The sequence below is a fragment of the Mesorhizobium sp. M1078 genome (assembly GCF_040318615.1).
In the GTDB taxonomy this organism is placed as follows: domain Bacteria; phylum Pseudomonadota; class Alphaproteobacteria; order Rhizobiales; family Rhizobiaceae; genus Mesorhizobium.
The window spans coordinates 112,585-169,105 of sequence record NZ_JAMYMP010000004.1; the positions used below are offsets into that span (position 1 = coordinate 112,585).

At 62.9% G+C, this 56,521-nt stretch carries 51 protein-coding genes and 2 pseudogenes (2 of these 53 running past the window's edge); 29 read left to right on the top strand and 24 right to left on the bottom strand.

Features of this window, described 5'->3' with window-relative positions; all coding sequences use genetic code 11:
* The 10 genes and pseudogenes from NKH38_RS08280 to NKH38_RS08325 all read left to right on the top strand — a co-directional run.
* On the top strand, positions 1–563 hold the 3' portion of the coding sequence (locus NKH38_RS08280) for an NAD-dependent epimerase/dehydratase family protein (protein WP_023681794.1). 445 nt of this gene lie to the left of the window's left edge; 563 of the gene's 1,008 nt are visible here — the last part of the coding sequence; the start codon falls outside the window, past its left edge; its stop codon occupies positions 561–563.
* A 67-nt stretch (positions 564–630) separates the two neighbouring features.
* Positions 631–2,061 (top strand): aspartate aminotransferase family protein, encoded by a 1,431-nt coding sequence (locus NKH38_RS08285; protein WP_352762478.1) that lies wholly within the window; start codon positions 631–633, stop codon positions 2,059–2,061.
* Positions 2,062–2,094: 33 nt separating this feature from the next.
* Positions 2,095–3,321 carry a hypothetical protein gene (locus NKH38_RS08290; RefSeq protein WP_352762337.1) on the top strand — a complete coding sequence of 409 codons (1,227 nt, stop codon included), beginning with the start codon at positions 2,095–2,097 and terminating at the stop codon, positions 3,319–3,321.
* On the top strand, positions 3,318–4,073 hold the full coding sequence (locus tag NKH38_RS08295) for an FkbM family methyltransferase (protein ID WP_023750171.1): 756 nt from the start codon (positions 3,318–3,320) through the stop codon (positions 4,071–4,073). Before NKH38_RS08290 ends, NKH38_RS08295 begins: the two co-directional genes overlap by 4 nt.
* Before the next feature lie 154 nt (positions 4,074–4,227).
* Positions 4,228–6,789 (top strand): GcvT family protein, encoded by a 2,562-nt coding sequence (locus NKH38_RS08300; protein WP_352762335.1) that lies wholly within the window; start codon positions 4,228–4,230, stop codon positions 6,787–6,789.
* A 138-nt stretch (positions 6,790–6,927) separates the two neighbouring features.
* A complete protein-coding gene (locus tag NKH38_RS08305) occupies positions 6,928–7,752 on the top strand; it encodes a site-2 protease family protein (protein ID WP_352668857.1) in 825 nt (274 codons plus the stop codon).
* Positions 7,753–7,846: 94 nt separating this feature from the next.
* Entirely contained in the window at positions 7,847–8,692 is an 846-nt protein-coding gene (locus tag NKH38_RS08310) for a DUF1194 domain-containing protein (RefSeq protein ID WP_023691008.1), read from the top strand.
* Positions 8,693–8,791: 99 nt separating this feature from the next.
* Positions 8,792–9,742: pseudogene (locus tag NKH38_RS08315) on the top strand (ABC transporter substrate-binding protein).
* A gap of 90 nt (positions 9,743–9,832) precedes the next feature.
* Entirely contained in the window at positions 9,833–10,606 is a 774-nt protein-coding gene (locus NKH38_RS08320) for an ABC transporter permease (RefSeq protein WP_023670383.1), read from the top strand.
* Positions 10,603–11,400, top strand: a complete 798-nt coding sequence (locus NKH38_RS08325; RefSeq protein ID WP_023691010.1) for an ABC transporter ATP-binding protein — start codon at positions 10,603–10,605, stop codon at positions 11,398–11,400. Before NKH38_RS08320 ends, NKH38_RS08325 begins: the two co-directional genes overlap by 4 nt.
* Before the next feature lie 13 nt (positions 11,401–11,413).
* Here the strand turns inward: NKH38_RS08325 and NKH38_RS08330 are convergent, their stop codons facing one another.
* The 3 genes from NKH38_RS08330 to NKH38_RS08340 form a co-directional block, all read right to left on the bottom strand.
* Positions 11,414–12,352, bottom strand: coding sequence for a GlxA family transcriptional regulator (locus tag NKH38_RS08330; RefSeq protein ID WP_348524244.1), 939 nt, complete (start codon positions 12,350–12,352; stop codon positions 11,414–11,416).
* 349 nt (positions 12,353–12,701) lie between these two features.
* A complete protein-coding gene (locus NKH38_RS08335; RefSeq protein ID WP_023691011.1) occupies positions 12,702–12,836 on the bottom strand; it encodes a hypothetical protein in 135 nt (44 codons plus the stop codon).
* 365 nt (positions 12,837–13,201) lie between these two features.
* A complete protein-coding gene (locus NKH38_RS08340) occupies positions 13,202–13,387 on the bottom strand; it encodes a hypothetical protein (protein WP_023691012.1) in 186 nt (61 codons plus the stop codon).
* Between the two features lie 202 nt (positions 13,388–13,589).
* Between NKH38_RS08340 and NKH38_RS08345 the strand changes: the two genes are divergently transcribed.
* A complete protein-coding gene (locus NKH38_RS08345) occupies positions 13,590–14,489 on the top strand; it encodes a LysR substrate-binding domain-containing protein (protein WP_023670389.1) in 900 nt (299 codons plus the stop codon).
* Between the two features lies 1 nt (position 14,490).
* Here the strand turns inward: NKH38_RS08345 and NKH38_RS08350 are convergent, their stop codons facing one another.
* The 9 genes from NKH38_RS08350 to NKH38_RS08390 all read right to left on the bottom strand — a co-directional run bounded on the left by NKH38_RS08350 (position 14,491) and on the right by NKH38_RS08390 (position 22,858).
* Positions 14,491–15,456 (bottom strand): alpha/beta hydrolase, encoded by a 966-nt coding sequence (locus tag NKH38_RS08350; RefSeq protein ID WP_352762330.1) that lies wholly within the window; start codon positions 15,454–15,456, stop codon positions 14,491–14,493.
* Positions 15,457–15,706: 250 nt separating this feature from the next.
* Entirely contained in the window at positions 15,707–15,874 is a 168-nt protein-coding gene (locus NKH38_RS08355) for a hypothetical protein (RefSeq protein WP_196813564.1), read from the bottom strand.
* A 185-nt stretch (positions 15,875–16,059) separates the two neighbouring features.
* Positions 16,060–18,189: an ASKHA domain-containing protein gene (locus NKH38_RS08360; RefSeq protein WP_352762328.1), complete on the bottom strand. Its 2,130-nt coding sequence runs from the start codon at positions 18,187–18,189 to the stop codon at positions 16,060–16,062.
* Positions 18,140–19,114: a methyltetrahydrofolate cobalamin methyltransferase gene (locus NKH38_RS08365; RefSeq protein WP_023670394.1), complete on the bottom strand. Its 975-nt coding sequence runs from the start codon at positions 19,112–19,114 to the stop codon at positions 18,140–18,142. Before NKH38_RS08365 ends, NKH38_RS08360 begins: the two co-directional genes overlap by 50 nt.
* A gap of 80 nt (positions 19,115–19,194) precedes the next feature.
* On the bottom strand, positions 19,195–20,286 hold the full coding sequence (locus NKH38_RS08370) for a methylenetetrahydrofolate reductase (protein WP_352762325.1): 1,092 nt from the start codon (positions 20,284–20,286) through the stop codon (positions 19,195–19,197).
* On the bottom strand, positions 20,283–20,906 hold the full coding sequence (locus tag NKH38_RS08375; protein WP_352762324.1) for a methylenetetrahydrofolate reductase C-terminal domain-containing protein: 624 nt from the start codon (positions 20,904–20,906) through the stop codon (positions 20,283–20,285). Before NKH38_RS08375 ends, NKH38_RS08370 begins: the two co-directional genes overlap by 4 nt.
* Positions 20,899–21,201 (bottom strand): virulence factor, encoded by a 303-nt coding sequence (locus NKH38_RS08380; protein ID WP_023670397.1) that lies wholly within the window; start codon positions 21,199–21,201, stop codon positions 20,899–20,901. Before NKH38_RS08380 ends, NKH38_RS08375 begins: the two co-directional genes overlap by 8 nt.
* Before the next feature lie 188 nt (positions 21,202–21,389).
* Positions 21,390–22,172 carry a formyl transferase gene (locus tag NKH38_RS08385; RefSeq protein WP_352904338.1) on the bottom strand — a complete coding sequence of 261 codons (783 nt, stop codon included), beginning with the start codon at positions 22,170–22,172 and terminating at the stop codon, positions 21,390–21,392.
* A 110-nt stretch (positions 22,173–22,282) separates the two neighbouring features.
* Positions 22,283–22,858 carry a DUF4893 domain-containing protein gene (locus NKH38_RS08390; protein WP_023670399.1) on the bottom strand — a complete coding sequence of 192 codons (576 nt, stop codon included), beginning with the start codon at positions 22,856–22,858 and terminating at the stop codon, positions 22,283–22,285.
* A gap of 11 nt (positions 22,859–22,869) precedes the next feature.
* Between NKH38_RS08390 and NKH38_RS08395 the strand changes: the two genes are divergently transcribed.
* Entirely contained in the window at positions 22,870–23,508 is a 639-nt protein-coding gene (locus NKH38_RS08395; protein WP_023739090.1) for a hypothetical protein, read from the top strand.
* Between the two features lie 15 nt (positions 23,509–23,523).
* On the opposite strand, the gene NKH38_RS08400 is transcribed toward NKH38_RS08395, so the two are convergent.
* Entirely contained in the window at positions 23,524–24,165 is a 642-nt protein-coding gene (locus tag NKH38_RS08400) for a DUF1638 domain-containing protein (protein WP_352762319.1), read from the bottom strand.
* 65 nt (positions 24,166–24,230) lie between these two features.
* On the opposite strand from NKH38_RS08400, the gene NKH38_RS08405 reads away from it, so the two are divergent.
* The gene (locus NKH38_RS08405) at positions 24,231–24,371 is read left to right on the top strand and encodes an entericidin A/B family lipoprotein (RefSeq protein WP_023688117.1); all 141 of its coding nucleotides are present in this window, start codon (positions 24,231–24,233) and stop codon (positions 24,369–24,371) included.
* An 88-nt stretch (positions 24,372–24,459) separates the two neighbouring features.
* Here the strand turns inward: NKH38_RS08405 and NKH38_RS08410 are convergent, their stop codons facing one another.
* Complete coding sequence (locus NKH38_RS08410) at positions 24,460–25,158, bottom strand: cobalamin B12-binding domain-containing protein (RefSeq protein WP_352762315.1); 699 nt, start codon at positions 25,156–25,158, stop codon at positions 24,460–24,462.
* Between the two features lie 260 nt (positions 25,159–25,418).
* Here NKH38_RS08410 and NKH38_RS08415 point away from each other — a divergent pair, with 260 nt between their 5' ends.
* The 7 genes from NKH38_RS08415 to NKH38_RS08445 all read left to right on the top strand — a co-directional run bounded on the left by NKH38_RS08415 (position 25,419) and on the right by NKH38_RS08445 (position 33,282).
* Complete coding sequence (locus NKH38_RS08415) at positions 25,419–26,993, top strand: trimethylamine methyltransferase family protein (protein WP_023670403.1); 1,575 nt, start codon at positions 25,419–25,421, stop codon at positions 26,991–26,993.
* A gap of 89 nt (positions 26,994–27,082) precedes the next feature.
* On the top strand, positions 27,083–27,769 hold the full coding sequence (locus tag NKH38_RS08420) for a hypothetical protein (RefSeq protein WP_023691016.1): 687 nt from the start codon (positions 27,083–27,085) through the stop codon (positions 27,767–27,769).
* A 104-nt stretch (positions 27,770–27,873) separates the two neighbouring features.
* Positions 27,874–28,611 carry a dienelactone hydrolase family protein gene (locus tag NKH38_RS08425; RefSeq protein ID WP_352762313.1) on the top strand — a complete coding sequence of 246 codons (738 nt, stop codon included), beginning with the start codon at positions 27,874–27,876 and terminating at the stop codon, positions 28,609–28,611.
* Positions 28,612–28,706: 95 nt separating this feature from the next.
* A complete protein-coding gene (locus NKH38_RS08430) occupies positions 28,707–29,885 on the top strand; it encodes a BaiN/RdsA family NAD(P)/FAD-dependent oxidoreductase (protein ID WP_023700323.1) in 1,179 nt (392 codons plus the stop codon).
* Between the two features lie 215 nt (positions 29,886–30,100).
* Positions 30,101–30,661, top strand: coding sequence for an RNA polymerase sigma factor (locus tag NKH38_RS08435; RefSeq protein WP_023696454.1), 561 nt, complete (start codon positions 30,101–30,103; stop codon positions 30,659–30,661).
* 2 nt (positions 30,662–30,663) lie between these two features.
* The gene (locus tag NKH38_RS08440) at positions 30,664–32,775 is read left to right on the top strand and encodes a vWA domain-containing protein (protein ID WP_352762311.1); all 2,112 of its coding nucleotides are present in this window, start codon (positions 30,664–30,666) and stop codon (positions 32,773–32,775) included.
* 240 nt (positions 32,776–33,015) lie between these two features.
* Positions 33,016–33,282: a hypothetical protein gene (locus NKH38_RS08445; RefSeq protein ID WP_023753429.1), complete on the top strand. Its 267-nt coding sequence runs from the start codon at positions 33,016–33,018 to the stop codon at positions 33,280–33,282.
* Positions 33,283–33,290: 8 nt separating this feature from the next.
* Here NKH38_RS08445 and bmt read toward each other — a convergent pair whose 3' ends face one another.
* Entirely contained in the window at positions 33,291–34,313 is a 1,023-nt protein-coding gene (bmt, locus tag NKH38_RS08450) for a betaine--homocysteine S-methyltransferase (protein WP_352762309.1), read from the bottom strand.
* Positions 34,314–34,428: 115 nt separating this feature from the next.
* The gene (locus NKH38_RS08455) at positions 34,429–35,286 is read right to left on the bottom strand and encodes a helix-turn-helix domain-containing protein (protein WP_023681768.1); all 858 of its coding nucleotides are present in this window, start codon (positions 35,284–35,286) and stop codon (positions 34,429–34,431) included.
* A 223-nt stretch (positions 35,287–35,509) separates the two neighbouring features.
* Between NKH38_RS08455 and NKH38_RS08460 the strand changes: the two genes are divergently transcribed.
* Both NKH38_RS08460 and NKH38_RS08465 read left to right on the top strand, forming a co-directional pair.
* Positions 35,510–36,520 (top strand): fatty acid desaturase, encoded by a 1,011-nt coding sequence (locus NKH38_RS08460; RefSeq protein WP_031197693.1) that lies wholly within the window; start codon positions 35,510–35,512, stop codon positions 36,518–36,520.
* A 91-nt stretch (positions 36,521–36,611) separates the two neighbouring features.
* A complete protein-coding gene (locus NKH38_RS08465) occupies positions 36,612–37,439 on the top strand; it encodes a phosphate/phosphite/phosphonate ABC transporter substrate-binding protein (protein WP_023730696.1) in 828 nt (275 codons plus the stop codon).
* Here the strand turns inward: NKH38_RS08465 and NKH38_RS08470 are convergent.
* The 4 genes from NKH38_RS08470 to NKH38_RS08485 form a co-directional block, all read right to left on the bottom strand.
* A complete protein-coding gene (locus tag NKH38_RS08470; RefSeq protein WP_352639188.1) occupies positions 37,404–38,711 on the bottom strand; it encodes a M24 family metallopeptidase in 1,308 nt (435 codons plus the stop codon). The genes NKH38_RS08465 and NKH38_RS08470 overlap by 36 nt on opposite strands.
* A gap of 55 nt (positions 38,712–38,766) precedes the next feature.
* A complete protein-coding gene (locus NKH38_RS08475) occupies positions 38,767–40,296 on the bottom strand; it encodes an ArnT family glycosyltransferase (RefSeq protein WP_023822199.1) in 1,530 nt (509 codons plus the stop codon).
* A gap of 84 nt (positions 40,297–40,380) precedes the next feature.
* A complete protein-coding gene (locus NKH38_RS08480; RefSeq protein WP_352762307.1) occupies positions 40,381–42,951 on the bottom strand; it encodes a GcvT family protein in 2,571 nt (856 codons plus the stop codon).
* A gap of 73 nt (positions 42,952–43,024) precedes the next feature.
* Positions 43,025–44,602 (bottom strand): trimethylamine methyltransferase family protein, encoded by a 1,578-nt coding sequence (locus NKH38_RS08485; protein WP_023753424.1) that lies wholly within the window; start codon positions 44,600–44,602, stop codon positions 43,025–43,027.
* A gap of 273 nt (positions 44,603–44,875) precedes the next feature.
* Here NKH38_RS08485 and NKH38_RS08490 point away from each other — a divergent pair.
* The 5 genes and pseudogenes from NKH38_RS08490 (at position 44,876) to NKH38_RS08510 (ending at position 51,093) form a co-directional block, all read left to right on the top strand.
* Positions 44,876–46,052: pseudogene (locus NKH38_RS08490) on the top strand (MFS transporter).
* 124 nt (positions 46,053–46,176) lie between these two features.
* Positions 46,177–47,337: an MFS transporter gene (locus NKH38_RS08495; RefSeq protein WP_502896616.1), complete on the top strand. Its 1,161-nt coding sequence runs from the start codon at positions 46,177–46,179 to the stop codon at positions 47,335–47,337.
* 99 nt (positions 47,338–47,436) lie between these two features.
* Positions 47,437–49,506, top strand: a complete 2,070-nt coding sequence (locus NKH38_RS08500; RefSeq protein WP_352762305.1) for a prolyl oligopeptidase family serine peptidase — start codon at positions 47,437–47,439, stop codon at positions 49,504–49,506.
* A 32-nt stretch (positions 49,507–49,538) separates the two neighbouring features.
* On the top strand, positions 49,539–49,661 hold the full coding sequence (locus tag NKH38_RS08505) for a hypothetical protein (protein WP_023670422.1): 123 nt from the start codon (positions 49,539–49,541) through the stop codon (positions 49,659–49,661).
* A 52-nt stretch (positions 49,662–49,713) separates the two neighbouring features.
* Positions 49,714–51,093: an aspartate aminotransferase family protein gene (locus NKH38_RS08510; protein ID WP_352762303.1), complete on the top strand. Its 1,380-nt coding sequence runs from the start codon at positions 49,714–49,716 to the stop codon at positions 51,091–51,093.
* 426 nt (positions 51,094–51,519) lie between these two features.
* On the opposite strand, the gene mmsB is transcribed toward NKH38_RS08510, so the two are convergent.
* From mmsB to NKH38_RS08525, 3 genes are all read right to left on the bottom strand, one after another.
* Positions 51,520–52,404, bottom strand: coding sequence for a 3-hydroxyisobutyrate dehydrogenase (gene mmsB / locus NKH38_RS08515; RefSeq protein WP_023725615.1), 885 nt, complete (start codon positions 52,402–52,404; stop codon positions 51,520–51,522).
* A 91-nt stretch (positions 52,405–52,495) separates the two neighbouring features.
* Positions 52,496–52,864: a four helix bundle protein gene (locus NKH38_RS08520; protein ID WP_352765630.1), complete on the bottom strand. Its 369-nt coding sequence runs from the start codon at positions 52,862–52,864 to the stop codon at positions 52,496–52,498.
* A 49-nt stretch (positions 52,865–52,913) separates the two neighbouring features.
* Complete coding sequence (locus NKH38_RS08525; protein WP_352765631.1) at positions 52,914–54,083, bottom strand: isobutyryl-CoA dehydrogenase; 1,170 nt, start codon at positions 54,081–54,083, stop codon at positions 52,914–52,916.
* A gap of 149 nt (positions 54,084–54,232) precedes the next feature.
* Between NKH38_RS08525 and NKH38_RS08530 the strand changes: the two genes are divergently transcribed.
* Both NKH38_RS08530 and NKH38_RS08535 read left to right on the top strand, forming a co-directional pair.
* Complete coding sequence (locus NKH38_RS08530; RefSeq protein ID WP_352765633.1) at positions 54,233–54,841, top strand: dimethylsulfonioproprionate lyase family protein; 609 nt, start codon at positions 54,233–54,235, stop codon at positions 54,839–54,841.
* A gap of 2 nt (positions 54,842–54,843) precedes the next feature.
* Positions 54,844–56,319: a cobyric acid synthase gene (locus NKH38_RS08535; RefSeq protein ID WP_352765634.1), complete on the top strand. Its 1,476-nt coding sequence runs from the start codon at positions 54,844–54,846 to the stop codon at positions 56,317–56,319.
* Here the strand turns inward: NKH38_RS08535 and NKH38_RS08540 are convergent.
* Positions 56,308–56,521, bottom strand: partial view of a hypothetical protein gene (locus NKH38_RS08540; protein ID WP_023691033.1) — the 3' portion only. 53 nt of this gene lie beyond the right edge of the window; 214 of the gene's 267 nt are visible here — the last part of the coding sequence; its start codon lies beyond the right edge, outside the window; its stop codon occupies positions 56,308–56,310. The two genes, NKH38_RS08535 and NKH38_RS08540, sit on opposite strands and share 12 nt — an antisense overlap.

Below are 56,521 nucleotides of genomic sequence, written 5' to 3' on the forward strand. Positions count from 1 at the left end.
AGCTCGCCGCTCAATGGCGCAAGCGCGGCATGTCGATCTCGCTTTTTCGCCCGCGTCTGATCATCGGTCCCGGCCGGCTCGGGATCCTGGAAAAGCTGTTCAAACTGATCGACTGGAATTTTCCTGTGCCGATGATCGGCTCGGGCAAGAACCCCTATCAGTTCATCTCGGTGTTCGATTGCGCGGAAGCTGCCCGCGCGGCCTGGAAGGCAGGCGTGCCCAACCAGGCCTATAATCTGGGCTCCCTCAATCCGCCGCCGGTGAAGAAATTGCTGGGCGACCTGATCAAGCATGCCGGCTCGAAATCGCTGCTGATCCCGACGCCGGGCTGGGCGGTCAAGCGCACTCTCGACCTGCTCGATCTCATGAACATGCCGATCATGGATCCCGAACAATATCTGATCGCCGATGAGGAGTGCGTGCTCGACGTATCCAAGGCCGAGCGCCAGCTCGGCTGGGTGCCGCAATATCGCGACGAGGACATGCTGATCGCCGCCTACAGCGAATACCGCGCCAAGAAAGACGGGCTTGCCGTCACCGCCAATCATGTCCCCGCCGAATAAGTGGGACGACCAGGAGAACTCCGAAATGACCGTCATGGCCAAGCCTGAGCAGACGAACGCGCGCACCATGGTCGGCGCGCCGGCGTTGTCGCCTACCGCCATCGCCAAGCCCGACCTGATCAGCGTCGAGCAGGCGAAGGCGATGGATGTCGCGCGCATGACCGACCTGTTCAAGGCGCATCTCAATCCGGGCCAGCTGCATTTCATGAAGCTGCTCGGCTTCCACAAGATCAAGATCGAGCGTGCCGAAGGCATGTTCTACATCGACCAGAACGGCCGCAAGATTCTCGACTTCTTCGGCGGCTTCGGTTCGCTGGCCTTCGGCCACAACCATCCGCGCATCCTGGAGGCCCGGCGCAAATTCCAGGAGGAGAAGCGCCAGGAAATCGCCATCGCCTTCATGTCGCAATATGCATCGGCCCTTGCGCACAACATCGCCAAATGCTCGCCCGGCGATCTCGACATGGTGTTTCTGGGCTCGTCGGGTTCGGAAGCGATGGAAGCGGCGGTGAAGCTCGCCGAGCGCGCCGCCGGGCCGAAGAGGCCAAAAATCGTCTATGCCGAGAATTCCTTCCACGGCAAGACCAAGGGCGTGCTCGGCATTACCGATGGCCAGCTCTACCGCGCGGACTTCAAGATGGCTGAGAACACCGTTCGCATTCCGTTCGCCGATATCGAAGCGGTCGAGCGGCTGTTCCGCTCCGACCCGGAGGTCGGCGTCATAGTGCTTGAGACAATCCAGGGCGGCGGCGGCATCATCCAGGCGCCGGCCAAATACTGGCAGAAATTGCGCGTGCTCTGCGACCAGTATGGCGTGCTGTGGGTGGCGGACGAAGTGCAGTGCGGCTATGGCCGTTCGGGACGCTTCTATGCCTTCGAGCATTATGGCGTCGTGCCCGATGTGGCGGCGCTGGCGAAATCGCTCGGCGCCGGCAAGGCGGCGGTCGGCGCGATGATCGCCCGGCGCGAGGTCTATATGAAGGCCTATGGCACGCCGAAGACGGCGATGATCCATGCCATGGCCACCTTTGGCGGCATGGGCGAGGCCTGCGTCACCGCGATCGAGGGCATCAACGTGCTCTATGATGAGGGGCTGATCGACAACGCCGCCACTACCGGCGACTATCTGCTGCAGCGCCTGCAGGCGCTGAAGGAGAAGTACCCGAAGATCATCAAGGATGTGCGCGGCAAAGGCTTTATGGTCGGGCTCGAGTTCCACGACTTCTCGCAGACCTTGCCGATGGTGCTGCGTCCGATCGTCAGCGTCCTCGACGACAAGCTGAAGGGCTCGCTGTCGGGCTTCGTCGGCGCGCTGTTGCTGCGCGACTATGACGTGCTCGTCGCCTTCACCGAATACAACCGCAACGTCATCCGTCTCGAGCCGCCGCTGATCTGCCAGCGCGAGCATGTCGACCATTTCGTCGATGCCTTCGATAGCCTGCTGTCGCGCGGCATCGTGGGGATCGTGAAGGATTTCGTCAAAAGCCAGGTCCGTTAAAGAAGTCCGTTGAGCGAAGTCCCGAGTCCGACAATGCTGAGCAAGTCTCCCGCCCCGCAAAACACACTCGACCGGCTGACCGCGGCCGCTCTGGCGTGGGGCGAGGGGACTTATGCGCGATGGGCCGCGCCAATCGGCGCGATCGCGTTTTCGCTCTATATCCTGCTGACGGCGTTTACCGCCTGGACGATGCCCGATGCCAATTGGGACATGCTGCCTTATCTCGCAATCGCCGAGGAGGGCGCTTACCCAGATGCCCAGGCGCTGCATGACTATGCCTACAGGACGGTCCAGGCCGGCGTTTCGGCCGCCGACTACAAGGCGCTGACAGACGATGGCGGCGGCTTCCGCAGCCATATGGCGCAAAATGCCGCCGACTTTCACTCGCTGCTTGGCATGTACCGGATCAAGTTTCTCTATGCCGAGATGCTGTCGACGATGAGTTCGGTGATGTCGCCGGTCGAGGCGATGCGGGTGCTGCAGGTGGTCTCGGTGCTGCTGTTCGGGATGATCACGCTGCTGTGGCTGCGAACCGAAGGCGCGCTTGCGCTGGCGCCTGTGGTCGGCGCGGTGCTGATCATGGCCGATTTCGGCGATGCCGCACGCGCCTCGACTCCGGATCTGATGTGCTCGGCCCTGTTCCTCGGCGGGCTGTTTGCCTATGTGCGCGGCCGCGAGGCAGCGACCGCTGTCCTGCTTTTCCTGGCCTTCATGGCGCGGCCGGACAACATCGTGTTCCTGGCCATCTTCGCCGTGCTGCTGCTGGTCTTCCGGCAGCGGGCGTGGGGCGCGCTGGCCGGCTTTGCCGCGTCCTTCGTCGCCTATTTCGCGATTTCGCACTGGGCCCAGCATCCCGGCTGGTGGCCGCATCTGTGGTTCTCCAGCATCGAGCAGCACTACAATATGGATGGCTTCGAGCCGCCGTTCTCGGTTGGCGCCTATCTCAAGGCGTTTGCCGCATCCTTCATTCGCGCTATCAGCATCAACAGCTGGGTCGGGGTCTCGGTTCTGGCGCTGGCCGCGTGGTTTGCGCTCGGCCGCGCCGGCTTCCGGCTCGATCGCCGCGCCGGCATCCTGCTTGCAGCACTGGTGCTCGGCGTGCTGGCGAAATTCACCGTCTTTCCGATCCACGACACCCGCATCTACTTCCCGAACCTTCTGCCGCCCTACCTTTTGCTTGTCGGCCCGATCATGGCGCTGTGGGCGTCGGCAAGCCTGAATGGAAGGCGGCCCATCGCCATACCTGGAGGTAAGCCATGAGTTCCATTTCCGGGCTGGCGCGCATCGCCCTTTCGCTCGGCCTGCCCGCCGGCCTGCTCGATCGCGGGCCGGCGTTGCGTGGCACGAAATTCCTGGCCAAGGCGGCGCTGAAGGCGCGGTTTGGCGGTGGGCAAGCCTTCCAGATGGTCAATGTCGGCGCTTGCGACGGCGCGCTGTTCGACGACGTCACGCCGTGGCTGCACCGCATTCCGCGGGCGCGGGCCGTGCTGGTCGAGCCGATCCCGTACAATCAGAAGCGGTTGCGCGCCAACTATCCCGACACGGAACGCTTCGTCATCGAACCGGTCGCGGTGACGAAGACCAAGGGCACGATCACCGTCCACACTTTCGATGCCGCGGCACTCGAGGCCGGCACGCTGCCGATCGAGTTCATCGGCTGCTCGTCGGTCACCGACACCAATCTGATGTCGGGCAAGAATGCCTGGGGCGAGGACGACGCCAATTTCAACAAGTTCGCGCCGCACGTGAGGGATATCGAGGTGACGTCGGAAACGCTGCAGACGCTGCTCGACCGCAACGGCATCACGCATATCGACGCCTTCCTGGTCGATTGCGAGGGCGCCGACTGGATCGTCTTCGAACAGCTCGACCTCAAGCGCTACCGCCCCGGCATGATCAAGGTCGAGGTCGGCGCGCTGCCGGCGGCTGAAATCGGCGAGGTCGTGGTCAAGCTCAAGACATCAGGCTATCAGGTCGGCTTCCAGGCCGAGGACATCTGGGCCTTCGCCTGAGATAGATCGCCACTGGCGGCACGCCGGCGCGCCGGGTCGCGTCGCATCCGCGACGTGTCGCAAACAGGCGGTAGCTCCATCCACGTCCTCTGCATATTGTGCGCCATTCGAACGGGCGCGGACACGCCCGCTTTATCCCCTTGGAGTCGCGGCAATGGCAGAGTTTCCGAAACAGGCGAAGGTCGTCATCGTCGGCCTGGGTGGCATTGTCGGCGCGTCGATCGCCCATCATCTGATCGAACGCGGCTGGACCGACATTGTCGGCATCGACAAATCGGGCATCCCGACCGACATCGGCTCGACGGCGCATGCCTCGGACTTCTGCTACACCACCAGCCACGACTTCTTGTCCTGCTGGACGACGCTCTACTCGATCGATTTCTACGAAAAGATGGGCCATTATGCCCGCATCGGCGGCCTCGAAGTGGCGCGCGTCGGCGACCACAGCCGCATGGACGAGATCAAGCGCAAGATCGCCTCGGCCAAATCCTTCGGCACCCGCGCCCGGCTGATCGAACCGGCCGAGATCAAGGAAAAATTCCCGCTGATCGAAGAGTCCATGGTGCAGGGCGGCCTGTGGGATCCGGACGCCGGCCTGGTCATCCCGCGCTCGCAGACCGTCGCCGGCAAGCTGGTCGACCAGGCGGAAGCTACGGGGAAACTCAAATCCTTCGCCAACACGCCCGCCAAATCTCTCATCGTCGAGGAAGGCCGCATCAAGGGCGTCGTCACCGACCGCGGCACGATCATGGCCGATTATGTCATCGTCTGCGCCGGCATCTGGGGCCGGCTGATCGCCGAGATGGTCGGCGAGGACCTGCCGGTCATGCCGATCGACCATCCGCTGACCTTCTTCGGGCCTTACAATCAATTCGCCGGCACCGGCAAGGAGATCGGCTGGCCGCTGCTGCGCGACCAAGGCAATTCGGCCTATATGCGCGACACCGGCGATCCCAAGACCGCTGAAGGCGGCCAGATCGAATGGGGTTACTACGAAGAGACCAATCCGCGTCTTTGCCATCCGCGCGATTTGCTGGAAAAGGATCAGGCGCGGCTGTCGCCGTCGCAGCGCGATCTCGACATGGAGCAGATCCTGGCGCCGCTGGAGCGCGCCATGGAACTGACGCCGATCCTGGGCGAACTCGGCTACAACGACAGCCATTCCTTCAACGGCCTGTTGCAGGTGACCGCCGATGGCGGCCCGTCCATGGGCGAGAGCCAGAAGGTGAGGGGCCTCTGGTACGCCGTCGCCATCTGGGTCAAGGACGGCCCCGGCATGGGCAAGCTGATCGCCGACTGGATGACGGACGGCCGCACGGAAATCGACCATCACGCCATCGACTATGCGCGCTTCTATCCGCACCAGACGAAAGAGCAGTTCATCTGGGATCGCTGCACCGAGACGGCGATGAAGGTCTACAATCCGGCGGTGCATCCGCGCGAGCCGTTCTCCAAAGGCCGCAACATCCGCCGCTCGCCGTTCTGGGAGCGCGAGAAGGAGCTTGGCGGCTACTTCATGGAGCTGGGCGGCTGGGAGCGCGCGCATGGCTATGCCGCCAACGAGCATCTCCTGGAGAAGTATGGCAACCGGGTTCCCATACGTGAGAACGAGTGGGACAACCGACATTTCTGGCGGGTGTCCAATGCCGAGCACCTGGCGATGAGCGAGGATTGCGGCATCGTCAACCTCTCGCATTTCTCGATGTACGACATCGAAGGGCCGGACCATGTCGCGCTGCTGGAGTGGCTGTGCGCGGCCAAGATTGGTGGCGACAACAACATCGGCAAGGGTATCTACACCCACTTCCTCGACGAGGAAGGCATGGTGCGCGCCGACTTCACCGTCATCCGCATGGCCGACCGCTGCCGGCTGATCGACGGCGCCGACGCCGGTCCGCGCGACTTCCGCTACATGCAGCGCACCGCGCAGGACAAAGGCTTTGACGTCACCATCACCGACGTGACGGAAAAATATGTCACCATCGGCATCTGGGGACCGAACGCCCGCACATCACTGCAGAAAGTGGTCGAAAATCCGGATGGTCTCTCGCTCGAGAACTTCCCGTTCGCGGCGATCAAGCCGGTCAGGATCGGCGGCAAGGACGTCACCGCCTTCCGCATCTCTTATGTCGGAGAGCAGGGCTGGGAACTGCACATGCGCTACGAGGACGGCCTGGCCGTTTGGGACGCGCTGCGCTCGACCGGGGTCATGCCGTTCGGCGTCGAGACCTATGCCAACACCCGGCGCATGGAAAAGAGCCTGCGCCTGCAGAACGCCGACCTGTTGACCGAGTACAATCTGCTCGAGGCCGACCTTGCCCGACCGAAGGTCAAGGAGAACGATTTCTGCGGCAAGGCAAAACATGTCGAATACCGCGCCCGCGAACACCAGCCGGCGATCCTGTGCACGCTGGTGATGACGGAAAACGTCGATTCGAAGGGTGTTGCCCGCTATCCCGTCGGCACCATGCCGGTGATGGATCCGACGACCGGCGAGACGCTGGTCGACGAACTCGGCCGCCGCTCCTTCACGACATCGATGGCCTATGGCCCGACCATCGGCAAGAACATCGGCCTCGCCTATCTGCCCTGGGCGCATGCCCAGGAAGGCCGCAAGTTCGCCATCGAATATTTCGGCGAGACCTATCCAGTCGAAGTGGCTGCCGTCGGCTACAAGCCGCTCTACGATCCGGAGAATTTGAAGCCGAGGAGTTGAGCGTCGTCAATTTCTCGGCAGCACCGCTCATCTTGGTGTGACGCAGAACGAACAGATGAAAGCCCGGCTCCTTGCCGGGCTTTTCTCTTTTTAAGCTGGCAATTCTCGCCTACCGTCGCTTCGGGCGGAGTGAAGCACTTGCGGCGATTTGGCTGGGACAGGAAGAACGATGCGCTGGTGTTCAGCGTGAATGGGAACATCCCCGTTCTCGTCAGCTGGACCTTTGCCATCCCGGTTGTCCTGCCCTTTCTGCACGAGTGGTCGACGCGTCCCAAAATCGCGCTGATCCACACATCGATCTTTGCCGCACTGTTTTTCGTATCGGTGATCCTGCACGAACTGGCGCACACATGGGTTGCCCACCGGCAAGGGATCGGCACCAACAGGATTGAGCTGTATCTGTTTGGCGGGGTTGCCTACTTCAAGCGCGGCGCCACGTCGTCCTATGGTTGGGCGTGGATTGCGTTTGCCGGACCCCTGACCAACATCCTGTTGGCGGCGTTTTTCGCTGCTTCCTATTATCTGATCGCCAAACCTTTGGCGCCTGTCGAATCGGACAGCTTGTTCAGTGCGCCGCCTCCAATGCCGATGACTTATCTTGCGTGGACGCTATGGATCGGCGCCATGTTGAATGGGGTACTCGCCGTCCTCAACATTCTACCGGCATACCCTCTGGATGGTGGGGTGATCGCGCGGCATCTGCTTGCGCGGCGCTTCGGCGAGGGGCGGGCGGCGCGTATCGTCGGGTTCTGCGGTGTCGTGCTGTCGGTATTGCGTTTCGCCGTGATCCTGCCCGCCGCGATAGCAGGCATCCTGTTGTGGCTGCCGCCATCATTCAAGCCGAACTGGAGGGCGCTTCGTGGCACCGGCAGAAAGAAGTCCCGTCCAAACCCGGAAGCGGCGAAGGCCGGAGCCGACGACGTGGAATGGCGCGGCAAAGGTGGGCGACCCATCAACAAATGAGGCCGAACCGCGCCGCCGTTTCGGGGTTAGATGTAGAAGCCCTCAGTCCCGGCTTTTTGCTTTGTCAGCAGCCGGTTTTCGCTTACCTTCGGGTATGTCTGCTTTTTCTTGCGCACGACATTTCCTTTCAGGCAGCGCCGCGCTGGCGCTGGGGCTCTGGCTGGTGCCGCCGGTTCAAGCCGCCGAGCCGGTCGACGTCGAACTGGTGCTGGCCGTCGACGTGTCGCTGTCGATGTCGCCGGGCGAACTTGAAATCCAGCGTCACGGCTATGCTGCTGCGCTGACGCACGACAATGTTCTGCAGGCCATCGCCGATGGCGCCTACGGCAAGGTCGCCGTCACCTATGTCGAATGGGCGGGAGCGACCACGCAGCAGGTCGTCGTGCCGTGGACGGTGATCGCCAGCCGGGCCGATGCCGAGCGGGTGGCCGCGCAGCTTTCCGCCCATCCGCCGGCCAGCGCCCGGCGCACCTCGATTTCCGGCGCGCTGGAATTCGGCAGCGATCTCTTCGCCGAAAGCGGTTTTCAGGGGACAAAGCGCGTCATCGATATTTCCGGCGACGGGCCCAACAACCAGGGCGCGCCCGTCGACATCACCCGCGACGCGGTGGTCAAGCAAGGCATCATCATCAACGGCCTGCCGCTGATGACGCGCGGCGGGTTCGGCGGCGCCTATGACGTCAACAATCTCGACCGCTACTACAGCGACTGCGTCATCGGCGGTCCCGGATCCTTCATGATCCCGGTCAATGACTGGACGCAGTTTCCCGAAGCCATCCGCCGCAAGCTGGTGCTGGAGCTGGCCGGCGCCGCTTCGCCGCAACGGGCGCGCGAGGAGGCCGGGCATCCGCCGGTGGTGCTGGCGCAGGACCGGCCGACCGACTGCCAGGTCGGCGAAAAGATGTGGCGCGACCGCAGCTGGATGTTCGATGCGCGTTAGCGTTCGCATCATCACGCTGCCGTGAAGGGCCGGTTTCATTGACAAGCCCATGGGCGTCTGTGACACAATTCGGCATCCGAAAAAACAAGGGGAACCGACATGAACAAGACCATCGTCGCTGCCGCGGCATTGGCGCTTGCGGCTGCAATATCCGTGCCGGCCGAGGCTGCCACATCGGTCACCATCGGCATCAGCGGATGGACCGGCTTTGCGCCGCTGACGCTCGCCAAGCAGGCCGGCATCTTCGAGAAGCATGGCCTCGACGTGACCCTGAAGAAGGTGCCGCAGGCCAGCCGGCCGCTCGCCATCGCCAGCGGCGATCTGCAATGCGCCGCCACCACGGTCGAGACCTGGCTGGTGTGGAACGCCAGCGGCGTCACCACCAAGCAGATCTTCTAGCTCGACAAATCCTATGGCGCCGACGGCATTGTCGTGCGCAACGACATCAAGACCGTCGCCGACCTCAAGGGCAAGAATGTCGCGTCCTCGGCGCCGGGCACGTCGCCCTATTTCATGCTGGCCTGGGTGCTGAACAAGAACGGCCTGTCGACCAAGGATGTGACCGTCGTCAACCTGGAACCGGATGCGGCGGCGCAAGCCTTCCTCGCCGGCCAGAACGATGCGGCGGTCACCTATGAGCCGTTCATCTCGGCGGTGCGCGACAAGTCCGATCAGGGCCACATATTGGCGACCACGCTCGACTACCCGATGGTGCTCGACACGGTCGGCTGCACGCCTGAATTCCTCACCGCCAATCCCGACGCCGCCAAGGCGCTGGCCGACAGCTATTTCGAAGCGCTCGAGCTGATCAAGAGCGATCCGCAGAGATCCTACGAGATCATGGGCGCCGACGTGAAGCAGTCTGCGAAAGAATTCGAGGATTCGGCGAAATATCTGAAATGGGCCGACAAGGCGGAGAACAAGCAGTTCTTCACCAAGGAATTCCAGGACTTTTCCAAGACCGCCGGCGAGCTTCTGCTGCAGATGGGGTTGATCAAGGAAGCGCCAGATGTTGCCACGCTGGCCGACACCAGCGCGGTGGCGAACTGACAGGCCTCGCCTTTGACCATTGTGCGGCGGCGCCTAGGCCGTCGCTCTCTCCTGGACAAGTGATGATTTGACGATGCGGACGATCTGAAGATGCGCCCCTTGCATCCGGTGTCGCCGGGCATTCGAACCGTGCTTGGCATTTCCTTCTTCGTGCTGTTCGTCGCCTTCTGGGCGTGGATCACGCTTGGCGGCCACGTCAACCGCATCTTCCTCGCCGACCCGCTGTCAATGCTGCGGGATGGTTGGCGGCTGCTGGTCGAGGACCGCTTCTGGCTCGACATATTGATCACCATCTGGCGGGTCTTCGGCGGGTTCCTGCTGGCGTCGATCGTCGCCGTGCCGATCGGCATCGCCATGGGCGCCTGGAAACCAATAGAGGCGTTTCTGGAGCCGTTCGTCTCCTTCGCCCGCTACCTCCCGGCTTCGGCCTTCATTCCGCTGCTCATCCTGTGGGCCGGCATTGGCGAGCTGGAAAAGCTGCTGGTCATCTTCGTCGGCTCGGTGTTCCAGATCATCCTGATCGTCGCGGTCAAGGTGGGCTCGACGCGGCGCGATCTGGTCGAGGCGGCCTATACGCTGGGCTCGACCAACAACGGTATCGTCAAACGGGTCATCATGCCGGCCAATGCGCCCGAGATTGCCGAAACGCTGCGGCTGGTGCTCGGCTGGGCCTGGACCTATGTCATCGTCGCCGAGCTGATCGGTTCGTCCTCAGGCATCGGCTACATGATCATCAACAGCCAGTCGCGGCTGGCGACAGGGCAGATCATCTTCGGCATCATCGTCATCGGGCTGATCGGACTGTTGTCCGACTTCGCCTTCAAGGCGTTCAATCGCTGGCTCTTCCCCTGGAGCTTGGCATGAGCAAGTTGCTTATCGAAGGCGTCTCGCGAACCTTCGCCGGCGTGCGCGGCGGGCAGCCGGTCAAGGCGCTGATGCCGGTCGACCTTGCGGTCGCGGCCAACGACTTCATCACCATTCTGGGGCCGTCCGGCTGCGGGAAGTCGACGCTGCTCAGGATCGTTGCCGGACTGGAAGCGCCGAGCGAAGGCCGTGTGCTGCTTGACGGCAACGCGGTGACGCAGCCGGGACCGGATCGCGGCATGGTGTTCCAGTCCTACACGCTGTTTCCGTGGCTGACGGTGGCGCAGAATATCGCCTTCGGCCTGCGCGAACGCAGCATGGCCGAAAAGGAGCGAGACGGGATCGTCGCTTCCTATGTCGACCTCGTCGGGCTCAAGGGCTTCGAGAACCATTGGCCAAAGCAGCTGTCCGGCGGCATGCAGCAGCGCACGGCGATCGCCCGGGCGCTGGCCAACGACCCCGAAATCCTGTTGCTGGACGAGCCGTTCGGTGCGCTCGACAACCAGACGCGCGGACTGATGCAGGAACTGCTGCTCGGCATCTGGGAGCGGCGCAAGAAGACAGTGCTGTTCGTCACCCACGACATCGAGGAGGCGATCTTCATGGCTTCGCGGGTAATCGTGATGAGCGCGCGGCCAGGCCGCATCAAGTCGGATGTCGCCATCGACCTGCCCCATCCACGCCACTACACGCTGAAGACCAGCCCGGAATTCTCGGCGCTCAAGGCGCAGCTGACCGAGGATATCCGCGTCGAGGCGATGCGGACGGCGCAGGCGCAGCCCGCCGAAGCCTGAGTGCGTTTTCGGATCAGGCCGCCAGCAGCTGCTTGCGGTCGACGCGCTCCTGCTGCGGCGAGCGGGCGTAGAGTTCGCGGTAGCATTTGGAGAAATGCGAGGCCGAGACGAAGCCGCAGGCGACCGCTACCTCGACCACCGGCATCGACGACTGAATCAGCAGGTGCCGGGCGCGGTCGAGGCGGATTTCCAAGTAGTAGCGGGCAGGGGATCTGCCCATCTCGGTGCGGAACAGGCGCTCGATCTGGCGGCGCGACAGGTCGACATGGTCGGCGATCTCGATCAGCGACAGCGGTTCGGAGAGATTGCCTTCCATCAGTTCGATGATGGTCAGCACCTTGGAATTCTGGACGCCCAGGCGCGCGCGCAGCGGCAGGCGCTGGCGGTCGGTCGGGCTGCGCACGCGGTCGGTCAACACCTGCTCGCAGACGCGGTTGACCAGATTGTCGTCGAAATCGTCGCCGATCAGCTTCAGCATCATGTCGAGGGCGGCGGTGCCGCCGGCGCAGGTGTAGATGTTCTGGTCGATCTCGAAGAGGTCGGCAAAGACATTGGCCTTCGGAAAAGCCTCGGAAAAGCCCGGCAGGTTTTCCCAATGGATGGCGCAGCGCTTGTTGGAGAGCAGGCCCGCGGCGGCAAGGATATGCGCGCCGGTGCACAGGCCACCGACGGCGACGCCTCTGTTATATTCCTCGCGCAGCCAGGCGAAGGCAGACCTGTTCTGGTAGCGCTCGACATTCATGCCGCTGCAGACGATGGCCATGTTCGGCCGATCCGGTCCGGCCATCTTCTTGCGCTCTTCCTCGAGCGAGGTGTTGACGGCGCATTCGACGCCGTTGGAGGCGCGCACCGGCTTGCCGTCGATGCTGGCCAAGCGCCAGCGATAGGCCTCATAGCCAAGCATGCGGTTGGCCGAGCGCAGCGGGTCGAGCGCCGTCGCAAAGGCGATCATGGTGAAGTCCGGGACAAGGAAGAATACAAACGATCGCTTGATCGGATGCTTTACGGCGTTCAAGGGAACCTCACGCAGCCATGGCGCGAACAGGATGTCGCGAACAGCACAGCGACATCAGGAAAAACCATTCCTGTCAATTGGCTAGGGGGCTAAGCGGAAACTATATTTGCGACATGGGTCGCAAATGAGCAATCGTCCGGGATGACAGGCACGGGCTGCCGACGGATTGGGCATGGTTGCGGCGGCATAGGTGCCAAAAACGAGAAACGCCGCTTCGGTCAAGCCGAAGCGGCGCTGTTATCGACTATCGGCAGCGGCAGGGAAGCGCTGAGCGCTAGCCGTTATCTCAGGCAACGAAACCGAGTCGCACCGCATTCATGGCGCCGGTCTGGCCGGGCATGGTGTTGGCAAGGCGCTGGCGCTCGAGAGCGGTCGTCAAGTTGATTTCGCGGCGGGCAAAGAGGCGGGCAAAAAGCTTCATCATCATCTCCTATCGGTTGCTCAGACGGGTCGCCTTCGCTTGATGGAGTGGGGCAGCTCGTTTGCTGGCGTCGATATAGGCCTGCGTGAGCAGAAACTAAATCGCAAATGCGAAGCGCTTGAATGGAAATGCGACATCGTTTGCGACATTATTGGGCATGGTGCCCAAAATTTACGATTACTTACAGCGTGTTACCGGCGACATTGAGGCGCCATGCAAGTGACGCATATACGCCATGCAGCGGCGACATGGCTCTGAAAATCATTTGAATGCAAATAAGTTGGAGAAAAGCCTGCGGGGCAAAATAGAGAAGGCCTGCCGGGCTGGTCTGCGCGGCAGGCCTTCAGCGCATGGTACACAATGGTTTACTTTGCTCCAGCCCAGGATCCGACGCCGCGGCGTGCACCGGTCTTGGTGTCGGCAGCTTCAGGCCAGCCGATATCCTTCTGCAGTTCGATCGGCAGCGAGCGGATCGCACGTTCGGTCTGGAAGCGGGCGCGGGCCGCGCTGAACTCGGTCGCAAGCCGACCGATGGATGACAGGATAGACATTTCATTCTCCTTTGGTTGTGGCACGTCCCGCATGAACGCGTTCCGTCGCCTGGATATTCCGCATCGAGTGCAATTCCGTGTCAGGAGCGTTGGAGCCATGGCACGTCCTGCCTTCGATGGAGTTGACTATCCTCCCAATCTGATGTTCAATCAAACGAAATGGAATGATGCTTCACATCAGAAAAATTGAAGGTCGATCCCGATGAACGCCCCACTCAATCATCCGCTGCCGCTGCTCGATCTCGACGTTTTGCGCACCTTCGTGGCCATTGCCGAGACCGGCAGTTTCACCACGGCGGCCAATGCGGTGTTCCGCACGCCGTCGGCGGTCTCCATGCAGATCAAGAAGCTCGAGGACATTCTCGGGCGCTCTGTTTTCGCGCGGGATGCGCGCTCGGTGACGCTGACCACGGATGGCGAGATGCTGCTCGGTTATGCCCGCCGGCTGTTGTCGATCAACCGCGAGGTGGTGTCGAAGTTCATCATCCCCGAGATCGTCGGCGTGGTGCGGCTCGGCTCGCCGGACGACTATGGCGAGCGCGTGTTGCCGCATGTGCTGAAGCGTTTCGCGCAGTCGCATCCGTCGATTGCCGTCGACGTCACCATCGACCAGAGCAGCAATCTGCGCCGCCGCATGGACGACCGGGCGCTCGACATCACGCTGCTGACCAATTCCTACAAGACCAGCGCACTCGGCGCCGAGGTGCTGCTCACCGAGCCGATCGTCTGGGCCGGCGCCAAGGGCGGCAGCGCGCATCTGCGCGAGCCTTTGCCGGTGTCGCTGTGGGAAGAGGGCTGCGCCTGGCGGGCCGGCGCGCTCGATGCGCTGAGCCGTGAGGGTCGCAACTATCGCATCGCCTATATGAGCGCCCACACCGCCGGCCAGCGCGCCGCCATCATGTCCGATCTCGCCGTGGCGCCACTGCCGAAGTCATTCCTCGGCAACGACATGGTCGAGCTCTGCCCGAAGGACGGCATGCCCGATATCGGCACCTATAATCTGGCGATGGTGGTGTCGCCGGACGCCAGCGCCCCGGTCAAGGCGGTCGCCGACCACATCCGCGCGACCTTCGAACTGTTCCGCGAAACCGGGAAGTTCTGATTTATTCCGCTGCTTCGGCAGGGCGCGCCGCGAGAGCGGGTCGCGCCGTGCGCCGCGCGGTTGCGCGCCGCTTGGTGGGCTCACCTTCAAGGAAGGCGACGATGCTGTCCCTGGCGCGACGCGCCTCCGGCATCTCGATCAGCGGCCAGACGTGGAACATGCCTTCCTCATAGACGACGTCGATATCGACGCCGGCAGCGCGTGCCTTTTTGGCGAAGATCAGATTGTCGGGGCTGAGCAGGTCGTGCGAGCCGGTCAGAAGCAGGGTCTTCGGCAGCACCGAGAGATCGCCATAGAGCGGGCTGATGTGCCAGTCGCTGCGATCAATGCCGGCACTGTACATGCGGATCGCTTCCAGCCCGCCGGAAATGCCGAGCCACGGATCGTTGCGTTCCGCCTCGAACACTTCGGGGTTGGACAGCGACATGTCGAGGCCGGGTGAAATCAGCACGTGGCGCGACGGCAAGGGCAGGCCTTCCTCAGCCGCCATCATGGTCAGCACGACGGCCATGTTGCCGCCCGCGGAATCGCCCATGAAGACGATGTCTTCGGCGTCCGTCTCATCCAGCATCTGCCGGTAGACGTCGCCGACCATGCCGAACATGGCGTGGAAATCATGCTCCGGCGCAATGGGATAGATCGGCACGGTGATACCGAAACCCAAGCGCTCGGCCATCTCGGCGATCAACCCCCAATGATAGGATGTGATCTGGAAGACATAGGCGCCGCCATGCATGTAGAGGATGCGCCTGCGTTCGCCCGCCTTCGGCGCAATCTCGTAGACGGGAAAGCCATCGACGCTGCGCTCGGTGATATCGAGCCGCTCCCGCAGCAATGCCGGGGGATGATGATCCTCGGTCTTGCGCGCATAGGCGATCCAGCGCTGCAGGTTCTCCGGGCTGGCAAATGCCTTCTTGCGGCTGTGCCGGAGGATGAAGGAAACGAGGTGGCTTTTGAAACTGGGCATTCGAATACACAAGCTCGGCAGCAGCCGACTAAGAGAATTCCCCACTATCTCGAAGATCGTACCTCCAGCCGAAATGTCAAGATTCTGGCCCAAGCCAACACGGTTGTTTGATCAGCCACGTCCGCGGCTTTGCGCAGCGCGGCTCAGCGCCGGGGCAGCAGCGCGGCGCGCAGCTTGATGTCGGTCGCAGCCGGGACCACACGGCGGCCCCGGCGCTTGGTTAGCAATTTGCACTTGTCGGCGAAGGTCATCAGCGGCCCGAGCCCAGGATCAGACGCGACAGGTTGGTCTGGGCGTCGATGCGCGGCGACACGGGCCAGCCGATGTCCTTCTGGATTTCGGGTGGCAGGTTGTTCATGGCGCGCACGGCCTGTGCATTCTTCATGGCCGCACGAAAACGGCCGAGGGTCTCGAACATCTCTATTCTCCTTTGGAGCGTTGTGGCGGCGGAATACTCCGTCCGCCATTCGATGTCCGTTAAATGCTTCACGTCTGTATCGGACGGATTGCGCCAAAACAGCGTTTCCGTTTCCAGATCGGTGCGATCTGGAAACATTTGCATACAAATGAAATTGGGCGAATTGGCGGCCTTCGTAAGGCGGCTTATTCCCGGCTGCGCCTGGCGGCATGGCCTTCGCGCGAACGCCGTCGCGGGGCGGCGTCGCCGGCGACGCCATCCTCGCTGACGGTCTTGCGTGGCGGCAATTTCACCGCCGCCGACAGTTTCGGGAACGGATCGACCTTGTTGGGAAGCGCCATCGCGTAGACGAAATGCTCCTGGAATTTCGGCTCCAGTGCCGTCTCGATCTTCTCGATGTGGCTGACTGTGTCCTCGATCTCGCGGCGATAGCCACGATTGAGCAGGGCCATGCGCGCACCGGCGCCGGCGGCGTTGCCGACGGCCGAGACCTTGTCGAGGTCGCAATCCGGGATCAGGCCGAGCACCATGGCGTATTTCGGATCGATGAACGAGCCGAAGGCGCCGGCGAAATGGATGCGGTCGACGTGTTCGGTGTTCTGCTTTTCCATCAAAAGCTTGGTGCCGGCATAGAGTGCTGCCTTGGCGAGCTGAATGGCGCGCACGTCGGTCTGGGTGATGGTGATCTTGGGTTCGCCTTCCTTCAAGACATAGGAGAAGGTGCGGCCATTGGCGGTGACGCGTGGGGAGCGGGCGGCCAGGGAGCCATCGACAACGCCATCCTCGGAGATGATGCCGGCGAGATACATCTCGGCCACGATCTCGATGATGCCCGAGCCGCAAATGCCGGTGACGCCGGTCGCCTGCACGCTGTCGAGGAAGCCCGGTTCATCGGACCACAGTTCCGAGCCGATGACGCGGTATTTCGGCTCCAGGGTATCGGGATCGATTCGCACGCGCTCGATGGCGCCGGGCGCGGCGCGCTGGCCGCCGGAGATTTCGGCGCCCTCGAAGGCCGGACCGGTCGGAGAAGAAGCAGCCACGACCCGCGCGCGGTTGCCGAGCACGATCTCGGCATTGGTGCCGACGTCGACGATCAGCATCATCTCGTCCTGGCGGTGCGGACCTTCCGACAGCGTCACGGCTGCGGCGTCGGCGCCGACATGGCCGGCGATGCAAGGCAGCATATAGAGGCGCGCGCCCTGGTTGAGCTTCAGGCCGATGTCGGAGGCCTTGATGCGCACAGCGCCCGAGACGGCGAGCGCAAAGGGCGCGCCGCCGAGCTCGGTCGGATCGATGCCGAGAAACAGATGGTGCATGATCGGATTGCCGACAAAGACGCTGTCCAGGATGTCGTTGCGCTGGACATTGCCTACGGCGCAAACCTTGTCGACCAAGCCCGAGATCGCCTCGCGCACGGCGACCGTCATGCCTTCGCGGCCGTCCGGGTTCATCATCACATAGGAGACGCGGCTCATCAGATCCTCGCCGAAGCGGATCTGCGGGTTCGACGTGCCCGACGAGGCGGCGACGCGGCCCGACAGCAACGACACCAGATGCATGGCGATGGTGGTCGAGCCGATGTCGCAGGCCAGCCCATAGGCTTCGTTCTTGAGGCCGGGCCAGAGTGCTATGACGCGGGCGATGTCGCTTTCGGCGTCCTTGTGGATGGCGGCGGTGGCGGTCCAATTACCCTTGCGCAAGATGCCCTGCACCTGCGGCATCAGGTAGAAGTCAAATTCGAGGTTTTTGAAGCCCCAATCCTTCATCAGCGCGATCTTGAGGCGGTCGAGATCGCCGAGCGGCTTGTGCATGTCGGGCTCTTCGATCTCGACATAGCACATGCGGATCGCTGAATCGCGGGCGATGACGCGGGTGTCGGCATCCTTGCGGATGGTCTGTGCATTGATGACCGTGTCCTGCGGCACGTCGATGACGAGGTCGCCGAGGATCTGCGCCGAGCAGGAGAGGCGGCGCCGCTCGGGCAGGCCGCGGACGCGCTCGTAGCGCTCTTCCTTGGCGCCCTTGGGCGAGATGTGGTCGTTGGACGAGACGATCTTGTGCTTGGCGAAATTGCCTTCCTGCACCTCGATCTGGCAGCGCCCACAGGTGGCGCGGCCGCCGCAGACGCTTTCGACATAGACACCGAGCTGGCGCGCGGCGTCGAGCACCGGCGTGCCGACAGGAAACCGCCCGCGCTTGCCTGACGGCATGAACAGCACGAGCGGATCAGTAATGTTTGCAGGCGAGTTCACGATTGCGCGCTTATCCCCTGGCCATGCGGGCTTCTCGGCCGCCGCGACGGCGCCCGCCATTGCCGCCGCCTTCGCCCGGAGCGTTAACGGCGGTGGGCGCTGCGACCGCCTGGCCGCCTTCGGCCGGTTTGTAATCCTTGTAGGTGCGGATCCAGTTGGTGCAGTTCTCGTCGGTGCCGTTGAGCACATTGGCGCCGCGCACGGCTTCCATTTCCTGCGGGCGAACCGGGTTCATGATAGCGCTGGTCATGCCGGCGCCGATCACCATCGGGATGAAGGCGGCGTTGATGCCGTGGCGGTGCGGCAGGCCGAACGAAATGTTGGACAGGCCGCAAGTGGTGTTGACCTTGAGCTCTTCGCGCAGACGGCGCAGCAACGCGAAGACCTGGCGGCCGGCATCGCCGAGCGCGCCGATCGGCATCACCAGCGGGTCAACGACGACGTCATGCGCCGGAATGCCGAAATCGGCGCAGCGCTGCACGATCTTCTTGGCGACGGCGAAGCGCACATCCGGATCCATCGAAATGCCGGTCTCGTCGTTGGAGATCGCGACGACCGGAACATTGTACTTCTTGACCAGCGGCAGGATGGCTTCGAGCTTTTCCTCTTCGCCGGTCACGGAGTTGACCAGCGGGCGGCCCTTGGCGACCTTGAGCGCTGCCTCGATGGCGGCGGTGACCGACGAGTCGATCGACAGCGGCAGGTCGACCAGGCCCTGGACGATCTCCAGCGTCTGCACCAGCAGGCCGGGTTCGGTTTCGTTCGGATTAACGGAGGTGACGCCGGCATTGACGTCGAGCATGGTGGCGCCGCAGGCGGCCTGTTCCAGCGCATCCTTGATGACTGTCTCGAAATTGCCGGCGATCATCTCGGCGGCCAGCTTCTTGCGGCCGGTCGGGTTGATGCGCTCGCCGATGACGCAGAAAGGCTGGTCGAAGCCGATGATGATCTCTCGTGTCGCCGAGGCGACGATGGTCCGGGTCATGAAGTCTCTCCGCCTGATATAAAGATTTCTTTATATCGTTGTCTGGTTTCATTCAAGCGAATGGCTGGCCGTCCGCGCTGTCAGTGCGCGGTCTTCACCATATCCACCTGCGTTTCGGTAATGTCGTCGTGCAGTATGCTCTCGAGCCGGTCGGCGACCATCTGATCGTCGTGGCGGATCTCGCGTTTCCAGGGCTGGCGGCCTTTCAGCACGCCCGATTCATCGACGATCTCGGCGACATATTCCTCCTGGCGGTACGCCATCACATGGATGCCGGAGACGCCAGGAATTTCCTTCATCTCGTTGATGATGTCGGTGCAGAGCTGCTTGCCTTCCTTCTTCTGGTCCTGCGCACCTTCCAGCCGCTTGATGATGGCGTCGGGAATATGAATGCCCGGCACGTTGGAGCGGATCCATTTGGCCGTCTTGGCCGAAGCCAGCGGGCCGACGCCGCACAGGATGAAAACTTTTTCCGTATGCCCCAAGTCCCGCGCCCTCTGCATGAAGGTTCTGAACATCGGCACGTCGAAGCAATACTGCGTCTGCACGAACTGCGCGCCGGCGGCGATCTTCTTGCCGAGATGGATCGGGCGGAAATCGAAGGGTGGCGCGAAGGGGTTGACGGCGGCGCCGAGGAAAATTTGCGGCGGCGTCGTCAACTTGCGGCCGGACAGGAACTTGCCGTTGTCGCGCATGATGCGGCAGGTTTCCAGCAACGACATGGAATCGAGGTCGAAGACAGGCTTGGCGCCGGGCTGGTCGCCGGCCTGGACGCCGTCGCCGGTGAGGCACAGCATGTTGGCGACGCCCATCGCCGCACCGCCCAGCACGTCGCCCTGGATGGCGATCCGGTTCCTGTCACGGCAGGCAATCTGCATGATCGGGGCATAGCCCATGCGGGTCAAAAGCGCGCAGATGCCGACCGAGGACATGTGGCAGTTGGCGCCGGAGGCATCGACGGCATTGATGGCGTCGACCCAGCCGTCGAAGATTTTCGCGCGGTTATAGACGTCTTCGGGATCGGCGCTGTCGGGCGGGTTGAGCTCGGTGGTAACCGCGAATTCGCCGCGCCGCAGCACACGCTCCAGTCGGCCACGCGAGGAGTGGCCGGGCAGGGGATCGAGCGGCAGATGGATGCCGGCCGGGTTTTCGTCGCGCTGGCGGCCGATCACGCGGCCGCTCCAGTGTTGGCTTTGGCAGCGGCTTCACGGGCCGCTGCCGACTGCGCCGTCACCCGCAGCCAGGCCGAGGTTTCGCGCAGCGACTGGTCTACGGGCTTCTGAACGATCAGGATCCTGTCGCCATGCTCCATGTTCCGCGAACCTTCCCAGGCCTTGACCCAGACGCAAGGCATGTCGGGCTCGACCTCGCAATTGCCGTTGGCGCGCACGCCGCCACACGGGCCATTGCGCAGCTGCTTGGGGCAGTTCATCGGGCACGACATGCCGGTCGAGGACAATATGCACTGACCGCACATGCGGCAGTCGAACATGAAGCCTTTTACGCGTTTTTCAACGAACTTGATCGGCGCTTCGACGCGGCCGTAGCCAAGGCCTTTCCACAGCGGATGGAGCAGCAGGAACATGTCTGCGAACCTGGAGTAGAACCATTCGAGCAATCGCGAATGGCGGATCGACCACAGCCTGATCGCAAACGAGCGCTGCACGCGCCGCTGCGGCGACACGTCGGCCGGCTTGTAGTCCGATTTCGGCGCTGCTTTCTTGACCTGAGTGGCCTGGGTAACCGGCTGGATAACCCTTGGCCCCTCTTTGGCAGGAGTGGTTTCAGACATTTTCTTTCCCGCCTGCCTTGACCAGAGCGACCAGCCGCTCGCGGTCGTATTTCGCGTCGATGTCGCTGAATGCCTTCTCGACCTCGGCTTCGAGGTCGTCGCCGACCGGGATCGGATCGGCCTTGCGCCATTCGGCGAGGTAATCGTCGGTGCCGCCGGCGCCGGTGCGCATGGCGCACATATCGATCGCCTCGGTGAAGCGCAGCGGCAGTTCGCGCTTGGCGTTCTGCCGGCCCTTCTTGACGATGACCTGGGCGGGGATGTCGCGCCAGTAGACGACGATCAGATCGGCCATGAATTCTCTCACTCCCTGTAGCGCGCCGTGCGTCCATGAGGGAAACGACGCTCCGCCACTTTGTCCAGCAGGTGCGAGCATTGCCGGATGCGCAGTGGGGCTGCTTGTTATGGGACGACGCGCGCGCATTCAAAAGCGACGCTATTGGAAGTCGCAAAAAGAAAGGCGAGATTCCGAGGGAAGGCTGGCTACCAAACCCGCTTGGTCAGGCCGGTCCAGAGATAGAACCAGATCGTCGGATGGTACCATTGTTTCGACGGCAGGCCGGGGTCGATCGTGACAAGCTTGCCGTCCAAGGCACCGCGGACCGCCTCGACGCAGATGTCACGCGAGAACGCCGCCTGGCGCAACGCATAGCTCGAAATAGTGTCGCCGGGCTCCGGCTTGCCGCGCGCCTGTTTCAACACGCCGCCGGTGTCGACGCCGGCGTCGACCAGATGCACGGTGGTGCCGAAATTCTGGAGATCGCCGGAGGCCAGCGCCCAGTAGCCGCCATTCATGCCGCGGTATTTGGGCGCGATGCCGGCGTGGTAGTTGAGCACCGGGCAGGGCATTTGCGCCAGCGTCTGCCGGGACAAGAGCCGGCAGCCGGCGAGCAGCACCACGCCCGGGCGGATGTCGGCGATCGCCTGCAGGCAATCGGCTGCGTTGGCGGAGGAGACGTGGATGATCTTTTGTCCCGGCTTCGGCTCGGTCTCAAGCTTCTGATCGGCGATGAGCCGCTCTGCGTGGCCAGCGAAGAAGCGCTTGCCGAGCCTCGTCAACACCATCGTGCCGAGTTGACCGATGGCCGAAAACCAGCCCTGGCGGCTCGCCCGGCCGAGCAGCAATTGTTTCTTGGATTCAGGGCTTTCGAGGATGACGCTGACAGGGTCGTGCTGGTCGGCGATGGCATTGACGATGGCCCAGATGTGCGGCCCGCCTTCGGTGACGATGACGATCGCAGCACTTTTTTCAACCGCTGATGCCATGGCGCGCTTTCTTGCCGGCGCGCAACCATTTGCCGTGCGCTGCCCGGCTCAATTCTGTGCCGGGCGAGGTTAAATCTTGATGACCGCCCGGCCAGCGAGAGACCAACGGATCAGCGCTTGAACTCGATGATGTCGAGTTTCGATTCGTAGTAGGGCGCCGGGAATTCGATGCGCCATTCATTGGCGCTGGTGCGGAAGGCATAGCCGACCTGGTCGCTTTCCGGGCCGCTGCCATAGGGTTTTGGCTTGTTGTCATTGACATAGCCGGAGCCGAGATAGATCGCGCGTTTTTCGCTATCGTCGAAGAAACGGCCCTTGGTGCGTTGCGAGCCGCTGACCTTTTCCAGCTGCCAGCCGGAGCCATCGTCCGTGACCTTGCACTTGAACCAGCCATAGATGACCAGCGGGCCGGTCAGGCCCACCTTGATGGTTCGGCATTGCCAGTTGCCGCTCAGGTCCTTGTCGGAAAAGGCCACTATCGGCTTTGCCAGCAGCGCGTCGAGTTGGCTGACCTCAGCCGGGTCTCCCGCTTTTGCCTCGGCCAGCGCCGCCTTGCGGGTCTCGCCATATTTGTCGAGGCGAACCTTGTCGGCAGGCGTGATGATCTTCTGCACCTCGCCGTCGGCGCGAGCGGGCAAGACGAGGCAGAGGAGGCCAAGGGCGGCGAGCAGGACGCGAGGGGTCATCGGTGGTATCCATGTTGGCGCGGCTGGAGCAGCCGATTCTATCTTCCAGTGCACACTTACCCATTCGCGGCGGCCTGTCATCCGTGCTTAAACAGCGGTATGTTCCGCGGGAGGTGCGCGTGGGGGTTACAATCCATTTTGAGGGACAACTGCGCGGAGAGGAACAATATGTTGCGCTGTTGCAGGAAGTTGAAGCGCTTGCCATCGCTCGAGACTGGCGATTTCGGCCGATAGACGAGGCCGAAATGGTTCTCAACCGGGTCATCGACGAACGCAGCGTTGACTATATCGGCCCGGTCTTGGGGATAGAATGCCTGCCGCATCCCAAGTCGGATCGCCTAAGGTTCGAGTTCGACAGGGACCTCTTCATGCAGCAATATTGCAAGACCCAGTTTGCGGGGTCGGAGGCGCATATCGAGATCATCGAGTTGCTTCGCAAAGTTGCTCCTTTTTTCGACAAGTTCGACGTCTTCGATGAAGGCGAGTACTGGGAACTGGGCGACCGCACAATTCTGCAGGTCAATCTCGACACAGTCGACGCTCTGCTTGCAGAGGCTTTGCGCAAGGATCCAACTGCAAGAGGGCCGATCCGGTTAGACAACGGCCGCGTTGTCGATTTCGTGTCGGATCCGCAACCGGAGAGCAAATAATCCGAAGTCGGGCGCCTAACGCAATTCTTCTGGATGTGCCGCCACCCGCGCCAATTCAGTCGTCAGGTCGCCATAGCCCGTCGAGCGGCGCTCATAGGCGAGGCCAAGCATCTTCGCGGCCTTCTCGGCGACCTTATCGAGTTCCGGATCGTCGGTCTGGGCGATGTAGATCAGCTTCTGGTAGTTGCCGAAATAGTCCTTGATCAGCTCCGGGTGCTTGTCGAGGCCGAGCGGCTTCATGAAGAAGGCGTCGAACTGGCGGCACAGGAAATCGGTCATGTAGAACGACATCATGTCGTCGTCGGCGACCTTCGCATAGACGTCCATGCCCTGGTAGAAGGCAAAGCAGTGCGGCCCGGCCATGCGCTCGACGCCGTGCTTCTCCAGGACCCGGTCGAGCATGCCGCCGGTACCGCAATCGGCATAGCCAACGAAGATGTTGCTATAGCCTTCCGCCTTGGCCTTTTCGATCGCCTTGTCCATCGCCGGTGCGATGCGGTCGGGGTAGAAATGGAACTCCGCCGGCAGGCAGGTCAGGTCGAGATGGTCGAGCTTGAGCTGCTCCTTGACGGCCAAAACTTCGCGCGCAATCATTCCGCAGGCGATGACCAGCAGCCTGTCGTCCTGATTCGGTTTCGTTTTTTGCATTCTGGCCATGGAACCTGGTCGAAGCGGCCTTCGTTGCTGTGGGGCGAATCTATCGAGAGAGGGATAAACCGTCCATGAAACTGTTACGCGTTGCGCCGATTGCAATCCTTGCCTGCATCCTGGCGCTTACGGCCTGTGCCAACACCGTCCGTGGTGTCGGCCGGGATATCAAATCGACTGCGAAAGCCGTCGACGACACCGTCACCAAACCCTGACGCAGCCATCCGTTCCAATAGCTGGAACAAAAAAGCCGCGCTGCAAGGCGCGGCTTTCGATTGTGGCCCAGACGCCTTGCGTAACAGATCAGGCTGAAGCGCGCACGTTATGCTTGCGCTTCATGAAGTCCTTGGCGGTCTCGACCGCCACAGCCGCGTCGCGGCAATAGGCATCGGCGCCGACGGCCTTGCCGAATTCCTCGTTCAGCGGCGCGCCGCCGACCAGGACGACATAGTCGTCACGGATGCCCTTTTCCTTCATCGTGTCGATGACGACCTTCATGTAGGGCATGGTCGTGGTCAGCAGCGCCGACATGCCGATGATGTCGGGCTGGTGCTCTTCAATCGCTGCCATATATTTCTCGACCGCATTGTTGATGCCGAGGTCGATGACGTCGAAGCCAGCGCCCTCCATCATCATGCCGACAAGGTTCTTGCCGATGTCGTGGATGTCGCCCTTGACGGTGCCGATCACCATCTTGCCCTGCTTGGGCGCGCCGGTGGCGGCGAGCAGCGGCCGCAGGATGAACATGCCGGCCTTCATGGCGTTGGCCGACAAAAGCACCTCGGGAACGAACAGGATGCCGTCGCGAAAATCCTCGCCGACGATGCGCATGCCTTCGACTAGCGCCTCGGTCAGCACCTTGTAGGGTGCCCAGCCGCGCTCGAGCAGGATGTTGGTGCCTTCCTCGATCTCTTCCTTCAACCCGTCATAGAGATCGTCGTGCATCTGCTGCACCAACTCATCGTCGGAAAGCTCGGAAAGGATGATCTCGTCGTCGGCCATTTTTCTCGGGCTCCTTGCCGCGCGGATGCGATCACGGCGGCTTAAAATAATCGCGTCAATACCTAACCCGGCGGGGGCAGGTATCCATAGCTGATTTGCGACTTCCCGCAAAAGGAAAGCGACCGCAAATCTATTGGAATTCTTGTCGATTTTGCGACAGGCGTTGGCGCTGGCGGGCCGTTTCGAATAGGGTGCATGGCTACGATCCGGGCGAGAAGCCGCCATACGCGGCCGCAAACGGTTTTTAGGGAAAAACGATCATGAGTGAAAACGCGTCAGTCGACCAGGAAGCGTCCAATGCGCGACGTGGACGTGCTGCCAGCGGCGGCGCGGCTGCAAGGCGGGCGGCGCGCTCGGGCGGCGGACCGGGCACCCAGCTCACCTATATCAAGCGCAAGATCAACATCTATGAGGTCCTCAACGAGGAAGGCCTGGCGATTATCGAAAACAACACCGATACGGTGCTGGAAGAGATCGGCATCATCTTTCGCGACGACGCCGAGGCGCTGCAGCTTTGGAAAGAGGCGGGCGCCGACGTCAAGGGCGAGCGCGTGCATTTTCCCAAGGGCCTCTGCCGCTCGCTGCTGAAGACCGCGCCGCCCATCTACACCCAGCATGCGCGCAACGCCGAACGTTCGGTGCAGATCGGCGGCAACGCCACGGTCTTCGCGCCGGTCTATGGTCCGCCCTTCGTGCGCGATCTCGACGGTGTCAGGCGCTACGCGACGATCGAGGATTTCCGGAATTTCGTGAAGCTCGCCTATATGGCGCCGTCGATTCACCATTCGGGCGGCACGGTTTGCGAGCCGGTCGACGTGCCGGTCAACAAACGCCATCTCGACATGATCTACAGCCACATCAAATATTCGGACAAACCGTTCATGGGTTCGGTGACGGCGCCAGAGCGGGCCGAAGACACCGTCGCCATGGCCAAGATCGTGTTCGGCGACGATTTCGTCGAAAACAACACCGTGCTGACCAGCCTGATCAACGCCAATTCGCCGATGGTGTTCGACGAAACCATGCTGGGCGCGCTGAAGGTTTATTCGCGTCACAACCAGGCTTGCATCGTCACGCCGTTCATCCTTGCCGGCGCGATGAGCCCGGTCACGGTGGCCGGCACGCTGACGCAGGTTCTGGCAGAGGTGCTGGCCGGCGCCTCTTTCACGCAGTTGATCCGTCCCGGCGCGCCGGTGCTGTTCGGCACCTTCGCCTCGTCGATCTCCATGCAGTCTGGTGCGCCGACCTTCGGCACACCGGAGCCGTCGCTGGTTTCCTACGGCGCCGCACAGCTTGCCCGCCGGCTCGGTCTGCCGTTCCGCACCGGCGGCTCGCTCTGCGCCTCCAAGGTTCCGGATGCGCAGGCCGCCTACGAGAGCGCCAACACGCTCAACTCGACCATTCTTGCCGGCACCAATTTCGTCCTGCATTCGGCCGGCTGGCTCGAAGGCGGACTGGCGTCCTGCTACGAAAAATTCATGATGGACATCGATCAGCTCGGCATGACGCAAAAGTTTTCCGAAGGCGTCGACCTCTCGGAAAACGGCCAGGCGATGGACGCCATCCGCCAGGTCGGCCCGGGCAGCCACTATCTCGGCTGCGACCACACCCAGGCCAATTTCCAGACCGCCTTCTACCGCTCCAGCATCGCCGACAACAATTCCTACGAGCAGTGGCTGGCCGAGGGCGAGAAGACAGCGCCGCAGCGCGCCAACGAACTCGCCCGCCGCTGGCTGGAGACCTATGAGGCGCCGTATCTCGATCCGGGCATCGACGACGGGCTGAAGGACTACATCGCGACGAAGAAGGCGTCGATGGCTGACGCCTTCACCTGAAAGGAGCCCGAGTCAGGCGGGGCTAAAGTCGCCAACATCATCCACAAGGAAGTCTGGCGGAGCGCTTTCTCCGACCCGGACAAGAAGGGATGATTGCGCGGCGCCGGGCTGACGAGATAGCGGCCGCGCTTTCCGCCGACGGCCTCATCCTGCGCGGCGGCTTCAATTTCGCAACAAGCGAAACGCCGCCGCATGGCCCTTCAGTTGCCCCCGCTAAATCCGTGCTGTTGGTGGGGCAGGCGGGAGCGGCACCCTGGCCGCATTTCCTGCGCTGGCGCGACCGGCAACCGCAAACCATTGCTAATCCGCTCGACACATGGTCGCGCGCAGTGATCGGTGCGGTGGCGGAGAAATTCGGCGCGCGCGCCGTTTCGCCTTCGGACAGACCTTATCTGCCGTTCCAGCAATGGGCGATGCGAGCGGAGGGGCTGAGACCGTCGCCGCTGGGCATCCTGATGCATCCGCAGTACGGGCTCTGGCATGCCTATCGCGGCGCGTTGCTGTTCGAGGATGAGATCGCGCTTCCTGAACGTCGCGAAGCGATTCACCTTTGCGACGCCTGTGTTGCAAAACCTTGCCTGAAATCCTGTCCGGTTGACGCCTATTCCGCGGATGGTTTCGCTCATCAGGCTTGCCTGGCGCATGTGCGGGGATCGAAGGGCGAACCATGCCGCGGCGGCGGCTGCCTCGACCGCAACGCCTGTCCGTATGGCACGGCCCATCGCTATCCGCCTGAGGTTCAGGCCTTTCACATGACGGCGTTTGCCGGCCTGTAGCCGGGTCGAAAGCCCGCACAAAGTGTTGAACGGGATTGTCAGGGAACGGCTTGCCCTGACGGTGCCTGCTTATATGTATCGCACGACATTTAACGGAGCGGGCCATGGCGAAGCAGGACATTGAGATCAAGACCGGGGACGGCGTGGCGAAAGCCGGGCTGTTCCGCTCGGCGACCGCTTCCTCGTCCAGGGCCGGCATCATTCTCTATATCGACGCTTTCGGTCCGCGACCGGCGCTCGACGCAATGGCGGAACGGCTGGCAGGCGAGGGCTATGCCGTGCTGGTGCCGGATCTTTTCTATCGCAAAGCACCCTACGGGCCGTTCGAGCCCAAGACCGCTTTCGTCGTCGAGGAGACCAAGGTCGCGCTGACGGCGTTGGTCCACGGCACGACACAGGACATGACCATCCGCGACAGCAGGGCGTTCCTCGACACGCTTACCGCTGAAGGTGTCACCGGACCGGTCGGTGTCGTCGGTTACTGCATGGGCGGGGCGCGGGCTTTGAATGCGGCTGCAACCTATCCCGATCGCATCGTGGCGGCGGCGAGCTTCCATGGCGGCAATCTGGCCAGCGATGCCGCCGACAGCCCGCACCGCAAGGCCGCAATGATCAAGGCGCGCGTCTATGTCGGGACATCGGGCGTCGACCGCAGCTTTCCGCCGGAGCAGTCGGCGCGGCTGGTCGAGGCGCTGCGCGTGGCGGAGGTCGACCACGCCATCGAAAACTATGCCGGCATGGCGCATGGCTGGTGCGTGTCGGACCACAGCGTCTTCAACGCGGCCGGCGCCGAACGTCATTGGAAGCGACTGACGACGCTGTTCGCCGAGACGCTGATCTAACGAGGCGTTGCCTGAAGTCGCAACGAACGGGTAGAGACTGCACGATTGGCGCGGCCTGTTAAAACAGCGCCAGTCGAGCGGGAACGAACAGCCTGATGCAATCCTATGATGTCGTGGTGATCGGCGCCGGTGCGGCCGGAATGATGTGCGCCATCGAGGCGGGCAAGCGCGGCCGCTCGGTCCTGGTGCTCGATCACGCGGCAAAGCCCGGCGAGAAGATCCGCATCTCCGGCGGTGGCCGCTGCAATTTCACCAACATCCACACCAGCCCGAAGAATTTCATCTCCGGCAATCCGCATTTCTGCATTTCGGCGCTCAGCCGCTACACGCAAGGCGACTTCATCGCGCTCGTCGAACGCCATGGCATTGCCTATCACGAGAAGACGCTGGGACAGCTGTTTTGCGACGGCTCGGCGCGCCAGGTCATCGACATGCTGGTTTCCGACATGCAGGATTGGGGTGTGGAACTGGCGTTGTCGACCGAGGTGAGGAACGTCAGCAAGACCGCGGACGGGTTTGTGCTGACGCTCTCCGCTGGCAGCGTCGCTTGCAGCTCGTTAGTCGTGGCTTGCGGGGGCAAGTCGATCCCCAAAATGGGCGCGTCCGGTTTCGGCTACGAGCTTGCGGCGCAATTCGGCCTTGCGGTGGTGGAAACACGGCCGGCGCTGGTGCCGCTTACCTTCGACGCAAGAACGCTGGAGCGGCTGGCGCCTTTGGCCGGCAATGCCGTCGATGCCGAAGTCGCCTGCGGCAAGACGCGGTTTTCAGAAGCGATGCTGTTTACGCATCGCGGCTTGAGCGGGCCTTCCATCCTGCAAATATCGTCCTATTGGCGCGAGGGCGACGAGATCCGCATCGCCATGCTGCCGGGGAGGGATGTGGCGGAACTGCTTCGCGCCGCCCGGCGCGTCAACGGCAGGCAAGCGGTGCAGACGGTGCTTGCAAACCATTTGCCGAAGCGCCTTGCGCAAGCAGTCGCCGAGCGCAGTGGGATCGATGGCAATCTCGCTGATTTGACAGACCTGCAAATGAAAACCGTCGAAGCCGCCGTCAACGACTGGCGCATCAAGCCGGCCGGCTCCGAGGGTTACCGCACGGCGGAAGTGACGCTTGGCGGTGTCGATACCAACGGGCTCGATCAGAAGACGATGCAGGCGAAATCCGTGCCGGGGCTGTTTTTCATCGGCGAAGTCGTCGATGTCACGGGCTGGCTGGGCGGCTATAATTTTCAGTGGGCTTGGTCGTCCGGCTGGGCCTCGGGCCAGGTGTGCTGATATTCAGGTGAGGCCGGCCTGCAAACGACGGCTTTCAGTGCTTCCGGTGCTCGCGTACCAAAAGTACGCTCCACTCCGGTTCTCGAAATCCATCGATTTCGGCTCGGCCTCACCTGAATCTCAGCGCACCTGTTGCGCGTGCATCCGTCGCCTCGGAAAAAAATCTTTCCATAACCCCAAGGATTGGCCATTAGCCTTCGTCCAACAGGCAAATGATGGCGATGATGCTGGATGAAAGCGAAGCCTCCGACGCCGAATTGATCGGGCGGGCGAAGGGCGGAGACAGGGGTGCCTTCGGCAAATTGCTGGAGCGGCACTACGACTTCGTCTATCGCGCCGCCTATCGCTGGTGCGGAAAGAAGGCCGATGCCGAAGACATCGCCCAGGAGGTCTGTGTCCGTCTCGGCAAGGCGATCCGCGACTACCGCGGCGGCGGCGCGTTTACGACATGGCTCTATTCCGTGACGCTGAACGCGGCGCGCGACATGATGCGCAAGACGACGCGCGAAAACGTCAAGACCGAGGCTTTCGGCGCCTACAGCATGATATCGGGAGAGGCATCCGCCGAGCCCGAAGATCCGACTGAGGCGCTCTGGGCAGCGGTGCGGCAATTGCCGGACAAGCAGCGCGATGCAGTACTTCTGGTCTATGGCGAAGGTTTGAGCCATGCGGCCGCCGCCGAGGCGATGGCAATCTCGGAGACGACGGTTTCCTGGCACATCCATGAAGCGAAGAAACGGCTGAAGACGTTGATGCGTTCAGCCGGGGAAGTGTGACCATGGTCGACGACAACGAACTCAACAGGCTGCGCGACGCAGCAGTACCGGCGCCGGGCGAGAGCGCGAAGACACGCGCCTTCGAAGCCGCCATGCGCGCTTATGATCAGGAAAATATTTCTGCCGTCACCCAAGGATCGGTCGGCGGGCTTCGTCTCACAGAGCGAGCACAAAAGCTCTGGAGCGAGATCATGCAAAAGAAACTCATCGCCACGCCAGCCATTGCCGGGCTCGTCGCCCTGCCGATCGCCGGATACGCCACCTTCCACATCCTGAGGGAACAGCCGTTGCCGTTCGGTAGCGACGAGAAGATCACTGAGACGCTGGCCGACAAGCCGGCAACCAATGGGCCGGCGATCAACGCGCCGGTAAAAGAAAAGCAGGCGCCTGAAGGCGACAAGAAGGCCGACGCCGATGTGCGAAGCCGCGACACCACTACGACGCTTACGCCGCCCGCGCCGCCGAAGCCCGAATCGACCGTTGCTGTCGCCCCTGCGCAGCAGGATGCGCTGGGGCGCGGCGTGTTGGCCGAGCCTGCGCCAGTTGAGAGCCGCGAGTTTTCGCTTGACGGCACCGCTGCTCCGGCCGGCGGCGCGCGGGTCGACCGCATGGCCGGCGCGACCGAGTCCAAGTACCTGGCGCAGCCTTCGACGATGCCGGCCGACCAGATAGCGCCGCAGGAGCCAAACCGCGACCGCGTCGAGGATTTCAAGACCAATCCGGTGCATGCAGCCCTTCAGGATCCGGTCTCGACCTTCTCGATCGACGTCGACACCGCTTCCTATTCCTTCGTCCGCGGCTCGCTGAAGCAGGGCTACCTGCCGCAGGCCGACACGGTGCGCGTCGAGGAGATGGTCAATTACTTCCCCTATGACTGGAAGGGTCCGGACTCGGCTTCGACGCCGTTCAACTCGACCGTAAGCGTCATGCCGACGCCGTGGAACGGGCACACCAAGCTGATGCACGTCGCCATCAAGGGCTTCGACATCAAGCCGGTCGAGCAGCCGAAGGCCAATCTGGTGTTCCTGATCGACGTCTCGGGTTCGATGGATGAGCCGGACAAGCTGCCGCTGCTCAAGTCGGCTTTCCGGCTGCTGGTCAGCAAGCTCAAGGCGGACGACACCATCTCGATCGTCACCTATGCCGGTGACGCCGGCACCGTGCTGATGCCGACCAAGGTCACCGAGAAGGACAAGATCCTCAACGCTATCGACAATCTGCAGCCGGGCGGCTCGACGGCCGGCGAGGCGGGTATCAAGGAAGCCTACAAGCTTGCCCAGCAGTCCTTCGTCAAGGACGGCATCAACCGTGTGATGCTGGCCACGGACGGCGACTTCAATGTCGGCCAGACCGATGACGACGATCTGAAGCGACTGATCGAGCAGGAGCGCAAGACCGGCGTCTTCCTGTCGGTGTTCGGCTTTGGACGCGGCAATCTGAACGACCAGATGATGCAGACCATCGCCCAGAACGGCAACGGCACCGCCGCCTATATCGACACGCTGGCCGAGGCCGAGAAGGTTCTGGTCGAGGATGCTTCCTCGACGCTGTTCACCATCGCCAAGGACGTCAAGGTCCAGGTCGAGTTCAATCCGGACAAGGTCTCGGAGTACCGGCTGATCGGCTATGAAACCCGCGCCTTGAACCGCGAGGACTTCAACAATGATCGCGTCGATGCCGGCGATATCGGCTCCGGTCATTCGGTGACCGCCATCTACGAGATCACGCCGAAGGGCAGTGGCGGCGAGCAGATGGATCCGCTGCGCTACGGCCAGGCGACGGTCAACAATGGCGGTGTCGCCAATGCCGACGAATATGCCTTCGTGAAAATCCGCTACAAGCTGCCGAACGACGACGTCTCGAAGCTGATCACCACGCCGGTGACGTCGGCCAACGAGGTCGCGTCCTTCGACCAGGCCAGCACCGACCAGCGTTTCTCCATCGCTGTCGCCGCCTTCGGCCAGAAGCTGCGCGACGAGGATGCGACCGCGAAGTTCGGCTACGACAAGATCATGGAGATTGCCACCGCCGCCCGAGGAGCCGACCCGTTTGGGTACAGGTCCGAGTTCCTTTCGCTTGTGCGCCTTGCCTCGGCGCTCGGCGGTAACCGGTAGTGGCAATACAGCCGGTTCCTTTCAGACGGGGGTCGTTCTGATACGGGGAACCGGCTACGGGCGGGTGAGGCAGGCCGGCGGGGGAAACCCTGCCGGCCTTTTTTCGGATCGATTGATCCGAAGCGCACAGATGATCCGCCTGATCGTTAAATTGCGCGGCTTTTCCGGAACGCCATCGCAATGCCCTGCTATTATTGCATGGGGTCGGGACTGGGCTTGGGGAGCCGGGAATTGCAGATCATGAACATTGGAAACACGACGCCGGCGGTGAGACACACGCAGGCGTCGGGAACGCTGTCGCCAGAATCCAGGCGCATCATGGATGACGTCGACGCAGCCCGGAATACCGCAAAGTCGGCGCTGACCAATGACCGCTTTCGTGTCATGCTGGAGCAGATCGGCAATCCGCAGTCGTCGGGTGACCTGGTGACGATGAATGAAAGCGCCGACAGCACCGCCCTGGATTTCAAGACGGCGCTATCGCGTTACGCTGAAAACAGCGAATAAGTTCGATATCAGGCCCGGGTGCGGCGGCGTTCGCGGCGGGCTTCGCTGGTCTCGGCGGTGTTTTCCGTCGCCACCTTGTTGCGCATCGGACCGATGCGCTCGACGATCGCCGCGACGGTCGGGCGTTCGGATTTGGTGTGCGCGTCGAGCGCCTTGCGCATGGCGGCAAGGTGCTGGAACGACGTGCCGCAGCAGCCACCGATGATCTTCGCGCCGCCATCCACCGCCAGCCGGACATAGTCGGCCATCAGCTCCGGCGTGCCGGAATAATGGATCTCGGTGCCACGAAATTCGGGAATGCCGCAATTGCCCTTGACGATCACCGTCGCTTCCGGCTTCGCCTCGGTCATGTCGAGCAGCGAGGCCAGGATGTCGGAGGCGCCGACACCGCAATTGGCGCCGACACCGAGCGGCGTCTCTGAAAGTCCGTCGGCGACGCCGTGGATATCCCTGGGCAGCAGGCCCATCATGGTGCGGCCGGCAGTGTCGAAGGAGCCGGTATAGGTGTAGGGCAGGCCGACGCGGATGGCGGCTTGCGCCGCGGCGCGGATCTCGTCCGGCGCCGACATGGTCTCGATCCAGGCGACTTCGGCGCCGCCTTCCTTCAAGCCTTCGATCTGTTCGGCGAAGGCCTCGACCGCCTCGTCATAGGTCATGGCGCCGAGCGGCACCAGCAACTCGCCGGTCGGACCGACCGAGCCGGCGACGATGACTTTCCTGTCGGCCTTGTCGGCGACCGCGCGGGCAATCTCGGCGGCGCGCTTGTTCAGCGCATGCACGCGGTCCTGCGCATGATGCAGCTTCAGCCGGTGGCGGGTGCCGCCGAACGAGTTGGTGAGGATGATATCGGCGCCGGCGTCGACGAAATTCTGGTGCAGGCTGGTGATGGTGTCGGGCGCTGCCTCGTTCAGCAACTCCGGCGCTTCGCCGGCCTCCAGACCCATGGCGAACAGATTGGTGCCGGTGGCGCCATCGGCGAGCAGCACGCCCTTTTCGGCCAGCAGAGCATCGATGGGATTGTTGGCGGGCATCGGATCGACTTTCAGATATTTGAATGGAATAAGGATATAAAGAAGTCTTTATGTCCAGTCAATGTGTTTGCGACCTGCAATTGCCGCGCGGCGCACCTTTCCGGGGCGTTGGGGATCAGGCAGAACCCGATGGAAATGACGCGCCGGCCAGATTGCGCGCGTAGGCGGCGGCCTCATGCGGGTTGATGTCGGCGGCCCGGATCAGATTGTCGAAATGCTGGGTCAGCGCTTGGACCGGCTGGGTGGCGTTCAGCACGACATACATGTCGCCGACATAGATGGCGGCGCGATAAGGGCCGAAGATGGTCAGCGGGATGGAATAGCGCATGCGGCCGTCATAGAGGAACAGGCGGAAGGTGGGGTAGAGATCGTCAAGCAGCGTCGCCATATGGGCAAGCTGCTGCCGGCGGTCAGCCTCGGGAAAGCGGTCCCAGACGCCCAGGCCGCGGGCGAAAATCTCCAGCGTGTGGCGCGGCATGCAGACCTCCATGTCGGTCTCAGGGCGCCGGTTGTACTCGATGCGGTACTGCGTCTCGCTGGCCTGCGCCAGACGGCTGCGGTTGGTGATGTTGGCTTCGTAGTCGACCAGCTGGCGTGTGCGCAGGAGATCGGGAATGCCGGCCGGCACATAGCGGATCTTGGTGCCTGCGGCCTCGGCGAACCATTTGGCGAGCAGCGTGCGGTCGAAGCCGTCGGGCGCCTCTTCGATCTCCAGGCTTTCGCGGATTTCGCCGGTGACGCCTTCATCCTGGGAGAGGCCGAGCAGCCAGTCCAGCGAGATCTTGAATTCGGCGGCGATGTTGAGCAGCGTTTCGGCACGTGGCAGGCGCGTCGAGGCGCCGGACATCAGTTGCGACAGCGCCGACCGGTCGATGCCGACTGCTGACGCGAAAGCTGACTGGTTGAGATCGGACCGTGTCAGGAGCAGCTTCAGGCGCTCCCGGAAGATTGCCGAAAGGTCCCGTTTGTCCACTCTTCGTTCTCCGCACTCTCTTAGGAAAAATTTGCGCCCGAGCCGTCGAATCAGCACTTCCAGCGTAAATGAATCCGTAGGGTTGTTTACAATGTATAACATCTGCGGCCAAAAATGCGCAATCGCAACATTTTGTACACTTTGTCTCGTTGAGCGGAATCGCTTCTCCTGACACTATGCTGTCAGGAACAATTCCGGCGACTGAGGGACAGTGGTCGACAGCATGACAGGCAAGCGCATCAAGCGACGCGACGCAGCGGCCATCGAGTGGCCGACCGTGGTCCTCGCTTTCTTCTGTTACGGAATGTGGCTCGCTGCCGGGCTCCTGCTCTGGCCCTCTTATCCGACCCCGGCACTTCTTCTCCTCGGCTTCATCCTGGCCTTGCAGTCGTCGATCATGCACGAAGTGCTGCATGGCCATCCGACGCGCAGCGCGCTCATCAACGAAGCCTTCGTCTTCCTGCCGATCGGCCTGGTCTGGCCGTTCCGTCGCTTCAAGACGCTCCATTTGCGCCACCACGCCGACGAGCGCCTGACCGATCCGCTCGACGATCCCGAGAGCTATTACCAGGCGTTGTGGATGCATGACGATCTGCCGCCGACGATGAAATTCCTGCTCAAGATCAACAACACCATGGCCGGCCGTTTCTTTCTCGGCCCCTGGCTGTCCTGCATCGGTTTCTTCGTCGACGACGCCAGGCATGTGATTGCCGGCGACAAGGTGATCGGCAAGGCATGGCTGCTGCATGCGATCGGCCTCGCCATCGTGGTGCCGATCGTGCAGTTCGGCTTCGGCATTCCGGTATGGCTCTACATTCTGGTGCCGGTCTGGCTCGGCCAGTCGCTGATCGCGGTCCGGACTTTCGCCGAACATCAGTGGTCCGAGCACCCTGAAGGACGCACGGTGATCATCGAGCGCTCGCCGCTGTCGTTCCTGTTCCTCAACAACAATCTGCACTTCGTTCACCACAAGACCCCGACCGTTGCCTGGTACAGGCTGCCAAAACTGTTTGCCGACCGCCGCGACGAGTGGCTGCGGATGAACAATGGCTACGCCTATCCGAACTATTTCGCACTGATCAAAGCCTACGCCTTCAAGGCCAAGGAGCCGATCGTGCACCCGGTGCTGCGCCGCCAGCCCGAGCCGGGCAGGGCGTTCAAGCCGCGCATCAGGGCGCGCAGCATCAGCGGGCTTGGCAGCGCGCCGGTTCCGGCCGAGCCGCCGAAGGAATAATCCCCGGACTTCCCGAACCCGTGTCGGCCAATTCTGATTGGACGCCGCGTTTTTGCGATCCTTTCCCGAGCCATGATGATTGAGTGTCGGCATGAGTGATTTGGTTGCGGCATTGCCGATGTATGACTGGCCCGAAGTGCGCGGCGAGGTCGACGCGCAATGGGCAGCGTTGCGCGATGCTTTTCGGCACAAGGGCGTCGATGGGCCGCAGACAATCGTGCGCCGCAATGGCGACCTGCCGCCGGTGCCGGGCGGTATCCACGACGCCGAGGGCAGACTGATCGCGCCCAATCCGGCGATACTGCCGCCGGACGAACTCGACCATCACCAGCTTTGGCTGCATCCGGCGCTGCTGTTCGCGCAGACCTGCTGGGGGCCGATGGAACTCGGCCTGAGCAAGCATGTGCAGGTGGTCGGCCAGCCGAGCTACGACGCTTACGAGGGCGGCGAAGGCGAACTCTATTCGAGCGCGCTGGTGATGCGGACGGGCGAGGGACCGGAGGTTCGCTCGCCCGCGGATGGCAAAGCCTCGCTGCCGCTCGATCTGATGCGCGGCAAGCGTTTTACCTACAACAGCCTCGATTCGATGTCGGGCATCATTGCACTGGCGCGCGACCTGCAGGCCGCCGGCGAAAGCCTGGATATGTGTCCCTCGCGCAGCGAAAGCGGTGGCCATCGCGGCTCGATCGTCGCGGTCGCCGAGGGCAAGGCGGATATAGCTGCCATCGACTGTGAGAGCTGGGCGCTGGCGCAGCGTTTCGAACCTGCGGCAAACGCCGTGAAGGTCGTCGGCTGGACGGCAAGGCGCAAAGGCCTGCCCTACATCACCGCCAGGACGACGCCGGAAAAGACGCTCAAGGCTCTGCGCGAGGCGCTTGCCGGATCAGCCGAGCAGCCTCGCATCCAACGGGTAGGTTGAAAGCTGCTCGTTACCGGTCTCGGTGATCAGGATCTGTTCCTCGATCTTGACGCCCTCATGGCCGCCGAGACGGCCGATATAGCTTTCCACGCACAGGACCATTCCCGGCTCCAGCACGCCGTCGGGCGTGTCCGGCGTCCAGTCGCTGGCATGTGGCAGGGTTGGATACTCGTCGGCGAGGCCGACGCCGTGATAGAGCACGCCGTAGCGCGCCGGGAAGCAATCTCCCGGCGGCACCACGGAGCGTTCGACCAGGTCGCGAAAGGACATGCCGGGCTGCATCAATTGCGTGTTGTGGGCGATCTGGTCGGCGGCAATGCGGAACAGGTCGCGCTGCTCGTTCGACGGCCTGGCGTCACCGCAAAGCCAGGTGCGGGAGAGATCGGCGCAGAAGCCGTAGGGACCGATCAGGTCGGTGTCGAAGGCGACGAGGTCGCCTGCTTCGATCACGCGCGATGAGCATTCCTGGAACCACGGATTGGTGCGCGGCCCCGAGGCCAGCAGCCGGGTCTCGATCCATTCGCCGCCGCGCGCAATGTTGCCGCGGTGGAGTTCGGCCCACAATTCGTTTTCGGAAATGCCCGGCGTTAGCGCCTTCTCCATTTCACCCATCGCCGCTTCGCAAGCGACGATTGCGCGGCGCATGGCGAGGATCTCGTCCGGCGATTTGATCAGCCGCGAATTTTCCATCACCGCTTCGCCATTGCCGATCGAAATGCCGAGGCGGGCGAGTTCCTCGACGCCTTCCGGGTTGATGTGGTCGACCGCAATGCGGCTGTTGCCGCCGCCATGCTCCTTGACCAGATCGGCGATGCCGGCCGCCCAGCGGCGGACTTTGTGCTCGGTCAGCTCGCCGCCATAGAGATACATCCACGACACTGCCGGCCGCACCTCGTCGACGACGCCGGAATGATCGGACAGATGCTCGCAAGAGAAATAGTCGAACAGCACCACGGGTCCCTCAGTGGCGACGAAGCAGTGGCGGGTCGGATTGTGCGCGACCCACAGCTGCATGTTGGTCGAATCGGTGGCGTAGCGGATGTTGACGGGGTCGTAGAGCAGCGCGCCGGCGTAGTTTCGGCGCCTCAGTTCGGCGCGGAGGCGCTCGAGCCGGTATTTGCGCATCGCGGCAAGATCGGGCGCGGCGATGCCTGCCGCTTGCCATTCGGCTTCAGCCAGCGCGCCATAGCCCAGCACATGCTGGTTCAGCGACGCCGCCTTCTGGCGCGATGTTTCGCGCAAGGCTTCGACGGAGCCGGGCTCGAACGGCATGATCTTGCGATGACGACCGAACCCTTGTTTCTCCACCCGACGCCTCCCTGCCGACTTACTGTGGCGCTGCGCCCGCGGCCGCTTTCTTCAGCCGCGTGACCGTCAGCGTGCGGGTGGGCGGCTCGCTGTCGAACAGCATCGGAACGACCAACTGCTGCGGCGAGCCGTCAGCGACATAGCCGGCCTCGCTCAAGGCCCGCAGGATGCCCTCGGGAGGTTCCTTGTCATTGGCCATCACGAGCACCGCCGGCTCGATCAGCAAATGGCCGAAGTCCGGCATCTCGTCGTCGAGCACGACCAGATCGGGATCGACAAGACGCAGATTTCCCACCCAGTGCCAGCTCGATATCGCCGTGCGAACCGGACCGTTTGCCGTCAGCTGGCCATAGAGCGACTGGTAGTCGACACGCACGATGCTGCCGCGGCTGTCGCCGCCATTGAGGTGCGTGTACCAGGTCACCGGCAGCACGAGGATGGCAAGCGTTGCGCCGACAAAGACGACGACGTCCTGCACCTTCCTTCCCTTGTCGCCTCTGGCATCCATCCGCAAGGCCAGCGCGACCGGCAGCAACACAAGGATGGGAAGCATCCAGCGATCGCGAAATTGCGTCGTCCCGCTCGCCAGGACGAGCACGATGGTCATCGCCAGGGCAAAAGCGATGGTGCGCCACACCAGTTTCTCGGTCCATGGCGCCGGTTGCAGCGCGGGCGCCGGCTTTTTCCATGCGATGAGCAAAGCCGCGACGAATATGCCGGCCGGCAACACGGCGAAATACAGGATAGCCTTGCCCAGTCCGCGCATTCCGTAGAATGCGGTTTGTATGGCGCTTTCTCCTCTGCCCATGCCGAAGCCGCCGCTGTGCGACAGCAACTGGTCGGTGTAGGTCAGGTTCCAGTAGAGCGTCGGCAGGCAAAGCAGCACCGCCACGACAAGGCTGATCGAAAACCGGCGGTTGAGGATGACGCCGCGCGTTTCGCGCAGCGACAGGGTGGACAGCATCAGCGCGCCGAGAAAGATCGCGTTGTTGTATTTCGACAGGATGGCGGCGGCCATCGCCACGCCAAACAGCACATAGGTGGCCAGCGAACGCCGCTGCACCAGTTCAACGAGCGCAAGAAACAGCACCACTGAAAAACAGAAAGCGGCGATCGAGTGGGTGAGGGCGTGCTGCATCTCCCACACTATCTGCGGAAACAACAGCAGGCCGAACAATGCGGCGGCGCCAGCGCGGCTGGAATAGCCCAGGCGGCGGACAGCGATGAAAACCGACGCCAGCGCCGCTCCGATCAGCAGGTACTTCACGATCTTGAGCGCCAGGATGTTCGTTCCGACCACGACGGCGACGAGGCGGGCAAGCCAGGTGTAGAGCGGCGGCTGCGAGCCGCCATAGCCAGCCCAGAGGTAGTGCATGTACATCAGCTGTTCGGAATCGTCGACGCCGACACCGGTTCCTACGACATGGGACAGCAGCGCCATCACCACGATCTGGACGACGCAATAGACCGCGACGCAGACCAGTGCGGCGTTGAAGGGACCGACCTTGCCTTCGCCGAGCCAGTCCGTCCATTTCTCTAGATACTGCAAGGGGATCGTCTTCTCATCGAGGGAAAATGCCTGCGGCCAACTGCCGAAGGCCCCTTACACGATCTCACGCTCCCTGTCGCCTTTTCAGGTCCGCATCTTCTCGCCGCTGGGGTCGAAGGGCGCCTCGACATTGATGCGCGCCGGACGCCGGTGGCCGAGGATCTCGATCTCGAACAGTCCGGCACTTTCGTCCTCGGCGAGTGCCGCCGGCACATAGCCCTGCGCCATCGACTTCTGCACATAGTGCGCATAACCGCCCGAGGTGACCCAGCCGACCACGCGCCAGTCGCCGTCGACGATGCCGCGCACGGCGGAAGCGCCTTCGGCAGCCTTCGAGCCACGCACTTCCTTGCCCGCCATGTCGAAGCGCGGCGCGCCATAACCATGCGGCTTTTCCACCGTGCCATAGTCCTTGCCGACCTTGGCCCAGATCGGCTCGTCGCCCATGACATCGGCGTCGGCCGCATCGACGATGAAGGAAACACGGCGCAGTTTCGGCCCTTCCGCCTGTTCCTTGGCGGCGGCTTCGCGGCCGATGAAGTCGTTCTTCTCCAGCTTGATGAAGCGGTCCATCGCGCCTTCGAACGGGCCGTAGATCGGGCGCAGCTCGCGGTACCAGGTCGGGAAGTTCTTCTCCAGGCGCATGGAGAGCAAAGCGCGCATGCCGAAATCGACGAGGCCGAACTCCTCGCCGGCGTCCTTGATCGCCTTGTAGACCAGACGCTCATAGGCCGGCGCCATCCAGATTTCATAGCCGAGATCGCCGGTATAGGTGATGCGGTTGACCATGCAGGGCGCGCCGCCGACCGCCATTTCGCGGAAATCCATGAAGCGAAACGCCTTGGTCGAGATGTCGACATCGACCAGCTTCTGCAAGAGATCGCGCGATTTCGGCCCGGCGATCGACAGGCCGACGAGCGTCTGATCGAAGCGGTGGATGCGCACCGAACCATCCTTCGGCAGGTGCTTTTCGAACCAGCGCATGTGGTACTTCTGCGCGGCGGACGAACCCCAGATCATAAATCTGTCTTCGCCTGCCTTGGCGATGGTGAAGTCGCCGATCAGCTTGCCGAACTCGTTGATCATCGGCGTCAGCACGATGCGGCCGATCTTCGGCATGCGGTTGGTCATCAGCCGGTTGAGGAAATCCTCAGCCGCAGGTCCCGACACTTCGTATTTGGCGAAGTTGGCGATTTCGGTGACGCCGACGCGTTCGCGCGTGGCGCGCACTTCCTCGCCGATAGGACCGAAATCGTTTGAGCGGTGGAAGGAGACGACGTCCTTCGGCTCCTTGCCCTTCGGCGCGAACCACAGCGGGCTCTCCAGGCCCCAGCTATCGCCCATTACGGCGTTGTTGGCGAGCATCGTGTCATAGAGCGGGGTGGTTTGTGCAGGGCGCGCAGCCGGCAGCTCTTCATTGGGGAAGCGGATGGAGAAGCGGCGCGAATAGTTTTCGCGCACCTTTGCGTTGGTGTAGCGCAGGCCGGCCCACTCGCCGAAGCGGGCGACATCCATGCCCCAGACGTCGAAGCCGGGATCGCCATGCACCATCCAGTTGGACAGCGCGAGGCCGACGCCGCCGCCCTGGCTGAAGCCGGCCATGACGGCGCAGGCGCACCAGAAATTGGTCAGGCCCTGCACCGGCCCGACCAGCGGATTTCCGTCGAGCGCGAAGGTGAAGGGGCCGTTGATGATCTGCTTGATGCCGGCTTTCTCGATGCCGGGGAAATGCTTGAAGCCGATCTCCAGCGACGGCGCGATGCGGTCGAGGTCGGGCGGCAGCAGTTCATGGCCGAAATCCCACGGCGTATTGACCGGCGACCAGGGTTTGCAGGCTTTTTCATAGGTGCCGAGCAGGATGCCGTTGCGCTCTTGGCGGGTGTAGATCTCGCCCTTGAAGTCGAGCACGCCGATCATCTCGCGGCCGGTCGATTTGTTGAATTCCTCGACCTCGGGCATCGGCTCGGTGAGCAGGTACATGTGCTCCATGGCCAGCACCGGCAGTTCGACGCCGACCATGCGGCCGATCTCGCGCGCCCACAGGCCGCCGCAGTTGACGACATGCTCGGCGTGGACGGTGCCCTGTTCGGTGACGACGTTCCAGGTGCCGTCAACTTCCTGCGTCAAGTCGACGACGCGGTTGCGCAGCACGATCTCGGCGCCCAGCTTCTTGGCCGCCTTGGAGTAGGCGATCGTCGTGCCGGAGGGATCGAGATGGCCTTCGACCGGATCCCACATGGCGCCGACGAAATTGGTCTCGTCCATCAGCGGGAACATCGCCTTGGCTTCGGAGGGCGTGATCAGCTCGGTGTCCATGCCGAGATAGCGGCCCTTGGCGTGGGCCAGGCGCAGAAAATCCATGCGCTCGGGCGTATCGGCCATCATCACGCCGCCGGTCAGATGCAGCGAGCAGGACTGGCCGGAGATTTCCTCGATCTCCTTGTAGAGCTGCACCGTATAGGCCTGCAGTTTGGCGACGTTGGGATCGCCGTTCAGCGTGTGGAAGCCGCCGGCTGCGTGCCAGGACGAGCCGGAGGTGAGCTCGGACCGCTCGATCAGCATGATGTCGGTCCAGCCGGCCTTGGCCAGGTGATAGAGCACCGAGCAGCCAACGACGCCGCCGCCAATGACAACCGCTTTTACATGAGATTTCATGAGAGATAGGTCCGTTTTTGCGTAAATTGAATCAGGTGTGTCGGTTGGCAGGATGCCGCCAGTTGCTTGCCGATCAAAAATCGGTCGGCGCGCCGCCTTCGGCCGTGCGCTTTTCGACGAAGTCGTTGAGCTCTTCGCGGATCGCCGGGTCCATATAGGGTTCCTCGTAGGATGCCAGCCGCTCCTTCCAGACCTTGTTGGCCTTTTCCAGCGCGGTCGGCGATCCGGCTTCGGCCCAGGTCTCGAAATTGCGCCAGTCGGAGAGGATGGGCGAGTAGAAGGCTGTCTTGTAGCGGTCCTGCGTGTGCTGGGTGCCGAAGAAATGGCCGCCGGGGCCGACCGACTGGATGGCGTCGAAGCCGAGCGCTTCGTCGGACAGGTCGAGCGGGGTGAGGAACTCGGCCACCATCTGCAACAGGTCGATGTCCAGCATGGTCTTCTCGTAGGAACAGCGCAGGCCGCCTTCGAGCCAGCCGGCGCCGTGCATCATCAGATTGCCGCCGCCCTGGATGGCGCCCCACAGCGAGAACACGCTTTCATAGGCTGCCTGCGCGTCGACGGTGTTGGCGGCGCAGGTATTGGAGGTGCGGTAGGGGATCTTGTAACGGCGGGCAAGCTGGCCGCCGACAAGCTGCGCCTTCATATATTCAGGCGTGCCGAAGGCCGGCGAGCCCGACTTCATGTCGACATTCGAGGTGAAGCCGCCATAGCCAACCGGCGCGCCCTTTCTCACCATCTGGGCAAAGGCGATGCCGGACAGCGCCTCGGCATTTTGCTGCACCAGCGCACCGGCGATGGTCACCGGCGCCATCGCGCCGGACAGGGTGAAGGGCGTGATGACGACGACCTGACCCTTGCTCGACATCTGGATGATGCCTTCCATCATCGGCACATCCAGTTTCAGCGGCGAATTGGTGTTGATGATGGTGAAGACGGACGGCTCTTCGAGCATCTGCTCATGGCTGATGCCGCGGGCGATCCTGGCGATCTCGATGCCGTCGACATTGCGCTCCTTGCCGAGCGAATAGATGTGGAACACCTTGTCGGTCAGCGTGGCGAGGTCGCGGATGCATTCGAGGTGGCGCACGGAAGGATGGATGTCGGTCGGCTCGACCGGATAACCGCCGGTGCAGTTCAGGATGTTGTGCATCTGTGCCAGGCGCAGGAAGTTGCGGTAGTCCTGCTGGTTGCCCGGACGGCGGCCGCGATCGAGGTCGGAGCAGTTCGGTGCCGACGCCATCATCGACAGGATCACATTGTTGCCGCCGAAGCGCACATTGTGCGCCGGGTTGCGGGCATGGAGCGTGAATTCCGACGGGCAGTTGGAGATGAGATCGAGGATCATGTCGCTGTCGAAGCGCACGCGCTCGCTGCCCTCGCGGACATCGGCGCCGTTTTCCTTCATCATGCGGCGCGCTTCGTCATGCAGCACGTCGACGCCTATTTCCCTCAAGACGCGCAGCGAGGCGAGGTGGATCGATTCCAGCTCGTCGTCAGAGACCAGCTTGGTCGGCGTTAGCGGATTTCTCAGTTGCCGAAAAGCCGGCTGTTCGAAGGCGGCCGAGCCGCCGGCGCGCTTGCCCGCACGGCCACCGCGACGGGCCCGGTCGGTTGCCAAAGGCGGTTCGGCTGGATGCAGGGCGGCGGTCATGATGGTCCTCGTACGATGCTGGTAGCGGGCGGCATAATGGACCGGCGGCTGTCCGACCATTGCGGAGGCGGCGACCACTAGGACGAGGGAAGCGACATGCTCGAACGGCAGTCCGATAGCTGACAACCTTGCCGGGGATTGGCGGACAGGACGCGCCCCACTGCGGCTCTTTGCGCAAGGGGATTTCAGGCGCGGCCCTTCCTTTCCCTAAATCGAACCGCTAGCTCAGTGGTTTGCCGCTGGATGGGGCCGGCAATTCATGTGGAAGGCATCATGGCTGCGACCGGTTCGAGCGATGGCGAAGCGGGGACGCAATGGGCGGCGCTTGCCGGCGTAACTGCCGCCCTCGCGATGTTCGGTGCGGCGCAAGGGCTGAGCTCGCCGCTGTTTACGCTGCTTATGCAGAAGCAAGGCATGTCGCCGGCGCTGATCGGCTTGTCGGCAGCGATGATGCCGCTTGGCCTGATCCTTTTCGGCCTCGTTCGTGCCGGCAGCCGTTCGGCTGGTCGGCGCGCGCAACCTGGCTGTGGGTTGCTCATTGATTGGGGCGCTGTGCTTCCTCGGCATCGGCTACCTGCAGGACTGGGTGGGCTGGTTCGTCATCCGCTTCATCATCGGTATCGTCATCAACCCGCTCTATATACTGGGCGAAGTATGGGCGCTGTCGCTGGCGCCGCCGTCGCGCCGCGGCAGGGTGATGGGGGCATTCAACACCGTGCTGGGCGCTGGCTATGCTGCGGGGCCTTTGGTCCTGACCGCGGTAGGGATATCGGGCTGGGTTCCTTTCCTGGTCGGCATGGCCGGCTTCATCCTGTGCGCCGCGATCCTTCGTGCTGTTTCGTCAAGCCTCGCCGGCTTCGAGGATGACTGCAAATTGCCCGGCGGCTTTTTCGGTTTCGCCAGGCTGGCGCCGGCGCTGTTGTTTGCCCTGCTGGTTTCGGCGGCGGTCCAGCAGGGCACCTACGCTTTGATGCCGGTCTTCGGTGCCGCCTATGGCCTGCCCGAAAGGACGCTGGCGGCCCTGGTGATGGCACTGTCGCTGGGAAACATCTTCCTGCAAATCCCGCTCGGCCTGCTGGCCGAGCGTTTCGGCGGGCGGGCGATGATCATCTTCTGTGCGTTGGCGACAACGACCTGCGCGGTTTTGCTGCCGTTGCTGATCACGACGCCGGCGATCTGGCTCGTCCTTCTCGTCATGGGCGCTGTCGGCTACGGCGTCTACACCATGGCGCTGGTGGAGCTCGGCAGCCGCTTCAGGGGAACCGTGCTGGTCGCCGGCAACGCCGCCTTCGCATTGATGTGGGGCGCCGGCGGCATTGTCGGCCCGCCTGGCGCCGGTGCCTTGATGCAGATCATCGGTCCGCTGGGTCTGCCGGTGGTCATCGCCGGCCTCGACGCGCTGCTGGTGAGCTTCGCGCTCTATCGATCGTTCAAGCGCCAAAACTCCTGACGGCCCAAAAACTCCTGACAGGCCCAAACTCATGACAGGCCTTGTCTGGAGCAAACGGTTTTTCCCGGGGCGGGGCTTACCCGATCGGACAGAAAAGCTAGTCCTGAATCTGGTTTAGGTCCCAATGATGAACCTGGCGGAAGCTGACAACGAGAAGATGCAGTGGGCGGCGATCAGCGGCGTGATCGCGACCGTCTCGGTGTTCGCCATCGCGCAAGGCCTGTCCTATCCGCTGCTGAGCTTCATCCTGCAACGCCAAGGCGTTTCGCCGGCCATCATCGGGCTCTCGGCGGCAATGACGCCGATCGGCTTCATTGTCTCGTCGCCGCTGATCCCGGCACTGGCGCGCCGGTTCGGGGCAGGGCGCACCGCGCTTACCTGCGCGGCGCTTTCGGCGATCGTTCTGGCGCTGATCGGGTGGACGCAGAATGTCTATCTGTGGTTTCCGCTGCGCTTCCTGATCGGGGTGGTGACCAATCCGCTCTATGTCTTGAGCGAAATCTGGGTCATTGCACTGGCGCCGCCATCGCGCCGCGGTCGCGTCATGGGTGTCTATTCAACCATCATCTCGGCCGGCTTCGCTGCCGGGCCGCTCTGCCTGCTCGCTGTCGGCACCGTGGGATGGCCGCCATTCCTGGTGGGGATCGCCGCCTTCATCTTTTGCGGCGCCTGCCTCGCGCTGGTGCTGCCGCGACTGCCGAAGGTCGACGAAGCTGGGCGCCGGGTTTCGGTCATGGGCTTCGTGCCACTGGCATGGCTACTGCTGTCGGCGGTGGTCGTTGCCGCCGGTTTCGAACAGGGCGTGCTGGCGCTGCTGCCGGTCTACGGCACGCACTATGGCATCGCGGAAGCGCGCATGTCGGCGCTGCTGTCGGTGATGATCGCAGGCAACATCGCCATGCAGGTGCCGCTCGGCTTGCTGGCGGAACGGCTGACGGCGCGGCTGGTGCGATTCGTCTGCGTCGTGGTGACTGTGCTGGGCTGCGTGCTGCTGCCGCTGCTGATCGAGACGCCGTTGATCTGGCCTTGCGTCTTTATCTGGGGCGCGGTCTCCTATGGCATCTACACCATGTCGATCATCGAGCTCGGCGAGCGCTTTACCGGCTCGGCGCTGGTCGCCGGCAATGCCGCCTTCTCCCTGATGTGGGGCATCGGCGGCATCGTGGTGCCGCCGCTGGCGGGTGGCGTCATGGATGTGATCGGCGCCTACGGCCTGCCGATCACGCTGGGCACGATTTGTCTGGCACTGGCTGTGGCCACGGTCCTGCGCCGGCGGATGGTTTGAGGTCGCATTCCCACCGATGACCGAACGTGACCATCTTGAATAAAACCGCTTGGAACGCGATGTAGGCAGGGCTGCCCGCCACTAGCCTGGAGACCATGCGTGACCCAATCGACGACAAAACGCCAGACGGATGCCACCGCGGAGGACAAGTTCCTCTGGTTGGAGGACCGGACCAGCAAGGAATCGCTCGACTGGGTGCATCGCCAGAACGAGATCACCATGGCCGAACTACAGGGCGATCCGTCCTACCAGGCGGCGTTCGAGACGGCGCTCGACCTGATGACGGCCGAGGACAACATTGCGGTCGGTGCCGCGCTCAACGGCCAAGTCTATAATTTCTGGCAGGACAAGACCAATGTGCTCGGCCTCTGGCGCCGCACGACGGTTGCTTCCTACAAGACCGAGAAGCCTGTGTGGGAGACGATCATCGACTTCGACGTGCTGTCGGCCAAGGAGGGGGTGAAGTGGGTGTTCAGCGGCGCCAGCCGCCTTTACCCCGATTTCAACCTTTGCCTGGTGGCGATGTCGCCGGATGGCGGCGATGCCAGCGAGATGCGCGAATTCGACATCGAGACCAAATCATTCATCGAGGGCGGCTTCCGCGCTCCCGCCTCGAAATCCGGCTTTTCCTGGCTGGACAAGGACACGGTCATTGTCTCGGCTGCCTTCAATGAAGACGACAAGACCCAGTCCGGTTATCCGCGCGTCGTCAAGCTGTGGAAGCGCGGCACCCGGTTGGAGGAGGCGACGCCGATCTTCGAGGCCGAGAAGCAGGATCTCGCGGCCGGCGCGGGGGTCGAGCATGATGGCGACAGGCAGTATTTGTTTCTGGCCCGCACGATCGCCTTCTTCTCCTCGCACAGTTTTCTGCGCCTGCCGTCGGGCGAAAAACGGCGCATCCCGCTGCCGGACGATGTCACCGACACCGCGCTGTTCAAGGGCCGGTTGGTGTTCGGGGTGCGCAGCCCATGGACGGCGCCGGGCGGCACTGAGTGCTTGCCGGACGGCCTCTATTCCTTCGATTTCGAACACTGGATCGACACCGGCGACCTGGGCCCTGTTGAAACCATGCTCGCGCCAGCGCACCGTGTTTCGGTCGCCGGCATTGCCCGCACTCAGGACCGGCTGTTCATCAATCTGATGGACAATGTGCGCGGCAAGGTCGTTGTCGCCGAGCGCAGCGGCGACCGCTGGTCGCTGAAGCCGGTGGCGCTGCCCGAGAACGGCAATGTCGGCATCGCGCATGCCGAGCATTTCGGTTCCAGCGTCTCCTTCTCCTTCACCGATTTCCTGACGCCGAGTTCGATCATCTGGTCGGACGATGACGGGGCGACGCTGGCCACCGTGAAATCGCAGCCGGCTCGGTTCGACGCCGCGCCGCTGGTCTCCGAACAGTTCGAGGCGCGCTCGAAGGACGGCACAATGGTCCCGTATTTCGTCGTCAGGCGGCGCGACCAGAAGGGTCCGGTGCCGACGCTGCTCTACGGCTATGGCGGCTTCGAAATACCGCTGCTGCCCGGCTATGCCGGCGTGCGCGGCAGGCTGTGGCTGGAAAAGGGCAACGCCTATGTGCAGGCCTGCATCCGCGGTGGCGGCGAGTTCGGGCCGGCCTGGCATCAGGCCGCGCTGAAGGGCAATCGCCAGACTGCCTTCGACGATTTCGCCGCGGTGGCGCAGGACGTCGTCAGGCGCGGCATAGCCACGGCTGCTTCCCTCGGCATCCAGGGCGGCTCGAATGGCGGCCTGCTTACCGGCGTTTCCCTGACGCAGCATCCCGAACTGTTCGGCGCCGTCATCATCGAGGTGCCGCTGCTCGACATGCTGCGCTACACCGAACTGCCGCCAGGCGCCTCGTGGATCGGCGAATATGGCGATCCGGCAAAACCGGAAGAAGCCAAGTGGCTCGCCGCCTATTCGCCGTACCATCATGTCTCGGCCGATGCCGTCTATCCCCCGGTGCTGCTCACGACATCAACCGCCGACGACCGCGTCCATCCCGGCCATGCCCGCAAGATGGCGGCGAAGCTGCAGGAAGCAGGTCACGGCAAGACGTTGTTCTTCGAGGAGACGGAAGGCGGCCATGGCGGGCGCGGCGACCGCCGGCCGCAAGCGGCGCAAACCGCCATGAAATACGTGTTCCTGCAAAGGGTATTGAGCGGCACCGCTTGAATTCCGGGCCTCGGGCGGCATAGACTGCCGCCATGGTCTACATGAGCACATCCGGCGCCTTCGGGGTCGCGGTGACACCGTCGCCGCGCACGCTGCGCGCCGAACTGCTCAGGCTGTGCGCCCGCATCGGCTATTCGCCGCCCGCCGTCCTCTGACGAAGTCGCCCCGGCAGCTTGCCGGTTTGATTCCAGAGGAAAGAGCAAACCCATGACTTACCAGAACTATTCGCTGAAGCAGCTTCAGCAGATTGACGCCGCGCATCATCTGCATCCCTTCACCGACCACAGGGAATTGCGCGAGACCGGCTCGCGCATCATCACCCACGCCAACGGCCCGTTCATCTACGATGCCGATGGCACCGAAATACTCGACGGCATGGCCGGGCTGTGGTGCGTCAATGTCGGCTATGGCCGCGACGAGCTGGCCGACGCCGCTTACGCGCAGATGAAGGAATTGCCCTACTACAATTCCTTCTTCAAATGCTCGACGCCGACGCCCGTGCTGCTGTCGAAGAAGCTGGCCGAGCTGGCGCCCAAGGGCATCAGCCAGGTTTTCTACGGCTCCTCCGGCTCGGAGGCCAACGACACGGCGCTGCGGCTCGTGCGCCACTATTGGGTGCTGGAAGGCAAGCCGGAGAAGAACCGCATCATCTCGCGCAAGTCGGCCTATCACGGCTCGACCGTCGCCGGCACGTCGCTCGGCGGCATGGATTTGATGCACAAGCAACTCGGCGGGGCGGTTCCCAACATCGTCCATGTGATGATGCCCTATGCCTATGAGTTGGGGCTGCCCGGCGAAAGCGACCATGATTTCGGCCTGCGCGCCGCCAAGGCGGTCGAGGATGCCATTCTGGAGGCCGGCGCCGACAAGGTCGCGGCCTTCATCGGCGAGCCGGTGATGGGGGCGGGCGGGGTGAAGATACCGCCGATGAGCTACTGGCCGGAAGTGCAGCGAATCTGCCGCAAATACGATGTGCTTTTGATGCTGGACGAGGTCATCACCGGCTATGGCCGCACCGGCGAATGGTTTGCGGCGCAGACCTTCGGCGTCGAAGCCGACACCATCACCACGGCCAAGGCACTGACCTCTGGCTATCAGCCGCTGTCGGCGCTGCTGGTCGGCGACCGTATCGCGGCGACGCTGGTCGAAAAGGGCGGCGAATTCTACCACGGCTATACCTATTCGGGTCACCCGGTGGCCTGCGCGGTGGCGCTGAAGAATCTCGAGATCATGGAGCGAGAAGGCCTAGTCGACAGGGTCAGGAACGACACTGGACCTTACTTCGCCCAGGCGCTGCAGGAGCGCATTGCCGGCCACGAACTGGTCGGCGAGGTGCGATCGATCGGGCTGATGGGCGCGGTCGAGATCGTCAAGGACAAGGCGACCAAGGAGCGCTTCCTGCCGGCGGGCAGTGCCGCCGTCACCGTCCGCGACCACGCCATCGCGCAAGGCCTGATGCTGCGCGCCACCGGCGACACGATGATCCTGTCGCCGCCGCTGATCTGGACCCGCGCGACGATCGACATGGCTTGCGATCGCATCGCCAAAGCGCTGGATCTGGCGCAAGCGGATTTGCGCAAGAAGTAGATGGAACGACAGCCGGACGCCTTGCAATCAGGGCGCCCGGACTGTGCGCCTGCTTATCGTCAGGGTCGAAGGGGTCAGCGCACCGATCGTGCTGGTCAATGAAGACCATCAGGCAATTCCGAACGCTGCAATCGGAATATAATTCAGACCGAACAGTATAGGACTGCAAAACGCAAAAAACCGCGCTCCATCGGAACGCGGCTTTGCCAGATACGCATGGCATTTCGCCAACAATACACTTGCGAAACTTACGGGCTCCGGTACGCGAGACCTGATCCGGAGCGCCGGGCGGATGCGATGTGTCCGCCTCGCCATCCGTTATATAGGCACATCGTTACCGCCGGGTTATCGAGAGCTTAAGCAAATCTAAATTTGCAATTTTTCCGCGCAATAAAAATCGAGAAAAGCGCTGCCAAATTTCGAAACTTATAGAGAACTGCCGCGAAGGAAATTTATGATGCCGGAAAAATCGTCGCCGCCATTTCCCTGGGCGTTGAACAGCGCATAAAGCTGGGCCGCTTCGGCCCCCATCGGCGTCACCGCGCCGGCGCTTTGGGCGGCTTCCTGCGCCAGTTTCAGGTCCTTCAGCATGAGTGCCGCGGCAAAGCCCGGTTTGTAGTCGCGGTTGGCGGGTGAGGCCGGCACGGGACCCGGCACCGGGCAGTAGGTGGTCAGCGACCAGCACTGGCCCGACGAGGTCGAGGCAACGTCGAACAGGGCCTGATGCGAGAGGCCGAGCTTTTCGGCCAGCACGAAGGCCTCTGCGACGCCGATCATCGAAATGCCGAGCATCATGTTGTTGCAGATTTTGGCTGCCTGACCGGCGCCGTCGTCGCCGCAATGGACGATGCGGCCTGCCATCGGCTTCAGGACCGGTTCGGCCTTGGCGAAGGCATCCTTGGCGCCGCCGGCCATGAAGGTTAGCGTTCCCGCAGCAGCACCGCCGGTGCCGCCGGAGACGGGGGCGTCGATCGAATGCAGCCCTTGCTTCCTTGCTACGGCATGCGCCTTGCGGGCCGACTCGACATCGATGGTCGAGGAATCAATGAACAGGGCGCCTGGTTTGGCCTTGGGTGCGATGTCCTCGTAGACCGAGAGCACGTGCTTGCCGGCGGGAAGCATGGTGATCACGACATCGGCGTCCTTCACCGCCGCCACGGCATTCGCCATGACAATGACGCCATGCTCGCGGGCGACGGTGAGGTTTTCCGGCATCAGGTCAAAGCCGTGCACCGCGTGCCCCGCCTTGACGAGATTGGCAGCCATCGGATTGCCCATATTTCCGAGACCAATGAAGGCGATGGTGGTCATAGCGGTGCTCCATGATGAGTAGGCAGTAGGCAGTAGGCAGTAGGCAGTAGGCAGTAGGCAGTAGGCAGTAGGCAGTAGGCAGTAGGGCGACCTATTCGGGTGCGAGTTTGATAACAAGTTGGCGAAGCATCTTTCCGATGGCCTCGGCCGCCAGAAGCAGGTGCTCAGCTTGCCCATGCGTGGCAACGCCAATGCGTTGAGCGATTTGGAGGTGTGTCTCGAACTCCTTCAGCGAGCCTTGGGCTATCCTGAGAAATTGCTGATAGGAGCCTCGGTTGTCTCGGCCATAGCCTTCCGCGATGTTTGCCGGGATAGAGGTTGCTGAACGGCGGATTTGGCTGGTCAGCCCATACAATTCCTCTTTGGGCCATGTCTTGGTCAATGAGTAGGTGCTGACAGCCAGATCCATCGCCTGCTGCCATACGATAAGATCCTTGTACGAGTTGATCTTGCCGGTCATCCTTTGCCTACTGCCTACTGCCTACTGCCTACTGCCTACTGCCTACTGCCTACTGCCGTCCAATCAACGCCCGCGCGATGATGACGCGCATGATCTCGTTGGTGCCTTCGAGGATCTGGTGGACGCGCAGGTCGCGCACCAGTTTTTCGATACCGTAATCATGAAGATAGCCATAACCGCCATGCAGCTGCAGCGCCTCGTTGGCGACGTTGAAGCCGATGTCGGTGACGAAGCGCTTGGCCATGGCCGACCATTTGCCGGCATCCGACGCCTTGCGGTCGAGTTTCGAGGCGGCGGCGTAGAGAAAGATCCGCGCTGCCTGCAATTCGGTCTCCATGTCGGCCAACCTGAACTGCAGCGCCTGGAACTGGTTGATCTTCGAGCCGAAAGCCTTGCGCTCGGCGGTATAGGACAGCGCCTTGTCGAGCGCAGATTGCGCGCCGCCGAGCGAACAGGCAGCGATGTTGAGGCGGCCGCCGTCAAGGCCGGCCATGGCGATGCCGAAACCTGCGCCTTCCCCCGACAGCAGGTTTGCAGCCGGCACCTTGCAGTCCTCGAAGATCACCTGGCGGGTCGACTGCATGTGCCAGCCCATCTTGTGCTCGTTGGCGCCGAAGGACAGGCCGGGCGCATCCTTCGGCACGACGAAGGTGGAAATGCCTTTCGGCCCGTCGGCGCCTGTGCGCGCCATGACGACATAGAGGTCGCTGTCGCCGGCCCCGGAGATGAACTGCTTGGCGCCGTTAAGCACATAGTCGTCGCCGCTCTTCACCGCGCGCGTCTTCAGCGCCGCGGCATCCGAGCCTGAGCCCGGCTCGGTCAGGCAGTAGCTCGCCAGCCATTCCATCGAGGTCAGCTTCGGCAGGAAGCATTGGCGCTGCTCGTCGTCGCCGAAGCGGTCGATCATCGACGCTGCCATATTGTGGATCGAGATGAAGGAGGAAAACGCCGGATCGGCGTGCGACAGTGCCTCGAAGATCAGCACGGCGTCGAGCCGGCCGAGCGCCGAGCCGCCGACATCGTCCCTGACATAGATGCCGCCAAGGCCAAGCGGGCCGGTCTCGCGGATTACGTCGGCGGGAAAGTATCTTGCCCGGTCCCATTCGAGAGCATTGGGCGCAACGCGATCGGCGGCGAAGGCCTGTGCCATCTCCTGGATGGCGCGCTGTTCCTCGTTGAGCTCGAACTGGCTGGTGCTCGCATCGACCGCGGCGTCCATGGCGTGCTCCCTGTGTTTCCCCAACTGGGGTTGGCTTGCTGGCCTGTTGTTTTTGGCTTTGCGCGGCGCCCAATCTAGACCAATGATGCCGCCGCGCAACCCGGCTCGCCGCGCAGCCGCTGTGCATGAATGGATCAACGGAGCATTGCGTGCCGACACATTTCGACGAATTGCTCGACCGCTTCCATGACTATCTCCGAGGCGTGGACAACGCGCTGGTGCGGGACGCCGTGACCCGGATCGGCTGGAATATGACGGCGCGCGTGCTCGAAGCGCATCCGCTGCCGTGCCTCGGTCTGCTCGACCGCATTGTCGAACTGGCGCCGCCGGACCCGCAGCCTGTGGTGCAACTGCTGGCGGAGCGTCGTGACGATCTGTGCTGGGGGCAGACCTACAACGCGAGCGATTTTGGTGAAGCGTTCTTGCAAAAATACGGCTGGCTGGAGGTGTTTGGCACGCGCGGCCATTTCGCCAATGAAGAGGTCGCGGCCGGATTGCTGATCCTGGGACCCGGCATCACCTATCCCGACCATCATCACATTGCCGAGGAGATCTACATTCCGCTGACCGGCGGCACCGAATGGCGCATGGGCGAGGGCGGCTTTCACATCCGCCAGGCGGGCGAAATTATCCATCACGCCTCCAATGTCAGCCATGCCATGCGCACCGGCAGCGAACCGTTGCTGGCGCTCTACATCTGGCGCGGCGGGCCGCTGTCGCAGAAGTCGACCGTTTCCGGCGCGCAGGGCAGGGGCTGAGCATGGCCAAGGCGATCATGCTGCAAGGCACGGGTTCGGATGTCGGCAAGACGGTGCTGGTGGCGGGGCTCTGCCGCGCGGCCAGGAGTCGCGGGCTGAAAGTCAGGCCGTTCAAGCCGCAGAACATGTCGAACAATGCCGCCGTCGCCGACATTCCGGGCGACGACCGCCCCGGCGGCGGCGAGATTGGCCGTGGGCAATGGCTGCAAGCGCTGGCGTGTGGTGTTCAGCCGACCGTGCATATGAATCCAGTGCTGCTCAAACCCCAGAGCGACATCGGTTCGCAGGTGATCGTGCAAGGCAAGGTGTTCGGCGAGGCGCGAGCGCGCGACTACCAGACAATGAAAGCGGGGCTGATGGACGCCGTGCTGGAGTCCTGGACGAAGGTCGGTGAGGGCGCCGATCTGGTCATCGTCGAGGGCGCCGGATCGCCGGCCGAAATCAACCTGCGCAGCCGCGACATCGCCAATATGGGCTTTGCCACACGCGCCGACGTGCCGGTGATTCTGGTCGGCGACATCGACCGCGGTGGCGTCATCGCTTCGGTCGCCGGCACGCATCTGATCCTGCCGGAGGAAGACAGGCGCATGATCGTCGGCTACCTCATCAATAAGTTCCGCGGCGATGTCTCGCTGTTCGACGACGGCATCCGGTCGATCGAAAGCTTCACCGGCTGGCGCTGCTTTGGCGTCGTGCCGTGGCTGAAGGCGGCGGCGCGATTGCCTTCGGAGGATTCGGTCGTGCTCGAACGCCTGGCATCGGGCGAGAAGCGGGCGTTGAAGGTCGCCGTGCCGATGCTTGGCCGCATCGCCAATTTCGACGACCTCGACCCGCTCAAGGCCGAGCCGCAGGTCGAAGTGGTGTTCGTGCCGCCGGGGCAGCGCTTGCCGGAGGATGCCGGCCTGGTGGTCATTCCCGGTTCCAAATCGACGATCGGGGATCTCATGAAATTCCGCGAGAATGGCTGGGATCGCGATCTCCTCGCGCACCGCAAACGCGGCGGCCATATCGTCGGCATTTGCGGCGGTTTCCAGATGCTCGGCCGCCTGGTGCGCGATCCCGATGGCATCGAGGGCAGCGTCACCGAGGCGGAAGGTCTTGGTCTGCTCGACATCGAGACGGTGATGGAGCCGGAAAAGACGGTGCGCAATGTCAGCGCCCGCTCAGTGCCGTTCGGCCTCGCGCTCGAGGGCTACGAAATTCATCTTGGCCGCACCACCGGGCCGGACATGGCGCGGCCGTCGGCTGTGATCAACGGCACCGACGACGGTGCCATTTCCGCCGATGGCAAGGTTTTTGGCACCTATCTGCACGGCCTGTTTTCCGCCGACGCTTTCCGGGCGAGATTCTTGGAGAGCCTCGGCGTCAAAGGCGGCGGCGTCGACTATCGAGCGGAGGTGGAAAACGCTCTGGACGAGATCGCAACCGAACTGGAGCGCCATCTCGATTGCGATGCGATTTTTGGGTTAGCGAGGTAGGGCCGCCCATCGTTTCGTCATCCTCGGGTCTGCGCTTCCGCTTCGCCCGTTGATGACGAAGTTCGGGCGCTTCGCCGACCTCGACGCGGGCTTGCGGCCAAGGCCGATGGCGAGGGGTTCTGCGAAGCTGATCACCAGCGGGACGGTGAGCGAGGCGTATTCGACATTGCGAAAATGGCCGGGCGCCGTTTCGCGATAGCCA

What these genes read in the sequence shown, in the direction of transcription:
- NKH38_RS08285 (WP_352762478.1), top strand. Translation starts at nt 631, where the DNA reads ATGGTCGGCGCGCCGGCGTTGTCGCCTACCGCCATCGCCAAGCCCGAC.
- NKH38_RS08290 (WP_352762337.1), top strand. Translation starts at nt 2,095, where the DNA reads ATGCTGAGCAAGTCTCCCGCCCCGCAAAACACACTCGACCGGCTGACC.
- NKH38_RS08295 (WP_023750171.1), top strand. Translation starts at nt 3,318, where the DNA reads ATGAGTTCCATTTCCGGGCTGGCGCGCATCGCCCTTTCGCTCGGCCTG.
- NKH38_RS08300 (WP_352762335.1), top strand. Translation starts at nt 4,228, where the DNA reads ATGGCAGAGTTTCCGAAACAGGCGAAGGTCGTCATCGTCGGCCTGGGT.
- NKH38_RS08310 (WP_023691008.1), top strand. Translation starts at nt 7,847, where the DNA reads ATGTCTGCTTTTTCTTGCGCACGACATTTCCTTTCAGGCAGCGCCGCG.
- NKH38_RS08320 (WP_023670383.1), top strand. Translation starts at nt 9,833, where the DNA reads ATGCGCCCCTTGCATCCGGTGTCGCCGGGCATTCGAACCGTGCTTGGC.
- NKH38_RS08325 (WP_023691010.1), top strand. Translation starts at nt 10,603, where the DNA reads ATGAGCAAGTTGCTTATCGAAGGCGTCTCGCGAACCTTCGCCGGCGTG.
- NKH38_RS08330 (WP_348524244.1), bottom strand. Translation starts at nt 12,352, where the DNA reads ATGATCGCCTTTGCGACGGCGCTCGACCCGCTGCGCTCGGCCAACCGC.
- NKH38_RS08335 (WP_023691011.1), bottom strand. Translation starts at nt 12,836, where the DNA reads ATGAAGCTTTTTGCCCGCCTCTTTGCCCGCCGCGAAATCAACTTGACG.
- NKH38_RS08340 (WP_023691012.1), bottom strand. Translation starts at nt 13,387, where the DNA reads ATGTCTATCCTGTCATCCATCGGTCGGCTTGCGACCGAGTTCAGCGCG.
- NKH38_RS08345 (WP_023670389.1), top strand. Translation starts at nt 13,590, where the DNA reads ATGAACGCCCCACTCAATCATCCGCTGCCGCTGCTCGATCTCGACGTT.
- NKH38_RS08350 (WP_352762330.1), bottom strand. Translation starts at nt 15,456, where the DNA reads ATGCCCAGTTTCAAAAGCCACCTCGTTTCCTTCATCCTCCGGCACAGC.
- NKH38_RS08355 (WP_196813564.1), bottom strand. Translation starts at nt 15,874, where the DNA reads ATGTTCGAGACCCTCGGCCGTTTTCGTGCGGCCATGAAGAATGCACAG.
- NKH38_RS08360 (WP_352762328.1), bottom strand. Translation starts at nt 18,189, where the DNA reads ATGGCGGGCGCCGTCGCGGCGGCCGAGAAGCCCGCATGGCCAGGGGAT.
- NKH38_RS08365 (WP_023670394.1), bottom strand. Translation starts at nt 19,114, where the DNA reads ATGACCCGGACCATCGTCGCCTCGGCGACACGAGAGATCATCATCGGC.
- NKH38_RS08375 (WP_352762324.1), bottom strand. Translation starts at nt 20,906, where the DNA reads ATGTCTGAAACCACTCCTGCCAAAGAGGGGCCAAGGGTTATCCAGCCG.
- NKH38_RS08380 (WP_023670397.1), bottom strand. Translation starts at nt 21,201, where the DNA reads ATGGCCGATCTGATCGTCGTCTACTGGCGCGACATCCCCGCCCAGGTC.
- NKH38_RS08385 (WP_352904338.1), bottom strand. Translation starts at nt 22,172, where the DNA reads ATGGCATCAGCGGTTGAAAAAAGTGCTGCGATCGTCATCGTCACCGAA.
- NKH38_RS08390 (WP_023670399.1), bottom strand. Translation starts at nt 22,858, where the DNA reads ATGACCCCTCGCGTCCTGCTCGCCGCCCTTGGCCTCCTCTGCCTCGTC.
- NKH38_RS08395 (WP_023739090.1), top strand. Translation starts at nt 22,870, where the DNA reads ATGTTGGCGCGGCTGGAGCAGCCGATTCTATCTTCCAGTGCACACTTA.
- NKH38_RS08400 (WP_352762319.1), bottom strand. Translation starts at nt 24,165, where the DNA reads ATGGCCAGAATGCAAAAAACGAAACCGAATCAGGACGACAGGCTGCTG.
- NKH38_RS08405 (WP_023688117.1), top strand. Translation starts at nt 24,231, where the DNA reads ATGAAACTGTTACGCGTTGCGCCGATTGCAATCCTTGCCTGCATCCTG.
- NKH38_RS08410 (WP_352762315.1), bottom strand. Translation starts at nt 25,158, where the DNA reads ATGGCCGACGACGAGATCATCCTTTCCGAGCTTTCCGACGATGAGTTG.
- NKH38_RS08415 (WP_023670403.1), top strand. Translation starts at nt 25,419, where the DNA reads ATGAGTGAAAACGCGTCAGTCGACCAGGAAGCGTCCAATGCGCGACGT.
- NKH38_RS08420 (WP_023691016.1), top strand. Translation starts at nt 27,083, where the DNA reads ATGATTGCGCGGCGCCGGGCTGACGAGATAGCGGCCGCGCTTTCCGCC.
- NKH38_RS08425 (WP_352762313.1), top strand. Translation starts at nt 27,874, where the DNA reads ATGGCGAAGCAGGACATTGAGATCAAGACCGGGGACGGCGTGGCGAAA.
- NKH38_RS08430 (WP_023700323.1), top strand. Translation starts at nt 28,707, where the DNA reads ATGCAATCCTATGATGTCGTGGTGATCGGCGCCGGTGCGGCCGGAATG.
- NKH38_RS08435 (WP_023696454.1), top strand. Translation starts at nt 30,101, where the DNA reads ATGGCGATGATGCTGGATGAAAGCGAAGCCTCCGACGCCGAATTGATC.
- NKH38_RS08440 (WP_352762311.1), top strand. Translation starts at nt 30,664, where the DNA reads ATGGTCGACGACAACGAACTCAACAGGCTGCGCGACGCAGCAGTACCG.
- NKH38_RS08445 (WP_023753429.1), top strand. Translation starts at nt 33,016, where the DNA reads ATGAACATTGGAAACACGACGCCGGCGGTGAGACACACGCAGGCGTCG.
- bmt (WP_352762309.1), bottom strand. Translation starts at nt 34,313, where the DNA reads ATGCCCGCCAACAATCCCATCGATGCTCTGCTGGCCGAAAAGGGCGTG.
- NKH38_RS08460 (WP_031197693.1), top strand. Translation starts at nt 35,510, where the DNA reads ATGACAGGCAAGCGCATCAAGCGACGCGACGCAGCGGCCATCGAGTGG.
- NKH38_RS08465 (WP_023730696.1), top strand. Translation starts at nt 36,612, where the DNA reads ATGAGTGATTTGGTTGCGGCATTGCCGATGTATGACTGGCCCGAAGTG.
- NKH38_RS08470 (WP_352639188.1), bottom strand. Translation starts at nt 38,711, where the DNA reads ATGCCGTTCGAGCCCGGCTCCGTCGAAGCCTTGCGCGAAACATCGCGC.
- NKH38_RS08480 (WP_352762307.1), bottom strand. Translation starts at nt 42,951, where the DNA reads ATGAAATCTCATGTAAAAGCGGTTGTCATTGGCGGCGGCGTCGTTGGC.
- NKH38_RS08485 (WP_023753424.1), bottom strand. Translation starts at nt 44,602, where the DNA reads ATGACCGCCGCCCTGCATCCAGCCGAACCGCCTTTGGCAACCGACCGG.
- NKH38_RS08495 (WP_502896616.1), top strand. Translation starts at nt 46,177, where the DNA reads ATGATGAACCTGGCGGAAGCTGACAACGAGAAGATGCAGTGGGCGGCG.
- NKH38_RS08505 (WP_023670422.1), top strand. Translation starts at nt 49,539, where the DNA reads ATGGTCTACATGAGCACATCCGGCGCCTTCGGGGTCGCGGTGACACCG.
- NKH38_RS08510 (WP_352762303.1), top strand. Translation starts at nt 49,714, where the DNA reads ATGACTTACCAGAACTATTCGCTGAAGCAGCTTCAGCAGATTGACGCC.
- mmsB (WP_023725615.1), bottom strand. Translation starts at nt 52,404, where the DNA reads ATGACCACCATCGCCTTCATTGGTCTCGGAAATATGGGCAATCCGATG.
- NKH38_RS08520 (WP_352765630.1), bottom strand. Translation starts at nt 52,864, where the DNA reads ATGACCGGCAAGATCAACTCGTACAAGGATCTTATCGTATGGCAGCAG.
- NKH38_RS08525 (WP_352765631.1), bottom strand. Translation starts at nt 54,083, where the DNA reads ATGGACGCCGCGGTCGATGCGAGCACCAGCCAGTTCGAGCTCAACGAG.
- NKH38_RS08535 (WP_352765634.1), top strand. Translation starts at nt 54,844, where the DNA reads ATGGCCAAGGCGATCATGCTGCAAGGCACGGGTTCGGATGTCGGCAAG.